Annotated in this window: 35 protein-coding genes and 1 pseudogene (2 of these 36 running past the window's edge); 19 read left to right on the top strand and 17 right to left on the bottom strand. The window is 73.6% G+C overall.

Annotated elements, in window-relative coordinates:
- From OERS_RS05315 to purB, 5 genes and pseudogenes are all read right to left on the bottom strand, one after another.
- Nucleotides 1-321: pseudogene (locus OERS_RS05315) on the bottom strand (hypothetical protein); the annotation flags it as partial.
- 106 nt (nucleotides 322-427) lie between these two features.
- Nucleotides 428-2,215, bottom strand: coding sequence for a WXG100 family type VII secretion target (locus OERS_RS05310; protein WP_139107707.1), 1,788 nt, complete (start codon nucleotides 2,213-2,215; stop codon nucleotides 428-430).
- 183 nt (nucleotides 2,216-2,398) lie between these two features.
- Entirely contained in the window at nucleotides 2,399-4,102 is a 1,704-nt protein-coding gene (locus tag OERS_RS05305) for a glycoside hydrolase family 10 protein (protein ID WP_248948367.1), read from the bottom strand.
- Nucleotides 4,103-4,475: 373 nt separating this feature from the next.
- Nucleotides 4,476-5,777, bottom strand: a complete 1,302-nt coding sequence (locus OERS_RS05300) for a glycoside hydrolase family 6 protein (RefSeq protein ID WP_068625000.1) — start codon at nucleotides 5,775-5,777, stop codon at nucleotides 4,476-4,478.
- 240 nt (nucleotides 5,778-6,017) lie between these two features.
- Nucleotides 6,018-7,490, bottom strand: coding sequence for an adenylosuccinate lyase (purB, locus tag OERS_RS05295; protein ID WP_068624998.1), 1,473 nt, complete (start codon nucleotides 7,488-7,490; stop codon nucleotides 6,018-6,020).
- A 180-nt stretch (nucleotides 7,491-7,670) separates the two neighbouring features.
- Here purB and OERS_RS05290 point away from each other — a divergent pair, with 180 nt between their 5' ends.
- Both OERS_RS05290 and OERS_RS05285 read left to right on the top strand, forming a co-directional pair.
- Nucleotides 7,671-7,970, top strand: a complete 300-nt coding sequence (locus OERS_RS05290) for a hypothetical protein (RefSeq protein WP_068624996.1) — start codon at nucleotides 7,671-7,673, stop codon at nucleotides 7,968-7,970.
- Entirely contained in the window at nucleotides 7,967-9,550 is a 1,584-nt protein-coding gene (locus OERS_RS05285) for an alpha/beta fold hydrolase (RefSeq protein WP_068624994.1), read from the top strand. Before OERS_RS05290 ends, OERS_RS05285 begins: the two co-directional genes overlap by 4 nt.
- Nucleotides 9,551-9,584: 34 nt before the next feature.
- On the opposite strand, the gene OERS_RS05280 is transcribed toward OERS_RS05285, so the two are convergent.
- The gene (locus OERS_RS05280; protein WP_068624992.1) at nucleotides 9,585-10,022 is read right to left on the bottom strand and encodes a protein-tyrosine phosphatase family protein; all 438 of its coding nucleotides are present in this window, start codon (nucleotides 10,020-10,022) and stop codon (nucleotides 9,585-9,587) included.
- An 81-nt stretch (nucleotides 10,023-10,103) separates the two neighbouring features.
- Nucleotides 10,104-10,493, bottom strand: a complete 390-nt coding sequence (locus OERS_RS05275; RefSeq protein WP_056644566.1) for a phage holin family protein — start codon at nucleotides 10,491-10,493, stop codon at nucleotides 10,104-10,106.
- Nucleotides 10,494-10,685: 192 nt separating this feature from the next.
- On the opposite strand from OERS_RS05275, the gene hisC reads away from it, so the two are divergent.
- From hisC to OERS_RS05245, 6 genes are all read left to right on the top strand, one after another.
- Entirely contained in the window at nucleotides 10,686-11,738 is a 1,053-nt protein-coding gene (gene hisC, locus OERS_RS05270) for a histidinol-phosphate transaminase (RefSeq protein WP_248948364.1), read from the top strand.
- A 45-nt stretch (nucleotides 11,739-11,783) separates the two neighbouring features.
- Complete coding sequence (locus OERS_RS05265) at nucleotides 11,784-12,065, top strand: DUF805 domain-containing protein (RefSeq protein WP_200955864.1); 282 nt, start codon at nucleotides 11,784-11,786, stop codon at nucleotides 12,063-12,065.
- Nucleotides 12,066-12,396: 331 nt separating this feature from the next.
- Nucleotides 12,397-13,629 carry a pyruvate dehydrogenase (acetyl-transferring) E1 component subunit alpha gene (gene pdhA, locus OERS_RS05260; RefSeq protein WP_083201236.1) on the top strand — a complete coding sequence of 411 codons (1,233 nt, stop codon included), beginning with the start codon at nucleotides 12,397-12,399 and terminating at the stop codon, nucleotides 13,627-13,629.
- Complete coding sequence (locus OERS_RS05255; RefSeq protein ID WP_056644568.1) at nucleotides 13,626-14,636, top strand: alpha-ketoacid dehydrogenase subunit beta; 1,011 nt, start codon at nucleotides 13,626-13,628, stop codon at nucleotides 14,634-14,636. Before pdhA ends, OERS_RS05255 begins: the two co-directional genes overlap by 4 nt.
- A gap of 76 nt (nucleotides 14,637-14,712) precedes the next feature.
- Entirely contained in the window at nucleotides 14,713-16,176 is a 1,464-nt protein-coding gene (locus OERS_RS05250; protein ID WP_068624990.1) for a dihydrolipoamide acetyltransferase family protein, read from the top strand.
- Between the two features lie 115 nt (nucleotides 16,177-16,291).
- Entirely contained in the window at nucleotides 16,292-16,849 is a 558-nt protein-coding gene (locus OERS_RS05245) for a hypothetical protein (RefSeq protein WP_056644571.1), read from the top strand.
- A gap of 81 nt (nucleotides 16,850-16,930) precedes the next feature.
- On the opposite strand, the gene OERS_RS05240 is transcribed toward OERS_RS05245, so the two are convergent.
- The 4 genes from OERS_RS05240 to OERS_RS05225 all read right to left on the bottom strand — a co-directional run bounded on the left by OERS_RS05240 (nucleotide 16,931) and on the right by OERS_RS05225 (nucleotide 20,784).
- Nucleotides 16,931-17,749, bottom strand: a complete 819-nt coding sequence (locus OERS_RS05240; RefSeq protein ID WP_068624988.1) for an ABC transporter ATP-binding protein — start codon at nucleotides 17,747-17,749, stop codon at nucleotides 16,931-16,933.
- A gap of 67 nt (nucleotides 17,750-17,816) precedes the next feature.
- Complete coding sequence (locus OERS_RS05235) at nucleotides 17,817-18,905, bottom strand: FecCD family ABC transporter permease (protein ID WP_139107706.1); 1,089 nt, start codon at nucleotides 18,903-18,905, stop codon at nucleotides 17,817-17,819.
- Nucleotides 18,902-20,026, bottom strand: coding sequence for a FecCD family ABC transporter permease (locus OERS_RS05230; protein WP_139107705.1), 1,125 nt, complete (start codon nucleotides 20,024-20,026; stop codon nucleotides 18,902-18,904). The genes OERS_RS05235 and OERS_RS05230 overlap by 4 nt, the downstream gene beginning before the upstream one ends.
- Complete coding sequence (locus tag OERS_RS05225; RefSeq protein WP_068624986.1) at nucleotides 20,023-20,784, bottom strand: helix-turn-helix domain-containing protein; 762 nt, start codon at nucleotides 20,782-20,784, stop codon at nucleotides 20,023-20,025. Before OERS_RS05225 ends, OERS_RS05230 begins: the two co-directional genes overlap by 4 nt.
- Nucleotides 20,785-20,934: 150 nt before the next feature.
- Between OERS_RS05225 and OERS_RS05220 the strand changes: the two genes are divergently transcribed.
- Complete coding sequence (locus OERS_RS05220; protein WP_068624984.1) at nucleotides 20,935-21,954, top strand: ABC transporter substrate-binding protein; 1,020 nt, start codon at nucleotides 20,935-20,937, stop codon at nucleotides 21,952-21,954.
- Nucleotides 21,955-21,963: 9 nt separating this feature from the next.
- Nucleotides 21,964-23,889, top strand: coding sequence for a siderophore-interacting protein (locus OERS_RS05215; protein ID WP_068624982.1), 1,926 nt, complete (start codon nucleotides 21,964-21,966; stop codon nucleotides 23,887-23,889).
- Nucleotides 23,890-23,918: 29 nt separating this feature from the next.
- On the opposite strand, the gene OERS_RS05210 is transcribed toward OERS_RS05215, so the two are convergent.
- Entirely contained in the window at nucleotides 23,919-24,293 is a 375-nt protein-coding gene (locus tag OERS_RS05210) for a hypothetical protein (RefSeq protein WP_082849282.1), read from the bottom strand.
- A 409-nt stretch (nucleotides 24,294-24,702) separates the two neighbouring features.
- Here OERS_RS05210 and OERS_RS05205 point away from each other — a divergent pair, with 409 nt between their 5' ends.
- The 8 genes from OERS_RS05205 (at nucleotide 24,703) to OERS_RS05170 (ending at nucleotide 37,025) form a co-directional block, all read left to right on the top strand.
- Complete coding sequence (locus OERS_RS05205) at nucleotides 24,703-26,187, top strand: MFS transporter (protein ID WP_082849281.1); 1,485 nt, start codon at nucleotides 24,703-24,705, stop codon at nucleotides 26,185-26,187.
- A gap of 2 nt (nucleotides 26,188-26,189) precedes the next feature.
- A complete protein-coding gene (locus OERS_RS05200; protein ID WP_083201232.1) occupies nucleotides 26,190-28,664 on the top strand; it encodes a molybdopterin oxidoreductase family protein in 2,475 nt (824 codons plus the stop codon).
- Nucleotides 28,661-30,802 carry an FAD-dependent oxidoreductase gene (locus OERS_RS05195; protein WP_248948362.1) on the top strand — a complete coding sequence of 714 codons (2,142 nt, stop codon included), beginning with the start codon at nucleotides 28,661-28,663 and terminating at the stop codon, nucleotides 30,800-30,802. Before OERS_RS05200 ends, OERS_RS05195 begins: the two co-directional genes overlap by 4 nt.
- A gap of 200 nt (nucleotides 30,803-31,002) precedes the next feature.
- A complete protein-coding gene (gene nirB, locus OERS_RS05190) occupies nucleotides 31,003-33,687 on the top strand; it encodes a nitrite reductase large subunit NirB (protein WP_269452562.1) in 2,685 nt (894 codons plus the stop codon).
- Entirely contained in the window at nucleotides 33,684-34,118 is a 435-nt protein-coding gene (gene nirD / locus OERS_RS05185) for a nitrite reductase small subunit NirD (protein ID WP_083201231.1), read from the top strand. Before nirB ends, nirD begins: the two co-directional genes overlap by 4 nt.
- 29 nt (nucleotides 34,119-34,147) lie before the next feature.
- Nucleotides 34,148-34,945, top strand: coding sequence for a uroporphyrinogen-III C-methyltransferase (cobA, locus tag OERS_RS05180; RefSeq protein WP_248948371.1), 798 nt, complete (start codon nucleotides 34,148-34,150; stop codon nucleotides 34,943-34,945).
- A 65-nt stretch (nucleotides 34,946-35,010) separates the two neighbouring features.
- Complete coding sequence (locus OERS_RS05175; protein ID WP_056646456.1) at nucleotides 35,011-36,102, top strand: uroporphyrinogen-III synthase; 1,092 nt, start codon at nucleotides 35,011-35,013, stop codon at nucleotides 36,100-36,102.
- The gene (locus OERS_RS05170) at nucleotides 36,099-37,025 is read left to right on the top strand and encodes a sirohydrochlorin chelatase (protein WP_082849277.1); all 927 of its coding nucleotides are present in this window, start codon (nucleotides 36,099-36,101) and stop codon (nucleotides 37,023-37,025) included. The genes OERS_RS05175 and OERS_RS05170 overlap by 4 nt, the downstream gene beginning before the upstream one ends.
- 43 nt (nucleotides 37,026-37,068) lie before the next feature.
- Here the strand turns inward: OERS_RS05170 and OERS_RS05165 are convergent, their stop codons facing one another.
- A complete protein-coding gene (locus OERS_RS05165) occupies nucleotides 37,069-38,568 on the bottom strand; it encodes an MFS transporter (protein WP_083201230.1) in 1,500 nt (499 codons plus the stop codon).
- A 152-nt stretch (nucleotides 38,569-38,720) separates the two neighbouring features.
- Between OERS_RS05165 and soxR the strand changes: the two genes are divergently transcribed.
- Nucleotides 38,721-39,191, top strand: a complete 471-nt coding sequence (gene soxR, locus OERS_RS05160) for a redox-sensitive transcriptional activator SoxR (RefSeq protein ID WP_056644581.1) — start codon at nucleotides 38,721-38,723, stop codon at nucleotides 39,189-39,191.
- Nucleotides 39,192-39,327: 136 nt separating this feature from the next.
- Here soxR and OERS_RS21015 read toward each other — a convergent pair whose 3' ends face one another.
- The gene (locus OERS_RS21015; RefSeq protein ID WP_139107704.1) at nucleotides 39,328-40,461 is read right to left on the bottom strand and encodes a hypothetical protein; all 1,134 of its coding nucleotides are present in this window, start codon (nucleotides 40,459-40,461) and stop codon (nucleotides 39,328-39,330) included.
- Nucleotides 40,458-41,510: a vWA domain-containing protein gene (locus OERS_RS05150; protein ID WP_068624975.1), complete on the bottom strand. Its 1,053-nt coding sequence runs from the start codon at nucleotides 41,508-41,510 to the stop codon at nucleotides 40,458-40,460. Before OERS_RS05150 ends, OERS_RS21015 begins: the two co-directional genes overlap by 4 nt.
- A protein-coding gene (locus OERS_RS05145; protein WP_139107703.1) for a vWA domain-containing protein crosses the window boundary here: on the bottom strand, nucleotides 41,507-42,597 show its 3' portion. 1 nt of this gene lie beyond the right edge of the window; the window shows 1,091 of its 1,092 coding nt (coding positions 2-1,092); its start codon straddles the right edge of the window (only 2 of its three bases are visible, at nucleotides 42,596-42,597); the stop codon is at nucleotides 41,507-41,509. Before OERS_RS05145 ends, OERS_RS05150 begins: the two co-directional genes overlap by 4 nt.
- A protein-coding gene (locus OERS_RS05140) for a hypothetical protein (protein WP_068624973.1) crosses the window boundary here: on the bottom strand, nucleotides 42,592-42,597 show its final stretch. The gene runs 513 nt beyond the window's last position; only the last 6 of its 519 coding nucleotides appear in the window; its start codon lies off the right edge, out of view; it ends in the stop codon at nucleotides 42,592-42,594. The genes OERS_RS05145 and OERS_RS05140 overlap by 7 nt, the downstream gene beginning before the upstream one ends.

Genomic DNA, 42,597 nt, shown 5'->3' with positions numbered 1-42,597 from the left:
AGCCCCTGCTGACGCAGACCGCCCAGTCCTTGCGCGACGCGGCGACGACCCGGTGTCCGCCGCGCTCGTGCTCTCCTGGTCGTCGGCGTTGCGCCGAAGGGTCGTCGCCGCGTCGCGCAAGGACTGGGCGGTCTGCGTCAGCAGGGGCTCGAGCCGGCCGTCCCACTGGCCGCGCTCCTGCTCCGCGTCGGGTCCGTACCAGGGCACCGAGTGGAACGAGCCGCGGACCTTCGAGCGCGCCTGGTCGAGGACGCCGGCCCCGCCGTCGAGGCTCGTGGCGAGGTCGCGCAGTGCTGCGACGTCGGCGCCGTACATGACCACGGGCGAACCTCTTTCAACCGGCAGGGAGTCCTGGACGAGGACACGCTACGTGACCGCGCCGGATCGCGACATGGGGAGGAGTCCCCAGGTGGGGCCCCGACGCGGGTCAGCCGACGACGCGCACGGTCCCGGGCAGCCGTCCGTCGTCGCTGATCCTCGACAGGTGGTCGAGGACCACGCTGTTGTCGGTCGTCTGCCCCAGGAGGCCGCCGACGACGGCGTCGTAGGGCTTGCGGGTGGGGTCCTGGCCGTACGCCCCGTCCATGACGATCGAGGCGAGCGGGTCGTTCATGTCGACGACCTGGGTGGCGCCGTTGGAGCCCGTCATGAGCTTGCCGAAGGCCTGGTCCGCCAGGGCGCGCTCGTCGTGGCCGTCGAGCGTGATCTGCAGCGTCTGGCCGGCTTCTGCGCGGCCCCCGGCGGCGTCGAGGTACCCGTTGTTGATGATCCCCGCGGTGTCCTTGTCGAGGTCGATCGACACCGTGAGACGTGAGGCGGACAGGTCCTCGACCCCGTTCGCGTCCATCGCACGCTCGTACTCCATGCGTCGCGAGTCGTCGTCGAACGCCACCTGCCCGGACCACGAGACCGAGCCGTCGGGTCGGGTCACCGCGACGCTGTCACCGACCGACGCGACGTGCTCCTTCGACATCTCGTGACCGAACAGGGTGAGCTCCGCGGTCGATCCGCTCGTCCCGTTCCAGCGGGAGACCAGGGCCGACTCGGAGACGCCTGGACCGTCCTGCGACGGGAGCTCACCGCCCGCGAGGTAGCGCGCGTAGGCAGCGGACCCCTCGGGGGTCGAGACGTCGAGCACCGCGGTCTGCATCGCGCCGGTCTCGTGGGAGCCGGTGCTGCCCACCATGGCCTTGAGGACGTCGAGGTCGAGCCCCACGGCCCCCGAGCGGTCGAGGCTGCTCGTCGGGCCGGTCGTGACGCGGACGTGGTTCTCGTCCAGCCGCTCGACCGCCTTGCTCATCCCCTCCGAGGTCCCGATCGACTCCTCGTAGGCGAAGATCTCGAACGAGCCCGCGAAGTCGGAGCTCGTGAAGTTCTTGCTGTCGAGCGTCACGCTGCCGCCGACCGGGATGCTCCGGGGGTCGGTCGGGGAGACGCCGCGCGGATCGAACGCGGGATCGCCGGCGACGGCGTCGGGGACCGTGGTCTCGAAGGCCATCTCGTACCCGTTCCCGTAGGAGACCGAGGCGCCGACGTGCTCGATCTCGGCCCCGCCGGAGACCGTGAGCGACCCCTTCTGGGAGCCGGCGTAGGTCGTGAAGCCGTCCTCGGAGTGCATCGTTCGGGTGATCTCGGCCGCCGCTGAAGCGCCGAACTCGAGAGTCGCGCCCTTGACCGCGAGCGCCGACGAGAGACCGCCGCCCGCACCGACGGTCGTCGTGCCCGTCTCGGGGTCGTACGACGCGTCGAACGAGCCGCTCGTGGTGTTGGTGATCGTGGCGGGTGTCCTGATCGACCCGTCGGGGTTGCGGACGGCGTCGTCCTGCGCGTTCTCGCCTTCCAGCGAGAACGAGAAGCCGGGCCGGCCGGGCGCGGACCCCTGCGCCGACCCGGTCGTCGGCGTGGTCGGCGCGGTGGAGCCTGGGCGCCCGCTCGAGGTGCCACCCCCGTCGGCGCTGCTCGTGCGCTCCTGGTCGTCGGCGTTGGCGCGCAGGCGCCGTGCCGCCTCGCGGAGCGAGGTCGACGTCCTGGTGAGCGCGGGTTCGAGCTGGTGCTGCCAGTCGGCCCGGTACTTCTCGGCGCCAGGGCCGTGCCACGGGACGGATCCCAGCTTGCCGCGGAGGCCCGTCCGCGAGCCGTCGAGCTCTTCGGCCCCGGCGTCGAACGTGGTGGCTAGGTCACGGAGTGCAGCGACATCTGCGCCGTAGAACGTCAAGATCTTCCCCCTGGTCGAGATCGCTGCACCGCGCAGCGGCATCATCCTAGGGGTCGGGCGTCGTGGCCCCGGCAGCGCTGCCTCGCCACCGGTGTCGTGCCGAGAAGTGAGCAGGTGCCCCTGATCCGACGGGATCAGGGGCACCTGCTCACTTCTCGGCGGGCTGGAGCCCGGAGGGAGAGGTCAGGCGGACCGGCGCGCCTCGCTGGGGCGCGACTCGTTCCACAGCCGGTCGAGCGCCGTGACCACGTAGGTGTAGCGGCGTCCGGTGAGCGCGGTCTCGTCCACCCAGTCCTGCACGACGTGCCCAGAGGTGCGGACGGTCGCGACGAGGTTGGCGGCGTCCTCGATGTCGATGCGGCGGGCGTCGCCCTCGACCCGGTAGATCGCGAAGGCCGTGGCCCGGGTCCTGCGAGGGCCCGTGTCGTTCCAGTGCAGCCGGACGCCCTCGGGGACCCGCCGGGCGTTGGCGAGGACCGGGACGCGCAGCGGTGAGACCCCGAGCCGGGGCATCGCGGGCACGAGCGCGGGGTGCCGGTAGTGGTCCTCGAGCACCCGGGTCATGGAGCCCTGCGGGTCGGCGGGGACGTGCTTGGCCGAGAAGTAGACGTTGCCCAGCACGGGCGCGACCTCGGCGTCGACCTGCTGCGTGAAGGTCAGGTGGTTCGACATCTCGGCAGGGTCGGTGAAGACGCCCGACGTGACCTTGTAGAGCGCCTCGCCCACGAAGAGCTGCGTGCCGGACTGCGCCGCGACCTCGGCCCACCACGGCACGAGCTGCGCGTAGTCCGCGACGGCGAGCCCGATCTGCCAGTAGATCTGCGGGTTGATGTAGTCGAGCCAGCCCTCGGTGACCCACTTGCGCGTGTCGGCGAACTGCATGTCGTAGGACTGCGAGCCGCTCGTGGCCGAGCCGCGCGGGTCGGTCGTGGCGTTGCGCCAGATCCCGAACGGGCTGATCCCGAACTTGACCCATGGCTTGGTCGCCTTGATGCGCTGCGAGATGGACTGCACGAACGTGTCGACGTTGTGGCGGCGCCAGTCCTCGACGGTCGCGAAGCCCGCGCCGTGCGTCGCGTAGGTGTGCGCGTCGGGGATGGTCTGCCCCGCGACCGCGTAGGGGTAGAAGTAGTCGTCGAAGTGCACGCCGTCGAGGTCGTAGTTCTCGACCGAGTGCAGGATCGCGCGCTGGATGTGCTCCTGGGCCTCGGGGATGCCCGGGTCGAAGTAGAGCTTGCCGCCGTAGGCCCACACCCACTCGGGGTGCTGGCGGGCAGGGTGCTCGGGGACGAGCTGGGCGGGGTCCGCCTGCATCGAGACGCGGTACGGGTTGTACCAGGCGTGGATCTCGATGTTGCGCCTGTGCGACTCCTCGACGACGAACGCGAGCGGGTCGTAGCCGGGGTCCTTGCCCTGGGTGCCGGTCAGGTACTGCGACCACGGCTCGTAGGGGCTGGGCCAGAACGCGTCGGCCGTGGGCCTGACCTGCACGAACACGGCGTTGAGCCGGTACTGCTGGGCGACGTCGAGCCAGTGCAGGTACTCGGCCTTCTGCTGCTCGGCGCTGAGCCCGGCGGCCGAGGGCCAGTCGATGTTGACGACGCTCGAGATCCACATGGCGCGCAGCTCGCGCTTGCGCGGCACAGGGCCCGACGGCGCCGCTCCCGTCGCAGGGACGGGTGCGGTCGCGGCTGCAGCGGGGGAGAAGGAGCCGATCGTCACGCTCAGCGTGCTGGCCGCGACGCCGGCGGTCGCGAGCGTGAGGAAGCCCCGCCGGCCGAGGCCGGTGACCTCGGGCGAGGGGGTGGTGGGAGCGGGGGCGACCGCGATGGGGTCGCTCGGGTGGTGCGTCATGTCCATGCCTCCGTTGGTACGGGTCAGATGCATGGAAGAGAATTTCACAGTTCTTACTCATTGTGAAGGATTGCGCCATGGTCGAGGTGTCGCGCGGCGGCTCCTGCTCGGCCGAGAACGAGGTTGCGGTCGCCAGGGGGCAGATCGTGACCGCAACCTCGTTCTCGAGGCTGCTCGTGCCTGCTGACGACCGAGGAGTCCGCCGCCGGAGTGTCGGCGCTTCGCCGGGGCGCAGGCGGCGCACCGCGAGCTCCTGGGTGCCACGACCGGGGTCTCCGGGTCGCGCGGTGACCTGACCCCGTCCTGAGGCTGCCCGCAGCGCCTCCCGGTCATGCCGAGAAGTGAGTAGATGCCCCTGATCCGAGCGAATCGGGGGCATCTACTCACTTCTCGGCAGCGCCGATCGTCACCACCGCGCGTTGGCCGCGAGCTCCAGCGCGACGTCCTGCCACCACGCCCCGGCGGCGGGCCCACCGTTGCAGGCGCCGTCGCTCTCGCCCGGCAGCTTGACCCACAGGAGCGCGGCCAGGTGCGTGCCGTCGTCGACGAGCCGTGGTCGCTCGCCGAGGGCACGGCCGCGCGGGTTGCACCACTCGCCGTTCGACCCGTTGCCGTTGCGCGACGTGTCGATCACGAACGGCTTGCCACCGACGAGCGCCGACACCTGCTCGCCGTAGGCGCGTGACTCGGCCGTGGTCCGGTAGTTCGAGGTGTTGAGCGCGAACCCCTCGGCATGATCGAAGCCGACCTGCTGGAGCCGGGAAGCCACCTCGCCGGCACTCAACCAGGCCGAGTGCCCGGCATCGATGTAGACGTGCGCGCCGGCCTCGCTGAGCACCTGTGCCGCATAGTGCAGGTAGCCGACCCTGTCTCCCTGCCCGGAGCAGTCGCCGAGCTGGGCGAGGGCGTCGGGCTCGAGGACCACCCAGGGTTCGCCCTGGATCCCCGCCGCGACGGTGTCGATCCAGCGCGCGTACTCGCTCGTGCCGACACCCCCTGCGGAGTGGTTGCCGCAGTCGCGTCCGGGGATCGCGTAGACCGTCAGCAGGGGCGTGCGGCCCGCAGCCACGGCGCGACCCGTGTAGTCCGCGACCTCGTCGCGGGCGTGCGCGGCGTCGTCCCAGTTCCCCACCCAGTACGACTGAGGGGTCAGGGCGATCTTCTCCAGCAGGGTCCGCGTGGTGCCGGAGGACGTGCTCCAGGCGGTGTACGCCTGGGTCGTGGTGTCGACGTAGAGGGCAGACGGCGTCGGCGTCGGCTCCTGCGTGGGTTCTGTCGTCGGCGTGACCTTCCCCGTGCACACCGTGCCCCCGAGCGAGAACGACACCGGGACGGAGTTTGCGCCCTGCCATGACCCGATGAAGCCGAACGACGCGCTGGCCCCGGTCGCGAGCGCCCCGTTGTGGGCCACGTTGCGGACCACGACCGAGCTGCCGGTCTGCTGCGCGGTGCCGTTCCATGCCTGGGACACCTGTTGGCCGTCGGCGAAGGTCCAGGCCAGCTCCCAGGAGCTGACGGGCGAGCCGAGGTTGGTGACGTCGACCGTTCCTTGGAATCCGCCGGTCCACTGGCTCGAGACGGCGTAGTCGACGCGGCACCCGTTCGTGGGCGCGGCCTGCGCGGCCGTGACCGCGCCTGCGGCAGCCACGACCAGCCCGACGGCGACCACGGAGGCGGTCAGTGCGGTGCGTGTTCTGGGGTCTGGCATGGTCCACCGTTCCTCGCCGTGCGGGACGGCCGGCCTCGTCGCCGTCCGCCGTCCGGACGCGCTGCCGGGGGCGGCGTCGGACGGCTCGAGGTTAGGTCGGGGGTCCGGGCTCCGGGCAGTGGGTGAATCGTTTAGGTCCCGTTCGCCGCACGCCTGTGAGGTGCCGAGAACGAGGTTGCGGTCGCTATCCGACGGATAGCGACCGCAACCTCGTTCTCGGCAGCCCGAGCGAACCCGGACTCAGTCCAGGTACTCGCCCACGAGCTGCTCCGCGATGCCCGTGTACGTGCCCGGGGTGAGGTCGGTGAGGCGGCGCGTGACGTCGTCGGGCAGGCCGAGGCCTTGGACGAACTCCCGCATCTCCTCGCCCGTGAGCCGATGCCCGCGCGTGAGGTCCTTGAGGCGCTCGTACGGGTTCTCCATGCCGGGCACGCCCGCGACCGAGGCCGCGCGCATGGCCGACTGGATGGGCTCGCCGAGCACCTCCCAGTTGGCGTCGAGGTCCGCGGCGAGCAGGTCCGCGTTGACCGCGAGGGCGCGCAGCCCGCGCGAGACGTTGTCCACCGCGAGCAGCGAGTGGCCGAACGCGGGGCCGATGTTGCGCTGCGTCGTCGAGTCCGTGAGGTCGCGCTGGAGGCGCGAGGTCACGAGCGTCGAGGCGAGCGTGTCGAGCAGCGCCGAGGAGATCTCGAGGTTCGCCTCGGCGTTCTCGAAGCGGATCGGGTTGACCTTGTGCGGCATGGTCGAGGACCCCGTCGCACCCGGCACCGGGATCTGCTTGAAGAAGCCGAGCGAGATGTACGTCCACACGTCGGTGCTGAGGTTGTGGAGGATGCGGTTGAAGCGGGCCATGTCGCTGTAGAGCTCGGCCTGCCAGTCGTGCGACTCGATCTGCGTCGTGAGCGGGTTCCACGTGAGGCCGAGGCTCTCGACGAAGGACCTCGAGACCGCGGGCCAGTCGACGCCGGGGACCGCGACCGTGTGCGCGCCGTAGGTGCCCGTCGCGCCGTTGAGCTTGCCGAGGTACTCGGCGCCCTCGATGCGGCGCAGCTGGCGGCGCAGGCGGTGCGCGAGCACGGCGAGCTCCTTGCCGAGCGTCGACGGCGTCGCGGGCTGGCCGTGCGTGCGGCTCAGCAGCGGGACGGCCGCGTGCTCGCGCGCCATGTCCGCGAGCTGGTCCGCGAGGGCCGTCGCGGCGGGCAGCCACACGTCGCGCACCGCGCCCTGCACCATGAGCGCGTACGACAGGTTGTTGATGTCCTCGCTCGTGCACGCGAAGTGCACCAGCTCGCCCGCCGACGGCAGGACCGTGCCCTCGCCCAGGACGCTCGGGGCGGCCTCGAGGCGACGCTTGATGTAGTACTCGATCGCCTTGACGTCGTGCACCGTGACGCGCTCGATCTCGCCGAGCTCGGCGATGCCCGCTGCGTCGAAGTCCGTGACGATCGAGCGCAGGTACGCCTTCTCGGCGTCGCTCAGCGTGGGCGCGCCCGGGACCACGGGGCCTTCGGTGAGGGCGATGAGCCACTCGACCTCGACGTGGAGGCGCTCGCGGTTGAGCGCGGCCTCGCTCAGGTGGTCGACCAGGGGCGCGACGGCGCCGCGGTAGCGCCCGTCGAGCGGGCCCAGGGCGATGGGAGGGGTGATGTCGGCGAGCGGGGCGCGCTGGGGGGTGGTCACAGGCGCGGCGGAGTCGGCGGAGTCCGTAGGCATGTCGCCATTCTCCCACGGGTGCCCGACGGCGGAGCGGGCGTCTCGCGGTCGGGCGGCGGGAGGGCAGACACCGGCAGCGAGGCCACCTGGCCGTGCACAGGCCCGGCGCTGACGACGCTTCTCCACAGCCGGGCCTGACGGCCGGACGGAGCGCCCGGGGACGACCCTACGGTCGTGCGCATGTCGACCCCCGCCCCTCTCCCCGGTGCCACGTCCGCCTGGTCTCCTGCCCTCGAGGTGGTCGATCCACGGCCCGAGCTGCAGCAGGCGGCCGCTCAGGCGGCCGCAGCGATCCCCCTCGTGAACCAGAGCGCAGCGATCGCCTGGCGGGGCGACGCCTCGGAGGGGTATCGGGCCGTCGTCGAGGAGACCGTCCGCGAGCTGCACCGCGTGGACTGGGTCGCGGACGGGGCCGTGGGAGCGGCCACGAGGTACGTCCGGACCCTCGAGACCGCGAACGCCGAGGCGAGCCTGCGATGAGCGGGACGTCCGACCCGACCGCGGGGATCGTGGTCTCGGGAGGCGTCACGTTCGTGGAGACGGCCGACCTGGTCGCGGCCGCGCTCGTGGTCGGGCTGGCCGTGCAGCGCGTCGATGCCGCGCTCGTCGAGGCGCGCCGCGCGCACGGCCTGGTCAGCGGGTCGCTCGCCGGACCGTCGTCGTCGGTCCGCTGGGTCGACGGGGCTGCGGCCTGCTACCCCGGTGCGCCCTCGCTCGGAGGGGTGCCCGGCTCCTGGGTGCCGGTGCCGGCGGAGGTCGTCGCGGCCCGCGCGGTGCTGTTCGAGGAGATCGTGGCTCTGACCGATGCGCTCGTGTCGGCCGAGGGGATTCTCCAGGGCCTGATCGACCGCCTCCGGAAGGCCGCCGGGATCTACGAGGAGGGCGAGTCCGGTGCCGAGGCCGTGGTCTCGTGGCTCGCGAGCGTGCCCGGGGTGGGGATCGGGGTCGTGATGGGCATGGGGGTCGTGGACGTCGTGAAGGGCGTGGCGACGGGTCACGGGATCCAGCTCTCGCGGCTCCTCACGGGCTCCGGCGCCTACCACGACGAGGCCGTCCGGGGATCGAGCGTGGGCATCGTCAGGCAGGTGCCTTGGGCGGGCCTGGCGGGGACGTCGAGCGTGGGCCAGGCCGCGGGGGTGCTGCGCGGGGTGTCGCAGTCGTACCGGGGGTTGTTCGCCCGGGACGTCACGACGACCGAGCTGCAGGGCGACGCCCTGCCCGCGGGGTTCACCAAACCGGTGGCGCACAGCGCCGAGGCGCTGCTGTCGGGGATCGACGTGGTCTACGGCAAGGGCAACGACCTCCCCGACTCGGTCGTGTCGGTCGAGAAGTACGTCGGGGCGGACGACCGTGCGACCTGGGTCGTGACGGTGCCGGGCACACAGCTGGGGAGCTCGACCACCCCGTTCAGCATGACCTCGAACTTCGACCTGGTGCAGGGCGCCGACGCGGACAGCACGGCGTTCGTCCTCGAGGCCATGCGGCAGGCCGAGATCCCTGCCGGGGAGGAGGTCGTGATCGTGGGGCACTCGCAGGGAGGCATGGTCGCGATGGCCGTCGCGACCGCGGCGACGGATGCCGCCGCGGGGGCGGGCACCACCGGGGCTCCGGGGGGTGCCGCCCGCTACGACGTCCGGCACGTCCTGACCGCCGGTGCGCCCGTGGGCGGGGCGAGCCTGCCTGCGGGCGTGCGGGGCACGCACGTCGAGATCGAGCAGGAGGGCGTCTCCCAGCTCGACGGCACTGACAACCCCGTCGGCCGGGACCGCGTTACCGTCCGCGCGGACCTGGAGGCCCAGGGGGCACCTGGTACCGGGGGGAAGGTGCCGCACGGCGTCCCGTTCCACGTCGCGGTCCTGGGCCGGGCGCGCGAGGTCGGCCAGCCGGGGCTCACCGACAACCTCGCCGCGATCGACGAGGCCGTGTCGGGGCAACGCGTCGAGGCACGCTACTTCCGCGGGGCGCTCGAGCTCGATCCCGCTGCCGCGGCTCGCGCTCTGACCCCGCTCGGGGCGGTCGGGGTTCTCGTCGAAGGGCTCGAGGAGTCGCGGGGTGGCTGAGGCACGGCCACGACGGCGGTCCGCCGTGGACGGTTCAGCGAGACAGGTCGACGCCGGCGGCGAAGCGCCGCTGCCAGGGGGTCTCGACCGCCCGCTCGCGGTAGTGCGCACGGACCCAGGCGACGGCGTCGTCGCCGGGGATCCCGGCGAGCCGGGCGAGGATCGCCATCGCGGTGCCGGTGCGGCCCGTGCCGCCGTCGCACGCGATCTCCACCCGCGACGAGGCCGAGCGTTCGAACGCGTCCCGGAGCGCTGCGACCGCGTCCGACGGCGAGCGGGGGAGGCGGAAGTCCGGCCAGCCGATCCACCGCGACTCCCAGGCGACCTCGACGTGCGGCCGCGCGGTGAGATAGAGGCCGAGCTCCGGGGCCTCGGTCAGGTCAGGCGGTCCCGCGTGCAGGCCGCGACCGCGGACACGGCGCCCGTCGGGCAGGACGACGAGCCCGTCCGCCGTGTGGCTCCACAGGCCCATGGGTGTCCCTCTCCAGGGTCGGCGCCGGTCCGGGGCGGGTCCTGCCGACGGGCTCGGCCCGCGCTCGGCCCGGGCGCGCGGTCAGACCCGCGACTTGGGCGCGACCACCGCGGAGATCGCGAAGTTCAGGACACCGATGATGAGCGCGGCGAGCATCGCCCACCAGAACCCGCCCTCGATCCGGATGCCCCAGTCCGTCTGCTCGGTGATCCACGCCGTGAGCATCAGCATGAGGGCGTTCACGACGAGCGTGAACAGACCCAGCGTGAGGATGTAGAGCGGGATCGAGATGACCTGGACGATCGGCTTGATGATCGCGTTGACCAACGAGTAGATGAGGGCCACGGCGAGGACGATCACGATCTGGCCGCCGACGGAGTCGGAGCCGACGATCTCGAAGTGGCTGCTCATGAACAGGCTCGTGAGCCAGATCGCGATGCCGGTGACGATGACGCGGATGACGAAGCTCATGCGTGTCATCCTGCCACCGCCCGCTGGGAGAGGTCGCCCGCACACGCGGTCGCCCGGTCGCCCGCAGCACCCGGCCCGCGAGGTGAGCGGCGCCGTCGGGCTGCTGGGCGGGGTGGCATCCTGGAGGGCGTGACCAGCCCCACGCCCTCCGTGCCCACGTCCGCACCAGCGTCAGCGTCCCAGGCCCCCCGCGTGCCCCTGCGTGCCGCCGTCGCCGCCCTGCCGGCCTACGTGCCGGGCGCGCGCCTCGCGCCCGGGTCGAGCGCGTTCAAGCTGTCGTCCAACGAGAACCCCTACCCCCCGCCCGCCGCGGTCGTCGCGGCCATCGTCGACGCGGCCGCGGACACCAACCGCTACCCGGACATGTACGCGACCGACCTGACCGAGGCCCTCGCGACCGACCTGGGCGTCGACGCGGCGCAGGTCGTCGTGGGCAACGGATCGGTGGCCGTGCTCGCGCACATCCTGTCGGCCGTCGTGGACGCGGGCGACGAGGTCGTCTACCCGTGGCGCTCGTTCGAGGCGTACCCGATCGCGGTCGCGGTCGCGGGCGGCACGTCGGTGCGCGTCCCGGTGACCCGGGACGGTCGCCTCGACCTGCCAGCGATGGCCGCGGCGATCAGCGACCGCACGCGGGTGGTCCTGGTCTGCACGCCCAACAACCCGACGGGCCCCGTGGTGCACGCGGGCGAGCTCGACGCGTTCCTCGCGTCCGTGCCGGGCGACGTCCTGGTGGTCCTCGACGAGGCCTACCTCGAGTTCGTGCGCGACCCCGAGGCTCCCGACGGCCTCGCGGTCCTCGCGGCGCACCCCAACGTGGTGCTGCTGCGCACGCTGTCCAAGGCCTACGGGCTGGCGGGGCTGCGCGTCGGCTACGCGGTCGCCGAGCCGGCGCTCGCGGCGGGCATCCGCGCGGTCTCGACGCCGTTCGGCGTCTCGCACGTCGCGCAGCGCGCGGCGCTCGCGGCGCTGTCGGTCAAGGACGAGCTGCTCGAGCGCGTCGAGCACCTGGTCGCGCGGCGCGAGCGTCTGGTCGAGGGTCTGCGCGACCAGGGGTGGGACCTGCCGGGGACGCAGGCGAACTTCGTGTGGTTCCCCCTCGGCGGCCCGACGGCGGAGCTCGCCGTGGGCGCGTCGGCCGCGGGTCTGCTGGTGCGCCCGTTCGCGGGCGAGGGCATCCGGGTGAGCGTGGGCGAGGAGGAGGCGACCGAGGCGTTCCTGCGGGTCGCGGCCGGCTGGCGGTAGCCGGTACCTGTTGCCGGAGGGGTCCACCGAGAGAAGACTCGCGTCATGGACACTCCCACGGTCGACCAGATCCCGGACGAGTACAGCTGGCTCTTCGGCACCGCAGCCCTGATCATCTGGGCCGCTGTCGCGATCATCTTCCTGATCGCCTACATCCAGATCATCCGGAAGGCCGGCTACTCGGGGTGGTGGGTGCTCGTCGGGATCGTGCCCCTGCTGAACATCGTGATGTTCCTGGTGTTCGCGTTCTCGACGTGGCCCGTCACGCGCGAGCGCGACGCCCTGCGGGCGCAGGCCGGGTACTCCAGCACGTACCCGCCGGGCTGACTCCCTGGCCCCCGGACATCGCGGGGGCAGACCCCCGACCGTCCGGCCGACGCGCGAGCGCGCGTCCGGCCGGACGCGCGCCGGACCTGACGGATTGTGCCAACGCTCCGCTCCGCTGCGCCCCGTGAGACGGGGGAAAGGGCCTCGGGTCGTTGGAGGGAACCTCCAAAGACGGGCGGGCCAGGTTTGTCCTCCAATGGCGGAGGAAGCTACGCACTCGTAGCCTACGCTTGCGTAAGCTACGGTAACGTAGGTTCGGTCGGAGACGACCGAGGACCGACCCCCCGAGCGACCCAGGCCCCCTGCCTCCGGCCGCACCCAAGGAGAGCGTGTGAACCAGCAGAACACCGCCGTTGCAGCAGATCCCGAGGTCGGGTCCTCCGCTGAACCGCAGGTCGACACCGGGGCCGGTCTCCCGGTCGACGCGGAGCTCCTGCAGCTCCTGACCCCGGCCGGCGTCCGGGTCGAGACCCCGGAGAACGCGGCCTACCGCGAGCGCGTCGCCCACCTGGACGCCGACGCGCTGCGCGGCCTGTACCGCGACATGGTCCTGACCCGCCGGTTCGACGACGAGTCGACGTCGCTCCAGCGCCAGGGCGAGCTGGGCCTCTTCCCGCAGTCGCTCGGCCAGGAGGCCGCGCAGATCGGGTCGGGTCGCGCACTGTCCCCGCAGGACTACGTCTTCCCGTCCTACCGCGAGCACGGGGTCGCCCACACGCGCGGTCTCGACCTCGCCGACATCCTGCGCCAGTTCCGCGGCGTCGACCACGGCGGCTGGGACCCGGAGGAGCACAACTTCCACCTGTACACGCTCGTGATCGGCTCGCACACGCTGCACGCGACGGGGTACGCCATGGGCGTCCAGCGCGACGGCCTGGTCGGCACGGGGGACCCGGCCAAGGACACCGCGGTCGTCACCTACTTCGGCGACGGCGCCACGTCCCAGGGCGACGTGAGCGAGGCCCTCGTCTTCGCCGCGGTCAACAACGCGCCGCTCGTGCTGTTCTGCCAGAACAACCAGTGGGCCATCTCCGAGCCCACGACCAAGCAGTCGCGCGTGCCCATCTACCAGCGCGCGCACGGCTTCGGCGTCCCGAGCGTCCGCGTCGACGGCAACGACGTCCTCGCGTGCTACGCCGCGACGGCCGAGGCGATCGAGCGGGCCCACTCGGGTGGCGGCCCCACGTTCATCGAGGCGTACACCTACCGCATGGGCGCCCACACCACCTCGGACGACCCCACGCGCTACCGGACCTCCGAGCAGGAGGCGGTGTGGCGCCGTCGGGACCCCATCGACCGCCTGCGCCTCCTCCTGGAGGCCGAGGGCGCCTGGGACGAGCAGTGGGCCGCGGCCCTCGCGGCCGAGGGCGACGCGCTCGGCGAGCGCCTGCGGACGTTCGTCCGCGGCCTGGGCCGCCCCTCGACCGAGTCCATGTTCGAGCACGTCTACGCGACCGAGCACTCGGTCGTCACGGCCGAGCGCCAGTGGTTCGAGGAGTACGAGGCGTCCTTCGCGGACGACGGCGCGTCCCGCACGCACGACCAGCACGGAGGAGCACGATGAGCGCGCCGACCACCACGGCAACCACCACGTCCCGCCTCACGCTGGGCAAGGCCATCAACGAGGGCCTGCGCGCGTCGCTCGCGAGCGACCCCAAGGTCCTGCTCATGGGCGAGGACATCGGCCCCCTCGGCGGCGTCTTCCGCGTGACCGACGGCCTCCAGGCGAGCTTCGGCGAGGACCGCGTGGTCGACACGCCGCTCGCGGAGTCGGGCATCGTCGGCACGGCGATCGGGCTCGCGCTGCGCGGCTACCGGCCCGTGTGCGAGATCCAGTTCGACGGCTTCATCTTCCCGGCCTACGACCAGATCACGACCCAGCTCGCCAAGATGCACTACCGCTCGCGCGGTCGTCTCCAGCTCCCCGTGGTCATCCGTGTGCCGTTCGGCGGCGGGATCGGCGCGGTCGAGCACCACAGCGAGAGCCCCGAGGCCCTGTTCGCGCACACCCCCGGACTGCGCGTCGTGTCGCCCTCGACCCCGCAGGACGCCTACTCGATGATCCGCGAGGCCATCGCGTCCCCGGACCCCGTGCTGTTCTTCGAGCCCAAGGGCCGCTACTGGGACAAGGGCGACGTCGTGCTCGACGGCCCGGTGGGCGACTCGACGCTCAACTCGGCCGTCGTGGTGCGCGAGGGCACGGACCTCACGCTCGTCGCGTACGGCCCGACCGTCCCGACCGCGCTCAAGGTCGCGGCGGCCGCCGCTGCCGAGGGCACGAGCATCGAGGTCGTCGACCTGCGCAACATCTCGCCGCTCGACACCGCGACCGTCGTCGCGTCGGTCCGCAAGACCGGGCGCTGCGTCGTGGTGCACGAGGCCGCGACCTACCTCGGCTCGGGTGCGGAGATCGCCGCCCGCGTGACCGAGGAGTGCTTCTACTCGCTCCAGTCGCCCGTGCTGCGGGTGGGCGGGTTCCACACGCCGTACCCCGTCGCCAAGCTCGAGCACGAGTACCTGCCGAGCCTCGACCGTGTCCTCGACGCGGTCGACCGCGCCATGTCGTTCTAGGCCCGGACCTCTCGGCCTGCCCGGCCCGTCGCACCACCCCCTGACCACAGCACCACGATCACCCGAGGAGCAGGCAGTGCCCACCTTCGAGCAGTTCAAGCTCCCTGACGCCGGCGAAGGACTCACCGAGGCGGAGATCGTGCAGTGGCACGTCGCCGTGGGTGACGAGGTCACGGTGAACCAGACGATCGTGGAGATCGAGACGGCCAAGTCGCTCGTCGAGCTCCCGTCCCCGTACACGGGTGTCGTCGCCGAGCTGCTCGTCGCCGAGGGAGACACGGTCGAGGTCGGCGTGCCGATCATCGTGGTCGACACCGACCCGTCGGGCGCCCCGTCGGCCGGGGCCCCGTCGGCCGGGGCCCCGGCCGCGGAGCCCGCGGCGGTGGAGTCGTCGGGCAGCGGCGCGGTGCTGGTCGGCTACGGCGTCGCCGAGCAGGCGAGCGCGCGCCGCCCGCGCCGTGGCGCCTCGGTGGCTGCGGCGTCCCCCGCAGGCCCGACGGCGGAGCCCACCTCTCCCGCCGCCGCGCCTGCCGCTCCCGTCGCCGCACCGGCGGCCGCCGCACCCGCGCGACCCGCGCCGTCGGGCCCCATCCGCGCCCTGGTCTCGGCCGCGACCGCCGGACGCACCGTCCTCGCCAAGCCTCCCGTGCGCAAGCTCGCGCGCGACCTGGGCGTCGAGCTCGCGTCGGTGCCCGCGACCGGGCCCGGCGGGATCATCACGCGCGAGGACGTGCTCGCCTACAGCGCGCGCTCCGGGCCGCGCACGCTCGCGACCTACGCGGGCGACGACTCGCCCTGGCTCAGCGACGCCGGTACCGGCTCCTCGGTGACGCCCGACGGTCGCCAGACGCGCGTGCCCGTGAAGTCGGTGCGCAAGCGCACGGCCGAGGCCATGGTCCAGAGCGCCTTCACGGCCCCGCACGTGACCGAGTTCCACACGGTCGACGTCACCAAGACCATGAAGCTCGTCGCGAAGCTCCGCGAGGACCGCGAGTTCAAGGACGTGCGCGTCACGCCCCTGCTCATCACGGCCCGCGCCCTGCTGCTCGCGGTGCGCCGTCACCCCGACATCAACGCGAGCTGGGACGAGGCCGCCCAGGAGATCGTCTACAAGCACTACGTGAACCTGGGGATCGCGGCCGCCACGCCGCGCGGGCTCGTCGTGCCCAACATCAAGGACGCGCACCGCCTCGACCTCAAGGGGCTCGCGCAGGGCCTGTCCGACCTCACGGCAACGGCCCGCGCCGGGCGCACCACGCCCGCCGACATGTCCGACGGGACCATCACCATCACCAACGTGGGCGTGTTCGGGATCGACACCGGCACCCCGATCCTCAACCCGGGCGAGGCCGCGATCCTCGCGTTCGGTGCGATCCGCGAGCAGCCGTGGGTCCACAAGGGCAAGATCAAGAAGCGCTGGGTCACGCAGCTCGCGCTGAGCTTCGACCACCGTCTGGTCGACGGCGCGCTCGGCGCCTACGTCCTGAGCGACGTCGCGAAGATCCTCGAGGACCCGGCCCAGGCGCTCGTCTGGGGCTGACCACGGTCGGCTGACGAGGGCGCGGCGAACGGGGGAGGGAAGACCGGGCGTCCTCCCGTCCCCCCGTCGCCGCCGTGCCCGTGCGCTCCGGACCACGGCGCGCCAAGATCAGTTCGTGGAAGCCTGGATCGTCGAGAACGAGCTGGTCCTGACGTTCGTCCTGAACTCGCTCATCGCGATCGGGACGCTCGCTGCGGTGGTGTGGGCCGTGTGGTCCACACAGCGTGAGGTCAGGCGAGGTGAGACGTACCGACGCGAGCACCTCGACCAGGAGGAGCGGCACCAGGCGGAGCGCGTGACCGCGTGGGTCAGGGAGGCTCCCGAGGTCCTGGTCCTCGCGGACGACGACGAGCTGGACGGCGACCAGAACGACGGGCTGCGCGTCCTGCGGGTCATCAACACCTCCGACGCCCCCGTCTACGACGTCACGCTGCGCACCCTGGCCGGCGCCGGGTCGCCCGCGTACGTCGGTCGCTACCTCGAGGTGCTCGTGCCCGCGGACAAGGCCACCGAGATCGAGATCCCCGCGACCGGCATCGCCACCTCCGAGGCCGAGGTGGTCCTGATGACGTTCTCCGACGCGGCCGGTCGGTGCTGGGAGCGCGATGCGCACGGGGTGCTCGTGCGGCGCGCCGACCTCGACGCCGTGCACCGGCGGGTCACGGGGCCGTGACCCGGACGGCCGCTCGCGCAGGCATCGGGGCGGCTCTCCTGCGGAGTCGGTGCCCGGGGCGTCGGGCTCCAGCAGGCCGGCTCAGGCCGGGGCCCGCGCGGGCATCGCTCCCGGGCGCAGAGCCGGTCTGGACCGGGGGAGGACCACGGGACTGCCCGTGTCCGGGTCCGGGATGACGCGGCAGGGCATCCCGAACACCTCCTCGACCAGCTCCTCGGTGACGATCTCCTCCGGAGCCCCCTCGGCGACGATCCGCCCGCCCTTCATCGCGATGAGGTGCGTCGCGTAGCGAGCCGCGTGGTTGAGCTCGTGCAGGACCGCCACGACCGTGCGTCCGTGGGCGCGGAGCTCGGCGACCAGGTCGAGGAGCTCGACCTGGTGCGCGATGTCGAGGTAGGTGGTCGGCTCGTCGAGCAGCAGGACCTGCGTCTCCTGGGCCAGGACCATCGCGATCCACACGCGCTGCCGCTGCCCGCCCGAGAGCTCGTCGAGGGCCCGGTCGCGCAGGTCCGTGACTCCGGTCGCGACCATGGCGTCGGCCACGGCCCGCTCGTCGGCGCGGGACCAGCGTGACAGGAGCGACTGGTGAGGGTAGCGCCCGCGCGAGACCAGGTCCGCGACCGTGATCCCGTCAGGGGCGAGCGCCGTCTGGGGGAGCAGCCCGACGACGCGCGCGAACTCCCGCGCGTGCCACGCGTGGACGTCGCGGTCGTCGAGCGTCGCTGACCCGTCGGTCGGGCGGAGCAGGCGCGCGAGGGCGCGCAGCAGCGTCGACTTGCCGCACGCGTTCGGCCCGACGATCACCGTGAACGAGCCGTCCGGGATCGCGACGTCGACGCCCTCCAGGACGCGACGGTCGTCGTACCCGACGTCGAGGGCGGTGCCGTGCAGTCGGGTCATCTGGGGGTCCTTGGTCGAGGAGGGGCGAGAGCCGGTCCGGTGGGTGTCGGCGAGGGCGTGGGAGAGGTCATGACCGCCCGGTCTCGGCGGCGAGCAGCCACAGCAGGTACAGCCCGCCGATGCTCACGGTCACGGCACCGACGGGCAGGGGCAGCCCGGGGATCGCGTGCTGCGCCACGACGTCGGCGAGACTGAGCAGGAGCGCACCCACGAGCGCGGTCGAGACGAGCCCCACGGTGCCGTCGGCGCGCGTGAGGCGCCGCGCTGCCTGCGGGGCGGCGAGGGCGACGAACGCGATGGGGCCGGCCGTCGCGGTCACGAGGGCCGTGAAGGCGATCCCGACCACGATGAGCAGGACCTTGGACCGCTCGAGCCCCAGGCCGTGGGTCGCGGCGGCGTCGTCGCCGAGCTCGAGCTGGCGCATCCTCGGTGCGACGACGACCGCGACCAGGCACAGCACGAGCATGACGGCGAGCGGCGGCCAGGCCTGCGGCCACCGGACCCCGTTGAGTGTCCCGGCGCCCCAGACCGCTGCCCGCAGCGCGAGGTCGACGTCGACCTTCACGAGGATCCACGTGTTGACCGAGGTGAGCATCGCGCTGAACGCGATCCCCACGATGATGAGTCGGAAACCCTGCACCCCTCGCTGGAACGCGAACACGTAGACGAGGAGCGCGGTCGCGAGCCCGCCGACGAGCGAGCCCGTCGCGACGGCCGCCCAGCCCGCGCCGCCCAGGAGCATCACGACCAGGACGCCCGTGTACGCGCCCATGTTGAGTCCGATCACGTCGGGGCTGCCCAGCGCGTTGCGGGTCAGCGACTGGAACATCGCCCCGCTCAGCCCCAGGGCGGCGCCGAACGCGATCGCGAGCACGGCCCGGGGCAGCCGCCAGTCGACGACGACGGTACGGGTCGCCCGGGTGGTCTCACCGAAGAGCGCCTCGAGGACCGCTGCCGGGCGCAGGGTCGTCGACCCGAGGCTCAGCGCGGCGATCAGGGTCGCCACGAGGGCGAGCACGAGCGCCGCGCAGACCACGACCGTCCGTCGGTCGACGCGGAACGAGAGCAGGTCGCGCGGGGTGCGCACGACGAGAGCGCGTCGAGCGGGATGCGCGGCGACGGGAGCGCGGTGGCTCTCCTGCTCGACAGCGGTCACAGGCCCCTCACGTTCTTGCGGCGGACGAGTGCGACGAGCACGGGCGCTCCGACCAGTGCGGTGACGATCCCGACCTCGAGCTCGGCGGGACGGACGATCAGGCGCCCGAGGACGTCCGACCCCAGCAGGAGGACCGGGGCGAGGACCGTGCTGAACGCAAGGATCCATCGTTGGCTGGGGCCCGTGAACCACCGCACGGTGTGCGGCACCATGAGACCGACGAAGCCGATCGGTCCCGCGGCGGCCGTCGCGGCTCCGCAGAGCAGGGTCACGGCGACGATCGTCACGACGCGGGTCGTGCCGATCCGCGCGCCGAGCGACCGTGCCAGGTCGTCGCCCAGCGCGACCGCGTCGAGCGATCGCCCGGCCAGCAGCGCGAGCAGCAGGCCCGCCGCGACGAACGGCAGGATCGCCGCGACCGTCCCCGGCGGGCGGTCGGTGATGCTGCCCGTGCCCCAGAAGCGCATGCGGTCGAACGTCTCGGGCGAGAGCAGGGTCAGGGTCGAGGAGATCCCGGTGAGCACCGCGCCGAACGCGATGCCGACCAGGGTGAGCCGGAGCGGGGTCGCGGCCGCTCCACGGGAGGCCAGGCCGTACACGGCCACGGTCGCGAGGACCGCGCCCGCGAACGCGAAGGGCAGGTACTGCCCGATGCTCGTGACGCCGAAGACCGCGATACCCAGCACGACGCCGAAGCTCGCCCCCGCGTTGACGCCGAGGATGCCGGGGTCCGCGAGCGGGTTGCGCGTGAGCGCCTGGATCAGCGCTCCCGACACGCCGAGCGCGGCGCCGACCAGGACACCGAGGACGGTCCGTGGCACGCGCAGCTCGGTCACGACCAGGTGGGCGTCGGAGCCGTCCGGGGCGCGCAGCGCGTCGAGGACCACGTCGAAGGGCACGGCGCGTGCCCCGACCACCAGGCTCACGAGGCAGACGGCGCCGAGGAGGACGATCGAGAGCGCCAGCCCCAGGGTTCTGGAGCGCCAGGTCCGCGTCGACCGCGCCCGAGGCCCCAGGGGCGCAGGGTCGCGGACAGTGCTGGTCCCCGTGGGGTCCGCGGTGCCGTCCGCCGTGAGGTGGTCGCCGAGCGTGCCGGCGGGTGCGGGGGAGAGGGCGCTCACGCGGCGGGCTCGCGGACGGCGAGCTCGCCGTGGGGGTCGGTCATGAGCCGCTCGAGCGGGATGCCGCACTCGCGGCTCAGGGCCTTGAGCAGTCCGTGCCGTGTCGTGAAACCGGCTGTGTGCACGGCCTGGTGCACGCTCTCGCCGTTGCGGAGGCTGACGATGGCCCGGTTGAGGCGCGCCTTGGTGCGCCACCGGGCGAAGGTCAGGCCCGTCTCCTCGACGAAGAGGCGCTGGACGTGGCGCACGCTGAGGAACTGTCGCTCGGCGAGCGCCTCCAGGGTGCCGTCGAAGCTCGCTGCCTCGACCGCGATCGCGTGGGCCGCCGGGTGCTCGGGGAACGTCAGCGGGAAGTACTCCTGGGTGATCGAGCGCAGCACGTCCTCGAACGCCGCGCGGAACGGGAGTCGCTCCTCGTCGGTCTCGGGGGCGGCGCACAGCACGACCATGACGAGCTCGGCGAGCGCGGGGCTCGCCCCGAGGACGCGGATCCGCCCGCCGGGAGGATCCGCGTCGGGCGACAGGATGGGCCCGATCACCATGCTGTCCTCCGCGAGCGTGAGCCCGTGCTCGACCCCCGCGGGGATCCACGCGCTCTGCCCGACCTGGAGCAGGATGTCGTGCCCTTCGACCGCGAGCGTGCCCCTGCCGGCGATCACGTAGACCAGGTGGGGCTCGTCGTGGACGTGCGGCGGGTGCCCCAGGAAGCGCAGGGCGTTGGTCCGTGCGACGGCTCGGCCGAGCTCGACGAAGGTCATGGTCTTCCTTGCCTGGATTGGTCGCGCTGGCGCGTCGGATGTCATTCTGGTCGCGCCTAGACTGACTTAGGTAAGGCTACGCTAGCCGAGCCTGACCCCACCTTGCCAATCGGCTGCGTCACCGCGGAGCCCCACACAGCACGAGGACCCATGCTGCGCCTCAGAACTCCTTTCCTTGCCCTGGCGACCTCCGCCGCGCTCGTCGCGCTGGCCGGCTGCTCGACGACGGTCGACGAGCCCGTGGGCTCCGCCGGCACCGCCGCCCCGAGCGACGCACCCGACCGGGTCGTCACGACCGACCAGGGCGACGTCACGATCCCGGGCGACCCGCAGCGGGTCGTCGTCCTCAACTCGGCGCTCGCCGGCTCGCTCTTCGCGCTCGACGTGCCCGTGCACGCGACGATCCCCGAGGTCCCCGGTCCGGGAGGCGGTGACTACCCCGAGAGCTGGGCGAAGGACGCCGAGGCCGACGGCACCGTCATCCTGCCCTGGGGCGAGGACGGGTTCGACTACGAGGCGATCCTCGCCGAGGAGCCGGACCTGATCGTGGGTGGTGGGCAGGGCTTCCCGGCCTTCCAGGCGACCCAGGCCTACGAGCAGCTCACCGAGATCGCCCCGACCGTGATCGTCAGCAACACGCTCCTCACCTGGCAGGACCAGCTCTCGTTCCTCGCGGAGGACGTGTTCGACGCCGCCGACAAGGAGAAGGACCTCGTCGCCGCCTACGAGTCCCGCGTCGCGGAGGTCGCGGCCGCGATCGAGCTGCCGCCGACCCCGGTCGCCTACGTCGTCCTCACCTCGGACGGGACCCCGTACTCCCTGCCGGAGACCTCTGCGCTGCCGCAGACGCTCGCGGCCGTGGGGCTCGAGCCGTCCCCCGTGATCGCTGACAACCCCGGGTTCGAGGCCTTCGGCACGGGCGACTCGTTCGAGATCTCGACCGAGCAGGTCAGCCAGGTCTTCACGGCGCCCACGGTCTTCACGTTCACGTTCAACGCGCCGTCGGGCGACGTCGCGACGCTCGCGCAGAACCCCGTCTACGCGGCGTTGCCCGCCTTCGCCTCGGGCAACGCCTACGACCTGCCGCACTGGGCGTACCGCGCGGACTACGTGCGCACCATGGAGCTCCTCGACGTCGTCGAGGACATGTTCACCCCGGCCGCCGGGTAAGGACTCCCGATGGCCCAGCACCAGCACGTCACCCACCCCATCGTCCTGCGACGTCTCGAGGTCAAGGAGGTCGTCGACCTCAACCCGCGGATGCGGCGCGTGACCCTCACGGGCCACGAGCTCGCGGGCTTCGAGCGCGACGGGCTGGACCTGCCGGCCCTGGTGAGCACGGGCTTCGACGACCACGTCAAGCTCGTGCTCGCCGAGGGCGGGGACGTCGAGTCCGCGCTGCCCGTGCAGCGCGCGCAGAGCATCGACTGGCCCGAGGCCCCGCACCGCCGCATGCGCGACTACACGCCGAGCCGCTGGGACCCGGTCGCGCGCGAGCTCGACCTCGACTTCGTCCGCCACGGCGACGGCCCCGCTGCGACCTGGGCCGAGAAGGCGCAGGTCGGGGACGCACTGCACATCGCGGGGCCCAAGGCCTCGATCGTCCTGCCCGAGGGCATCGACTGGGTGCTGCTCGCGGGGGACGAGACGGCGATCCCGTCCGTCGTCCGCTTCCTCGCCGAGCGACCGACCGAGTCCCCGGTCCAGGTCGTGCTCGAGGTCCGTCACCCGGACGCCGTCCAGGAGCTCGACCTGCGCGAGCGGGACACCGTCCGCTGGTCGGTGATCGGTGAGCACGCACCTTCCGCGCTGAGCACTGCGGTGACCGCGGTCGACTGGTGGCCCGGGAGCGTGTACGCCTGGGCGGCGGGTGAGGGCCGGTCGCTGCTGCCGCTGCGCCGCTGGCTCGCGCGGGACCGCGGGGTCCCGAAGTCGCACCAGAACGTCACGGGATACTGGACCGAGCAGCCGACGGCTGTGAGCACGACCGAGGTCTCGGGTCCCGCGCCCATGGACCCGCACGTGCTGCTCTCGCCCGTGCCGTGGTTCGCGAGCCGCGCCGCGCTGTCGCTCGGCCTGCTCGACGCGGTGGCCGACGCGCCGCGCCCCGTCGGGGCGCTCGCCGACGCCCTGGGGATCCCCGACCAGGCCATCGAGGGCCTCGTCGACTACCTGGTCGTGATCGAGGTCCTCCTGCGTGACGGAGAGGCCGTCCGGCTCGGACCCGTGGGGGAGCTCGTGCTCGACGAGGACGAGCTTCGCGGGGAGCACGACGACGGCCTCGAGGGCCGCGCGCTCGCCGCGCTCGCGGAGCTCGGTCCCGCGGTGGGTGCCGGCCAGAGCGCCTATGCGCGCCATCATGGTCGCTCGCTCTGGGCCGACCTCCAGGACGACCGGGAGCTGTTCGCCGACCAGCTCGGCGAGGCTCGCGGATTCCCGTTCGTCGTCCGAGGGCTCCCGGCGCTCGCTTCCTGGCAGGGGGCCCGGGCCGTGACGGTGACGGGGATCGGTGCCCCGACGCTGGTCGCGACCGAGGGGCTGGAAGAGGTCCGGTTCACGGTCGTCGAGCCGCCCGTCCCCGCCGCGGTGCTGCGCGAGCAGATCGCGAGCGCCGAGGTCCGGGTCGAGCACGGCTTCGAGCACAGCGACCTCGTCGTGGCCGCGCTCGCTCTGCGCTACCGGACCGACGACGAGGTGCGTGCGCTCCTCGCGCAGGCGGCGGCGAGCGCCGACCGTCTGCTCGTCGTCGAGGAGCTCACCGACCCGACCGTGGTCCCGACGGACCACGAGGCCGAGCACCTGCTGCTCCGGCTGTCGGGCACGGGCTCGCCGTCCCGCACGCCCGAGCGCATCGTCGCGCTGGCCGGGGACTCCGGCTGGGACCTGGTCCGGCTCACCTCGCTGGGGTGGAACTTCGAGGCGTTCGAGCTCACGCGCACGGGCGCGGAGAGACGCCGCCGTGCGTGGCCTCCTCGCTTGGCCCGGCCCGCGGTCAGCCAGGACGTCCAGGTGCCCGCCGACGGGACTCTCGTCCTCGGCCCCAGGGCCCGCGGCTGGGCACGGTCGGCACGTTCGAGGAGATCTCGCGGCACCACCGGGCGGTAGGGCGGCGTCTGCAGGTTCCTGCCCGGCGGCTACCCCGGCAGGGTCGTCGCGTGCCACCGGTCCTGCGTGTCGTACGGGAGCTCGTCGTCGTAGTACCAGCCTGCGGGCATGCGGGACGGGTCGAACCAGACGTGGCCACCCCGGGTCCAGCGGCGCCGGTACGCGATGATCCGCTCGGGCGTGGTGTCCTCGACCCCGCTCTCGGCCCCGCAGCAGTCGCAGATCGCGTGCGTGGGCCCGTCGAGGGTCCAGCCCGGCTCCTCCAGGTCCCACGCGCACACGCGGCACAGCGTCGCGCGGTTCGCGACGTCCCCTGGGCCGTCGGCCCGTGCGAGGCGGACGAGCGCGGAGAGGGCGCGGAGGGGGTGGGCTGCTCCGGGTGCTGCGATTGTCTGACGCGGCATGCGCGGATCCTTCTGCTCGGTCTCAGCCGCCGGACGTCGGTCCGACGGCGGGCCCACGCCGTCCGAGGCCCCGGAGTGCGCCCTCTCCAGGGGTGGCCGACGCGCGGGCTGGCGTGAGTCTAGACCGCGGAGCCGTGGACGGGACAGGATGAAACGCCGGACTCCTGCTCGTGTCTCGGAGGCGCCCTCCGGACACCCGGGTTCGTGCCGCAGAACCCCTTGCGACCAGACCCGTCACGGTGCCGACCATCGGCCGGCGCGGCCTCTCACAACCCCCCGGGGACGGCTGTGCGCAAAGCCTTACGGACGGGAAACGGGCGGCTCGCCCCCGGGAAACACGCGCTTCCTACCGTCACGGGTACTGGTCGAGCGCCGCTCGACGCGCCAGGTCCCCGCTCCAGGAGGCGCCATGTCCGTCCCCGCAGGTCCCCCCTCGCAGACCACGACCACGACCGACCACCCCGCCACCGACCAGCCCGCGCCCGCGCTCCCGACGAGCGCGGCGCCGTCGGGCACGGGCGTGCCGGCCGTCGCCTCCCCGCACGGCGCGGCGCAGAGCGCCCCGCACCGTCGTGGGCGCTGGATCGACCACTGGGACCCCGAGGACCCCACGTTCTGGCGCGACGGCGGTCGCAAGGTCGCCACGCGCAACCTGTGGATCTCGGTCTTCGCCGAGTTCCTCGGGTTCGCGGTGTGGGCCCTGTGGTCGATCGTCGTGCCGCAGCTCGGCGCGGCCGGCTTCACCTTCACCGTGGACCAGCAGTTCTGGCTCATCGCCGTCCCCAGCCTCGTGGGCGCGACCCTGCGCATCCCGTACACGTTCGCGGTCCCGCTGTTCGGTGGGCGCACCTGGACCGTCGTGTCCGCGCTCCTGCTCCTGGTGCCCACGGTCTCGCTCGCGGTCGTCGTGCAGAACCCCGAGACGCCGTTCGGCGTGATGCTGCTCGTCGCGGCGCTCGCGGGCGTCGGCGGCGGCAACTTCGCGTCCTCGATGGCCAACATCTCCTTCTTCTACCCGGAGAAGGAGAAGGGCAGGGCGCTCGGGCTCAACGCCGCGGGTGGCAACCTCGGGACGGCCGCGGTCCAGTTCGCGGTGCCCCTCGTGATCGTCGCCGGCGCGGGCATCGCGCTCGAACGGGCAGGGCTCATGATGATCCCGTTCATCCTGCTCGCGGCGTTCCTCGCGTGGCGGTACATGGACAACCTGACGCACGCCAAGGCCGACTTCCGCTCGTTCGCCGCCGCGACCCGCAACCGGCACACGTGGATCATCTCGTTCCTCTACATCGGGACGTTCGGGTCGTTCATCGGCTACTCGGGTGCGTTCCCCACGCTGCTCAAGAACCAGTTCCCCGAGGTCACGCTCTCGATCGCGTTCCTCGGCGCGCTCGTGGGCTCGGTGTCCCGGCCGCTGGGCGGGACGATCGCCGACAAGGTCGGCGGGGCGCGCGTGACGATCGTGGCGTTCGGCGTCATGGCGCTCGGGGCCTTCGGAGCGATCCGGGCCCTCGAGTCGCACAGCTTCGGGCTGTTCTTCGGGTCCTTCCTGCTGCTGTTCGTCGCGACCGGCATCGGCAACGGGGCGACCTACCGCATGATCCCCGCGGTCTTCGCGGCCTCGGGGGAGCTCGCCGCACAGACCCTGCCCGACGACGAGCGCGCGGCCCACCGCACCCGGATCCGCAAGGCGGCCGCGGGCTGCATCGGCATCGCGGGAGCCATCGGGGCGTTCGGCGGGTTCCTCATCCCGCGCGGCTTCGCGATCTCGAACGACCTGGCCGGGTCGCTCGTGCCGGCCCTGTGGATCTTCATCGGCGTGTACGCGGTCATGGCCGTGGTCACGTGGGCCGTGTACCAGCGCCGGGGTGCGCGCATGGCCGCGGCCGGGATCTGAGCATGGTCGTCCACCCCGCCGCGGTCCCCGTCGCAGGCCCGGCCGGCGACCCGGCCACCGCCGCCCGCCCCGGGCGCGCGGCGCCGTCGGGCATCGCGGCGGACACGCACTGCCCCTACTGCGCGCTGCAGTGCGGCATGTCGCTCACGCCCGTGCAGGACCGTGGGCCCGACGGCGGAGCCTCGCCCCGCGTGGTCGTCGCCCCGCGCGAGTTCCCCACCAACAAGGGCGGGCTGTGCCAGAAGGGCTGGACCAGCGCGAGCCTGCTCACCGCGCACGACCGGCTCACGGTCCCGCTCGTGCGCGACCGCACGGTCGACGCGGCGGGGGCCGTGACCCGCGGCGGGCTGCGGCCCGCGACGTGGGACGAGGCGCTCGGGCGGGTCGCCCGCGGCCTCACGGAGATCCAGGCCGCGTCGGGGCGCGACGCGGTCGCGGTCTTCGGCGGCGGGGGACTCACCAACGAGAAGGCGTACGCGCTGGGCAAGCTCGCACGGACGGTCCTGCGGACCGCGAACATCGACTACAACGGGCGCTTCTGCATGGCGAGCGCCGCGGCCGGCGCCAACCGCGCGTTCGGTGCCGACCGTGGCCTGCCGTTCCCGCTCGCGGACCTCGCGGGGGCCGACGCGGTGCTGCTGCTCGGCTCGAACCTGGCCGAGACCATGCCGCCCTCGGTCCAGCACCTCGCGGGCGTGCGATCGCGCGGCGGGCTCGTGGTCGTGGACCCGCGACGGTCGGCCACGGCCGCGCTCACGGGCGCGGGGGCGCCCGGCGGTGCGGCGGACGCGCCACCCCAGGGTGTCCACCTGCAGCCCGTCCCCGGCACCGACCTCGTGGTGCTGCTCGCGCTCCTGCACGTCGTGTGGGCCGAGGGGCTCGCGGACGAGGAGTACCTCGCCGCGCGCGTGTCCGGGGTCGACGACGTGCGCCGCGCGGTCGCGGCCTGGTGGCCCGAGCGCGCCGAGACCGTGTGCGGGATCGCGGCCGACGAGCTCCGCCGGGTCGCACGGCTGCTCGCCGCGGCCTCGCCCGTGCGCGGCGGGCGCGGCGCGTACGTCCTGACGGGGCGCGGCGTCGAGCAGTCGACCCAGGGGACCGCGACCGTCACCGCCGCGATCGACCTGGCGCTCGCGCTCGGGCTGCCCGGCCGGACCGGCTCCGGGTACGGCGCGATCACCGGGCAGGGCAACGGGCAGGGCGGCCGGGAGCACGGCCAGAAGGCCGACCAGCTCCCGGGCTACCGCAAGATCGACGACCCGGCCGCGCGAGCTCACGTCGCCGCGGTGTGGGGCGTGGACCCGGCGTCGTTGCCCGGGCCGGGCAAGCCTGCGGTCGAGCTGCTGCGCTCGCTCGGGACGCCGGGAGGGCCGCGCGCGCTGCTCGTGCACGGGTCGAACGTGCTGGTCAGCGCCCCCGACGCGACCCGGGTCGCCGAGCGCCTCGACGCCCTGGACCTGCTCGTGGTGTGCGACCTGGTGCCGTCCGAGACCGCGCTGCGCGCCGACGTCGTGCTGCCCGTGACGCAGTGGGCCGAGGAGGAGGGGACCATGACCTCGCTCGAGGGGCGCGTGATCCGCCGCAGGCAGGCCGTGACGCCACCGACCGGCGTGCGGTCCGAGCTGTGGGTCTTCGCCGAGCTCGCGCGCCGCCTGGGCTCGACCGTGCCGTTCCCGCTCGACCCGGCCGAGGTGTTCGACGAGCTGGCCCGGGCCTCGGCGGGCGGCGTCGCGGACTACTCGGGGCTCAGCCACGCGCGGCTCGACGCCGACGAGGCCGCGGGCGGGCCGGGACTGTTCTGGCCCGTGCCGGCCGTGCCTGCTCGGTTGTCAGAACCGGACCGGGCTGTGGACCGGGGAGCTTCTGACAACCCGGCCGGGCGAGGGACGCACCCCGGCACCCCGCGACTGTTCCTCGACCGCTTCCACACCCCCGACGGCCGGGCGCGCATGGTCGCGGTCGACCACGTCGGGCCCAGCGACGACGTCCGCCCCGACGCTCCCGTCTACCTGGTGACGGGCCGCGTGCTGCAGCACTACCAGTCGGGCGCGCAGACGCGCCGCGTGGCCGAGCTCGACCGGATCGTGCCCGGCCCGTTCGTCGAGATGCACCCGATCCTCGGCTTCCGCCTCGGCATCCAGGACGGGGACCCGGTGCGGCTCACGTCGAGCCGGGGCGAGGTCCGGGCGCCCGCGCGCTGGAGCGACAAGATCCGTCCCGACACGGTCTTCATGCCCTTCCACTGGAGCGGGGCCGGGAGCGTCAACCGGATCACGACCGACGCGACCGACCCGATCTCCGGGATGCCCGAGTTCAAGGTCTGCGCTGTCGCGGTCGCGCCGGACCCGGCCGGGGACCTGCCGTCGGACCCTGCGCCGGGCAGGGCGCCCGGCGCGGCCTCAGGACCGGCGCCCGGCGCGGCTGCGGCGCCGACCCGCGGCCGGGGCCACGAGCTCTCCGAGGAGGTGGTCGTATGACCGACGGAACTGCTGAGCTGTCAGAACCAGGCCGGGCCATGGCCCGGCCCGGTTCTGACGACCTGCCCGGGGGAGGGGCCCGCGGCGGCGAGCCCCTCGGTGGCGGAGGCCCTGGTGCCGCGGCGCCGTTCCGGGTCGTCGTGGTGGGCAACGGCATGGTCGGGTCGCGGTTCGCCGCCGACCTCCTGGCCACGGCCGGCCCGGACCAGGAGCACCGCGCCCGACCCCTGCGCGTCACGGTGCTCGGCGACGAGGAGTACGACCCGTACAACCGCGTCCTGCTGAGCGAGGTCGTCGCGGGCCGGGCCGACATCGGCGCGCTGACCCTGCCCTCGACGGGCGACGAGCGCGCCGAGGTCCACCGCGGCGCGCCCGCGATCGCGATCGACCGCTCCTCGCGCACCGTGCTCACGAGCGACGGAGCGTTCCCGTACGACGCCGTGGTGCTCGCGACCGGCTCGTCCGCGCGGGTCCCGGACGTGCCGGGGCTCGGGTCGGGGCCCGGCGGGACGCTCCCCGCCGGGGTCCACGCGCTGCGCACGCTCGACGACGCGCGCGAGATCGTCGCCGCGACCTCCAACGCGCGCCGCGCCGTCGTGATCGGTGCGGGCGTCCTGGGTCTCGAGGTCGCGTGCGGCCTGGCCCGACGTGGGCTCGCGGTGACCGTGGTCCACGGCGGGGCGAGCCCTATGGACCGCCAGCTCGGCCCCGACGCGGGCCTCGCGGCCTCGCGCACGCTCGCCGAGCTCGGGATCGCGGTGCGCACCGGGGTGCGGACGCGCGAGGTCGTGGTGCGTGGCGCGGGCGGCCGGGGTGCGGTGGTCGCGGGCGTCGTGCTCGTGCCCGACGCCGGACGCTCACCTCGTGCGGCCGGCGTCCCCGGGGCGGGGGGCACAGGAGGAGAGGGCCGTGGGACAACCGGGACGGTCCCGGACCGAGGTCCGGGGGACCTGGCCGCGGCGGGACGCCCTGCCACGGGTCCGACCGGCCCGGCCGACGAGGTCCCGACCGACCTGCTCGTGCTGGCCTGCGGGACCGTGCCCGAGGGGACCCTCGCCCGGACCGCGGGCCTGACGGTGGACCGGGGCGTCGTCGTCGGGCACGGGCTGGCGAGCCCCGACGACCCCGACGTGTACGCGATCGGGGACTGCGCGCAGCCGCCCGAGGGCGGGACGGGGCTCATCGCGCAGGGGTGGGAGCAGTCGCGGCGGCTCGCGGCACTGCTCGCCCTGCGCGTGCTGTCAGAACCTCGCCGGGCTCTACCCCGGCCAGGTTCTGACACCTCGGGGGCCGCAGCACGACTCCACGTCCGCTTCACCGACGACGAGCGGCCCAGCATGGCACTGCGGATCGCGCTAGGCGTCGAGCAGGGTGGGAGGAGCCCCGGGGACGAGCAGCTCGAGATGCGGCCAACGGGGGTCAGCAGCCTCCCAGCACCCCCGTCGGCCGCATCTCGTGGCGAGGGGGTGATGACCGGGGCCTCATCCGCTCTCCCGGCCGACTCGCCGGCCGCCCTGTCGGTCGACCCACCGGTGGGCTCGGCGGTCGCACCGGCGAGGACGCCCCCCGCAGCCCCGACCGACGTGGTGCGCCTCAAGGCCGCGGGCCTCGACGTCGTCGCGATGGGCGTGTGCGGCGCGCGGCGTGCCCACGACCCGAGCCACCGGACGCTCCGCCTGACCGACCCCGACGCGGGGCGGCACGTCGAGGTCGTCGTCGCGGGCGGGTTCCTCGTCGGGGCGACCGTGGTCGGCGCCCCGCAGATCGGTGCCGACCTCACCGCGACCTACACGCGCCGGGTCCCCGTGCCCGCGGACCCGGCCCACCTCCTGCTGCAACCCGTCGCGCAGGCCGCCGCTCCGGCGTCGGACCCCACGCACATGCCCGACCGGACCACGGTGTGCAGCTGCAACGGCGTGACCAAGGGCGACATCGTCGCGAGCTGGCGCGAGGGAGCCCGCAGCACCACGGACATCGCGCGCGCGACGCGGGCCACCACGGGGTGCGGCGGCTGCAAGGACGTCGTGTGCGGGCTCGCGGACTGGCTCCGCAAGGCCGACCCCGAGCAGCCGGGGACGGCGTCCGCCACGCCGCCTGCGGGCGGACGGGCCCCCGAGCCCGTGCCGGTCCACGGCTGACCTGGGCGGGCGACGGTTCAGCGCCGTGCCGGCGCCCCTCCGGATCGACGATCCCTCTTCTCACGCGCACCCCGCCGTGCGCGTGAGAAGAACGTTACGGAGGGGCAAAGGGGAGGGTGCGGCGTGGAAACCGCGCGTCTCTAGTGTCCGGAGCAGCAGCTGCTTCCCGGACACCCGGACCGCACCCCCCAGGAGCCCCCGTGACCACACCATCGAGCTCTCCCCGCCATCTCGTGATCGTCGGCGGCGGCATGGTCGCCCAGCGCCTCGTCGAGGCGCTGCGTGCGCGTGACACCGCCGGCGAGTGGCGGGTCACCGTCTTCGCCGAGGAACCCCGCTACCCCTACGACCGCGTCGCGCTCACCTCCTACTTCTCGGCGCGCGACCCCGAGGAGCTCAACCTCGGGGACCCCGCGCTGTGGGACGACCCGCTCGTGCGACTGGTCCGCGACTGCCGCGTCGACTCGATCGACCGCGAGGCGCGTCAGGTCACCGACCGCCTGGGCCGGGTCCACGACTACGACGAGCTCGTGCTCGCGACGGGCTCGGACGCGGCCCGGCCGCCGATCCCGGGCAACGAGCTGCCGGGCGTGTTCGTGTACCGCACGATCGACGACGTCGCGGCCCTGCGCGGGTGGGTCGAGGCCAAGCGCGAGGAGCGGGCCGGGACGTCGTACGACCGCCCGGTGCGCGGCGCCGTCATCGGCGGCGGGCTCCTGGGGCTCGAGGCCGCGGGAGCGCTCAAGGCGCTCGGCGCCCAGGCGACCGTCATCCAGTTCGGGACGCACCTCATGGACGCCCAGATCGACCTGGGCGGCGGGCAGGCGCTCGGTCGCCTCATCAACGACATGGGCATCGCGGTGCGCGTGAGCACCGCGACCAAGGAGATGCGGCCCGCGCGCACCACGGGTCACGTGGGCCGCCTCGACTTCGTGGACGGAGGGCGGCTCGACGTCGACGTGGTCGTCATGGCGACGGGCGTCCGGCCGCGCGACAACCTGGCCCGGGACGCGGGCCTGCCGGTCGGTGAGCGCGGTGGCGCGGTCGTCGACCTGTCGTGCCGGACGCCGGACCCGCACGTGTGGGCGGTCGGCGAGGTCGCGTGCATCGAGGGCAGGTGCCTGGGGCTCGTGGCCCCGGGGTACGCGATGGCCGAGGTCGTCGTGGACCGGCTGCTGGGCGGCGAGGCGACGTTCCCCGGTGCGGACACCGCGACCAAGCTCAAGCTGCGCGGCGTGGACGTCGCGAGCTTCGGCGACGCGTTCGCGCGCACCGAGGGCGCCATGGAGCTCGTCTACGCGGACCCGGTCGCGGGCGTCTACAAGAAGCTCGTCCTGTCCGACGACGCACGGACCCTGCTGGGCGGCGTGTTCGTGGGCGACGCGACGCCGTACGCGTCGCTGCGTCCCATGGTCGGGCGCGAGCTGCCGGGCGACCCCGGGGCGTTCCTGCTGCCCGAGGGCTCGTCGGGGGGCGGCGCGGCGGGGCTCGAGCTGCCCGACGACGCGACCGTCTGCTCGTGCAACAACGTCACGGCGGGCACGATCCGCTCGGCCGTGACCGAGCACGCGTGCACCGACGTCGCCGCGGTCAAGTCGTGCACCAAGGCCGGCACGAGCTGCGGCTCGTGCCTCCCGCTCGTCAAGAAGATCACGACGACCGAGCTCGAGAAGGCCGGCATCGAGGTCTCGAACGCGCTGTGCGAGCACTTCGAGCTCTCGCGGGCGCAGCTCTTCGACGCGGTCCGCGTCGCGGACCTGCACACGTTCAGCGAGATCATCGCGCGGTTCGGTCGCGTTCCTGCCGGCGTGCCGGAGACGCCCGACGGCGTCGCCCCGGCCGGGCTCCCGGCCGCGGGCCCCGGCCGTGGTTGCGACATCTGCAAGCCGGTCATCGCGTCGATCCTGGCGTCGCTGGGCAACGGTCACATCCTGTCGGGAGAGCAGGCCGCGCTCCAGGACACCAACGACCACGTCATGGCGAACATGCAGAAGGACGGCACCTACTCGGTGGTCCCGCGCATCCCGGGCGGGGAGATCACGCCCGAGGGGCTGCTCGTGATCGGGCAGGTCGCGAAGGACTTCGGGCTCTACACCAAGATCACGGGCGGCCAGCGGATCGACATGTTCGGTGCGCGGATCGAGCAGCTCCCGCTGATCTGGCGCCGGCTCGTCGAGCACGGCTTCGAGTCGGGCCAGGCGTACGGCAAGTCGCTGCGGACCGTGAAGTCGTGCGTCGGGTCGACGTGGTGCCGGTTCGGCGTGCAGGACTCGGTGGGCATGGCGGTCGAGCTCGAGCTGCGGTACCGCGGGCTGCGCTCGCCGCACAAGATCAAGCTCGGGGTCTCGGGGTGCGCGCGCGAGTGCGCCGAGGCCCGCGGCAAGGACGTCGGCGTGATCGCGACCGACAAGGGCTGGAACGTGTACGTGGGTGGCAACGGCGGCTTCACGCCCAAGCACGCGAGGCTCCTCGCCGAGGATCTCGACGACGCGACGATGATCCGCACGATCGACCGTTTCCTCATGTACTACATCCGCACCGCGGACCGCCTGCAGCGCACGTCGGTGTGGGTCGACGAGGTCGAGGGTGGCCTCGACGGGATCCGCGCGGTGATCCTCGAGGACTCCCTGGGGATCGCCGCGGACCTCGACGCCGCGATGGCGGGTCACGTCGACGCGTACGAGGACGAGTGGCGCGCCGTCCTGGAGGACCCCGAGAAGCTCCGGCGGTTCGGTTCCTTCGTCAACGCGCCCGCGACGGCCGACCCCGACCTCGCGTACGTCGCCGAGCGCGGCCAGCCGCGACCGGCCACGACCGCCGAGCGCGAGGGCGCTGCGACGGGTGGGGTTCTGATCGCCGGGACGACTCTGGAGGTACGCAGATGAGCACGAGCACGTGGGGTTCCGAGGCCGTGGTGGCGGAGACGGGGGCACGAGGCGCGGGCGGGACGGGCTGGGAGGCCGTGTGCCGGGCCTCGGACCTCGCGGTCGAGCGCGGCGCCGCGGCGCTCGTCGGCGGGCAGCAGGTCGCGCTCTTCCGGCTGACCGACGGGCGGGTGCTCGCGGTCCAGCAGCTCGACCCGTTCAGCGGGGCCAACGTCATGTCGCGTGGGATCGTGGGCACGCGCGGGGGCGTCCCGACCGTCGCGTCGCCGATGTACAAGCAGGTCTTCGCGCTCGAGACCGGGGTGTGCCTCGACCCCGTGGGGTTCCTCCCGGTGCTCGCAGCGGGACCGGACCTGGTGACGTGGCCCGTCGAGGTGCGTGCCGGCGTCGTGCACGTGGGCGTGCCCGCTGCGGACGGGACCGCGTGCTGACCGCCCGGTCACCGGCTCCCTGCCCCGCGGTGCCGGACAAGGCGTCAGAAGCACACCGGGCCATACCCCGGCCACGTTCTGACACCGGATCGGTGACCCTCGTGGGCGGCGGCCCCGGAGCGACCGACCTGCTCACCCTCCGTGGCTACCGTGCGCTCATGACCGCCGACGTCGTCGTGGTCGACCGCCTGGGCCCCCTCCAGGTCCTCGACGACCTCCCCGCGAGCGTCGAGGTCATCGACGTCGGCAAGACCCCGGGCCACCACCCCGTGCCGCAGCACGAGATCAACGCGATCCTCGTCGAGCAGGCGCGGCGCGGCCTCACGGTCGTGCGGCTCAAGGGCGGCGACCCGTTCGTGTACGGCCGCGGTGGGGAGGAGGTCCTGGCCTGCCGCGCCGCGGGGGTCCCGGTCGAGGTCGTGCCGGGCGTGAGCAGCGCCCTGTCGGTCCCGGCGCTCGCGGGCATCCCCCTCACGCACCGCGGGACGGTCGGAGCGTTCCTCGTGGTCAACGGCCACGACGGTCTGGACGTGGGCGCGCTGGCCGCGGTCCGCGATCGCACGGCTACCCTGGTGATCCTCATGGGAGTGTCGATGCTGAGCGAGATCACGGACCAGGCGGTCACCGCCGGGGCCGACGTCGGCACGCCCGTCGCCGTCGTCGAGTCGGGTTCCACGGAGCACCAGCGGGTCACGCGCGCCACGCTCGGGACGCTCGTCGAGCGCGCGGCCCAGGTCGGGGTGCGCGCCCCGGCGGTCGTGGTCGTGGGGGACGTGGCCGCCGCGGACCTGCTGGTCCCCGCCCTCGTCCCGGAGATGGCCCGGTGACGGGAGCGGTCCAGGGGTCGGCGGTCCCCGCCACCGCAGCGCAGCGTCCCGCGCTCGGCCAGGTCATGGCCGGCTGCACGGTTCTCGTCACGGCCGACCGGCGCTCGGCCGAGCTCGCCGCGGCCCTGGTCCGCCGGGGGGCCGAGGTGCGCCACGCGCCCGCCCTGAGCATGGTGCCCAACGAGGACGACGAGGCGCTCCTCGCGGGCACGCGCGACCTGATCGCCCACCCGCCGGACGTCGTTGTCGTCACCACGGGCATCGGGTTCCGTGGCTGGATCGAGGCGGCCGACGCCCACGGGCTGGCCGACGAGCTCCTGGCCGTCATGGGCGGGGCACGCCTGGTCGCCCGCGGACCCAAGGCGCGCGGCGCGATCCAGGCCGCCGGCCTCCAGGCGGACTGGGTCGCGGAGTCGGAGACGTCGGGAGAGATCGCCGACGTCCTGCTCGGCGAGGGCGTCGACGGGCTGCGCATCGCCGTCCAGCACCACGGTGCGGGGGCCGACGGCCTGGACACGGTCTTCGCGCAGGCGGGCGCGGACGTCGCGAGCCTCATCGTCTACCGCTGGGGCCCGCCGCCCGACGAGGCGGCGCTCCGGGCCTCGGTCCACGCCGCGGCGGGCGGCGAGATCGACGCCGTCGTCTTCACCTCGGCCCCGGGCGCCGAGGCGTGGCTCGCGGCCGCGGAGTCGGAGGGCGTCGGCGACGCCGTCGTCGCGCGGTTCGCGAGCGGCAGCATGATCGCCGCTGCCGTCGGACCCATCACGGCCCGCCCCCTCGCGCACCGCGGGATCGCGACCCTCCAGCCGGACCGCGGGCGCCTCGGGGCGCTGGTCCGCACGCTCGTCGGTCACTACGAGCACGCCGAGACCCTCGCGCTCGTGACCGTCGCGGGCATCCTGCAGATCCGCTCGCGCGTCGCGGTGCTCGACGGTCGCGTGCTCCCGCTCTCGCCCAGCGGGCTCGAGGTCCTGCGCCTGCTCGCGTCCCGGGCCGGGGAGATCGTGACCCGCGACCAGGTCCTCGCGGCGCTGCCCGGCGACTCGCGGGACCCGCACGCCGCGGAGGTCGCCGTGGCCCGGCTGCGCGAGGCCGTGGGCGAGCGCGCCCTCGTCAAGACCGTCGTCAAACGTGGCTATCGACTGGAGCTGGCATGAGCACGGAGATCCTGGGGTTCCCTTCCGGCGAGACCGAGGGGAGCCCGTCGTCGGGTACAGCAGGTGCAGCGGGCGACCCAGCAGCCGCACCCGTGCTCGTCGGCTGCTCGCACGGGACCAACGACGTCGCAGGCCAGGCCGCGATCCGTGCGCTGCTCGACGACGTCCGTGCGACGCGCCCCGACCTGGACGTCCGGGAGGCGTTCGTCGACGTCCAGCAGCCCGAGGTGGCCGACGTCGTCACGCACGCGGTCGCACCGCGCGCCCCGGGCGAGGGGCCGGGCGGGCAGGCCGGTCAGGCCGTGGTCGTCCCCCTGCTGCTCTCCACGGGCTTCCACGTGAACGTCGACATCACCGAGGCCGTCTCGCCCGAGCACGAGGGACGAGGTCCCGAGCACGGTGCGGCGACCGCCGCCCGCGCGCTCGGCCCCGACCCGCGCCTCGCGCAGATCCTCGCGGACCGCCTCGCCGCGGCCGGGACGCGTCCGCACGACGCGGTCGTGCTCGCGGCCGCCGGGTCGAGCAGGTCGGGGGCCGCGCGCGACGTCGAGGCCGTCGCCGAGCACCTGCGGGCGCACCACGACGGACCGGTCACGGTCGGGTTCGGCGCCATGGCGACCCCGTCGGTGCGTGACGCGGTCGCGGCGGCGCGCGAGGCGCTCGGCGTGGCCGCGGTCCCGGGCGAGGCGACCACCGCCCCGGGCGGAGGCGCCGACGCGGCCGGCGCGGCGCCGTCGGGCGGTGAGGACGAGCCTCCCCGCGTGGTCATCGCCGCCTACCTGCTGGCCCCCGGTTTCTTCCACGACCGCCTGCTCGAGGCCGGCGCGGACGTCGTCACGGCCCCGCTCGCCCCCGACGCTCGTCTGACCGCGATCGTGCTCGACCGCTACGCCGAGGGCGTCGCGGCGCTGCCGGCTCGCTAGGCGGACCGCACCGCCCGGGCCGCAGCCCGGGCGTTGCCGCGGCTCAGGCCGGGACCCGTGTCCTCGGCGCGACGAACGCCGCGAGCAGCGCGATCACGACCGTCACGCCGAAGCAGATGACGTAGGCCAGGAGGCCGAACGCGTCGTGCAGGGCCCAGAGCATCGACCCGGTCACCGCGAGCGCGATCGCCGCGGACAGCGCGTCCGAGACCTGGAGCGCCGAGCTGTTGGCGCCCTGCTGGTCCTCGGGCGACAGGGCGAGCGTGAGCACCGAGAGCGTCGGGTGGACCATGCCCATCCCCAGGCCAGCGACGGTCCACGAGAGCATGCCGAGGATCGGGGGCACGGAGGGCCACGCGAGGAGCGCGGTGCCCGCGATCCCGCCCGCGATGAGGAACGACCCGACGAGGACGAAGCGCGAGTGGGGCCATCCCCAGTGAGCCTTCCCGCGCAGCCACGCGCCGACCGACCAGCCGATCGCGCCGAACGTCAGGACCCCGCCCGCCTGCGCGGGGGACAGGCCGCGCTCGTGCGAGAGGAGCAGCGGCAGCAGGACCTCGGTGCCCGTGAAGGCTGCCGCGACGAGGCCGCGGATCGCGATCACCGAGGGCAGCCCGCGCGCCGCGCGCACCGTGCCGCGCGGGAGCAGGTGCGGCACGCTCACCACGACCAGACCGAGCGCGACCACGAGCGCGGCGTACAGCAGCACGCCCTCCTGCTGGCCCGCGAAGTGCAGCAGACCGATGCCCACGGCCGCGGCCACGGCCCACCACAGGGCTGCGTTCCCGCCGCGGTCGGCGGCGTCCGCCGCGTCCGGTGCGCGGCGGTCCTGCACGACGGCGCGCAGGCCGGGGCGCATCATGAGCACGGCCGGGACCGCGAGGAACGGCACGGCGAGGAAGACCCAGCGCCACCCGACGTGCTCGACGACGAGCCCCGCGACCGCCGGGCCGACGATCGAGGGCACGACCCACGCGGCGGCGAAGGCCGCGAACACCGACGGGCGCCGGTCCTCGGGGAACACCCGGGCGACGAGCACGTACAGCGCGACGATGTACATCCCGGTGCCGAGCCCCTGCACCACCCGCCCCGCGACGAAGACCTCCATGGTCGGGGCGAGCCCCGCGACGACGAGGCCGGCGAGGAAGAGCCCGACGCCTGCCCACAGCGACGGGCTCGGGCCGAACCGGTCGCACCAGCGGCCCGCGGCGACCATCCCGACGACGCTCGCGGCGATCGACCCCGCGAACGCGACCGCGTAGAGCGTCAGGCCGTCGAGGGCCTGCGCGACGGTCGGCATCGCGGTCGCGACGGCCAGGGCCTCGAACGCGCCGAGCAGCACGAGAGCGACCATGCCGATCATGACCGTGCGCTGGGTCGCGGGGGACAGGCCGCCGCCGGTCGGGCCACTGCCCGAGGGGCCGTGGGCGTCGGGACCTGTGTCGTCCGGAGGCGCGGCCGCCGCGGGGGAACCGAAGGCAGGGGAGTCGGCGATCGCCTCGGCGACGTCGGCCTCGGGCGCCAGGGGGCGTGGTGGTTCCATGATTCCTCGCAGGGGTGGGCGCCGGCCGGATGGGGCGTCGCGCGACAGGTGCGCTCGGTCGAGCGCTTCGACTAGTCTCGAACCTCAACCATTGTCGAGGTCAAGTGCATCCGGCCCGTCGATGGACGGAGTGACGAATGCCTGGAGCAATCATGCCTGACGAGGGGCCCCACCCCGACGACGAGCTCACGGTCGGCGAGCTCGCCCGCCGCAGCGGCGTCACGGTGTCGGCGCTGCACTTCTACGAGCGCGAGGGACTGCTCACCGCGCGCCGCACCCCGGGCAACCAGCGCCGCTATCCGCGCGAGACGCTGCGCCGCGTCTCGTTCATCAAGGTCTCCCAGCGCGTGGGGATCCCGCTCGCGCTGGTCCGCGAGGCGCTGGGGACGCTCCCGCAGAACAGGACGCCCACCGCCAAGGACTGGCGCCGCCTCTCGCGCATGTGGCACGCGGACCTCGACGCCCGGATCGAACAGCTCGTGCGCCTGCGCGACCACCTCACCGACTGCATCGGGTGCGGCTGCCTGTCGCTGCGCAAGTGCGTCCTGGCCAACCCGCACGACGTGCTGGCCGAGGAGGGCCCCGGCCCGCGGACCCTGCTGGTCGACGGGCTCGACGACTGAGAGGCCGGACGATCGAGGGGCCGGGCGGCTGATGGCGTGGTGCCCGAAGGATGCTCGCCCTGCCGGGACGTGACGGGGCCTTGCCGATGCCGAGCCCCGGACCCAGGCCTCGGGCGGGACCGGCGGTCGCCGCAGCTCACCAGTTCTTGGCCGAGCCCCCGCCGCCCTGCTCCTCGCCCGTGCCCCCTGCGGGCTCGTCGCCCCCGTAGTAGTTCCGGTACTCCTGCTGGCTCTGGTCCTCGTCGTCCCGGGCCTCGGAGTTCTGCTCCTGGAGCTTCTCCTGGCGCTCGGCCTCGGCCCGCTCCTCCTCGGACTGGTCGGGCTCGGGCTGCTCCTGCTCCTGCTCCTCGCCCTCCTGCGGGTCCTGGGGCTCCTGCGGCTGCGCGTCCTTGGCCTGCTGCTGCTTGTCCTGAAGGCGTTGGACCGACTGCTCGTTCTGCTCCTTCTCCTGCTCCGACTGGTCCTCGCACCCGGGCCAGCCGCGCACCTGCTCGGCGGTCGCGAACGAGCGCTCGGCGAACGAGTACCAGGTCGTGGCGTCGTCCTGGACCTGCTCGGGCGTGAGCTCGGTGCCGTCGCCGTAGGGGTCGATCACGCTCGCCTCGTAGTCCTCGCCCGCCGCGCGGGCCGCGAGAGCCTCCTCGAGGGCCTTCTTCTGCGCCATGTAGTCGTCCGCGGTGGTCTTCTCGTAGTCACCGGAGGTCTCGTAGGCGATCGACAGGTTGATCTGGATCCGGCAGCGGACCATGGGTTCCTCGCCCTCGGCGAGGTCGTAGGCACGGTGGAGGTCGCTGATCGCGGTGTAGTCGTCGCCGGTCCGGTGCCGCGCTGTCCCGGTGTTGAACCAGGCCTTCCACGGGTCGACGACGTTCATGGTCTTCTGGAGGTCGAACAGGTCGGCGGCGCCCGAGTGGTCGCCCGCGTCGTAACGGTCGGAGCCCATCGAGGCGATCACGGGCAGGAATGCGAGCTTGGTGCCGAGCACGAGTGCGGCGATCAGCAGCGGGATCGACAGGAGGAGCAGGAGTGCCCGACGGCGCAGCCGCCTCGAGCGCAGCGCCGCAGCCTGAGGGGAGCGCGAGCCGGGCAGCTGCGCGCGGGGCGGCTGCGGGTAGGGCGCGCCGGGGCGGACCGTCGACGGGCCTCCCCACGGCGGAGCCGGCTGCGAGGGCACGACGGGCCCTCCGGGCTGCGCGGGCTGCTGGGATCCACCCGTCCCGTTCGCGCCGCCCCACGGGGGCTGCTGCGGGGGCGCTCCGTCGCCGCTCATGCGCGCACCCCCACCCGGCGGGCCGCGGACCGGCCCGCGCACCATGCCTCGATCCCGAGGAGGCCGGCCGCGAGGAGCGCGAACGGCCACACGATCGGGCGGTAGGCCGTGACGAGGCGCCTGCCGTCCGCCGCGACCTGCTGCGGGTCGATGCCCGCGACGAGCTCCGCCGTCGGGCTCGTGGTCTCACGGTGCACGTACGGGACCCCCAGCTGCTCGGCGATGGTGCGCAGGTTCTCCTCGTCGATGATCGACAGGGCGTCCGGCACGCCCGACTCGTCGATCGTCGCCTTCGACGGGTCCTCGATGTACTCGGCCGTGGCCGGGTCCTCGCCCGGCATGTACTCCTTCATAGGCCCGCCCTCCGCGGTGCCGTAGCCCAGCACCGCGCCGCCGTCGACGAGCGGTGCGAGCTCCTCGTACGAGCGGGGCTCGCCGTCCGCGGTCTGCTCGCCGTCGGACAGGAAGAACACGAGCCGCACGTTCGACGGGCGCTCGGCCGCGGCCCCCTGCAGGGCCTTGTGCAGCTCGTCGAGCGGCCGGTCGGTGAGCGACCCCTTGGAGTAGAGCGTGATCTCGCGCTTGAACGTGTCGGCCCAGGACGTGATGGCGCGCGCGTCGGTCGTGAGCGGGAGCTGGCGGCTGGCCTGGGAGTCGAACGAGATGATCGAGTAGCGGGCGCCCGGGATGTCGCCCGTGAGGCTCGCGATGTCGTGGCGCACGCCCACGAGGCGCTCGTTCGTGCCGTCGAAGTCCTCGGCCGCCATGGAGCCCGTGCGGTCGACCACGAAGAACATGTCGACGTTCGCGACCGACGTGTCGCGGTCCGTCACGGGGACCGAGGGCCCGAGCCCGATCACGGCGAGCACCGCGACGAGCGCGGTCCGGCGGGCCCACGCGCCCCGCGGACCGGCGGGCACGCCCTGCCGGCCGGCAGCGCCTCGCGACGCGCCTCGCAGCGCGACCACGAGCTGCCACACGGCGAGCCCGAGCAGCGGCACGAACACCACGGCCCACGCCCACAGGGGGATCAACGGGTGGAGGGTCATTCGCGCAACCTCCAGGCCACGACGAGCAGGAGCGCGGCGCCCGCGGTCCCCACGAGGAACCAGAGCGTCGGCAGGTCCGTCACGATCACCTCGGGGCTCGCGTCGAGCTCGACCGCCTGCTGCGCCACGACGTCCTCGACCATGCCCTCGACGGCCTGCGGGTCGCCCGCGAGGAAGTAGAGCCCGCCGCCGGCCTCGACCACGTCGCGGTACTCGACCTCCTCGGGCGTGCCCGCGTACAGGTCCGAGCCCCCGTAGATCCCGTGCAGCGTGATGTCGCGCGAGGCCACCAGGGCCGCGGCCTGCTCGAGCGTGTAGATGGGCTCGCCCGCGACGTAGTTGTCGGTCGCGAGGATGATCGAGCGCGAGCGCTCCGTGGCCTCCTCGTCGAACTGCAGCGCGCAGTTGGCCAGGCCGTCCCCGATGAGGCTCGCCGCGGACTCGTTCGCGAGCGTGCCCGCGGTGTACGTGAGGTACTCCAGGATGTCCTTCTCGTCGCCCTCGCGCGTGAAGTCGAGCGTGCTCGGGTCCTTGTCGAACGCCGCGACGCCCGCCGCGAGCTGCTCCTTGACCAGGGTGTAGTCGTCCGTCAGCGGGAACACCGTGCGCGACGTCGAGTTGAAGATCGACAGGGCGATCCGCTCGCCCTCGAAGTTGTCCACCAGCTCCGAGTACACCTTGAGGATCTCGCCGTCGTACGCGGTCATGGAGCCCGACACGTCGAGGCACAGCACGATGTCCCGAGTCCCCAGGCGGTCCACGACCACGTCGGTCTCGACCGGCCGCGCCGCGACCGCACCGACCCCGACGAGCGCCACGAGCAGCCCGACGAGCCCCACGACCTGCAGCGTCCGGTAGCGGCGCACCCACGCCGCGAAGGCGGGGACCTGCGCGAGGTAGGACGAGTTCGCGACCCACGTGACGCCGTCGGCGTCCTGCGAGGCCTCGGCACGTGCCCGACGGCGGCGCGCGAGCCACCAGGCCGTCGCCCCTGCGCCCAGGGTCAGGACCACGACCCCGGCGAGCAGCCACGGCCACAGGATCGAGGCGCCCTGCGGCCCGGGCACGAGGGCGGCAGGCGTCACCA

This window comes from Oerskovia enterophila (assembly GCF_001692445.1).
GTDB lineage: Bacteria > Actinomycetota > Actinomycetes > Actinomycetales > Cellulomonadaceae > Oerskovia > Oerskovia enterophila.
The sequence above is the reverse complement of the archived record's forward strand: the minus strand, read 5'-3'. Positions and strand labels throughout refer to the sequence as shown.

Excerpts from the sequence above, each read along its gene's own strand:
- OERS_RS05210 (WP_082849282.1), bottom strand. The coding sequence starts at position 24,293 with ATGCCGCGTCAGACAATCGCAGCACCCGGAGCAGCCCACCCCCTCCGC.
- OERS_RS05265 (WP_200955864.1), top strand. The coding sequence starts at position 11,784 with ATGGACACTCCCACGGTCGACCAGATCCCGGACGAGTACAGCTGGCTC.
- OERS_RS05195 (WP_248948362.1), top strand. The coding sequence starts at position 28,661 with ATGACCGACGGAACTGCTGAGCTGTCAGAACCAGGCCGGGCCATGGCC.
- OERS_RS05280 (WP_068624992.1), bottom strand. The coding sequence starts at position 10,022 with ATGGGCCTGTGGAGCCACACGGCGGACGGGCTCGTCGTCCTGCCCGAC.
- OERS_RS05305 (WP_248948367.1), bottom strand. The coding sequence starts at position 4,102 with ATGCATCTGACCCGTACCAACGGAGGCATGGACATGACGCACCACCCG.
- OERS_RS05175 (WP_056646456.1), top strand. The coding sequence starts at position 35,011 with ATGGCCGGCTGCACGGTTCTCGTCACGGCCGACCGGCGCTCGGCCGAG.
- OERS_RS05275 (WP_056644566.1), bottom strand. The coding sequence starts at position 10,493 with ATGAGCTTCGTCATCCGCGTCATCGTCACCGGCATCGCGATCTGGCTC.
- OERS_RS05240 (WP_068624988.1), bottom strand. The coding sequence starts at position 17,749 with ATGACCCGACTGCACGGCACCGCCCTCGACGTCGGGTACGACGACCGT.
- soxR (WP_056644581.1), top strand. The coding sequence starts at position 38,721 with ATGCCTGACGAGGGGCCCCACCCCGACGACGAGCTCACGGTCGGCGAG.
- OERS_RS05215 (WP_068624982.1), top strand. The coding sequence starts at position 21,964 with ATGGCCCAGCACCAGCACGTCACCCACCCCATCGTCCTGCGACGTCTC.
- OERS_RS05170 (WP_082849277.1), top strand. The coding sequence starts at position 36,099 with ATGAGCACGGAGATCCTGGGGTTCCCTTCCGGCGAGACCGAGGGGAGC.
- OERS_RS05150 (WP_068624975.1), bottom strand. The coding sequence starts at position 41,510 with ATGACCCTCCACCCGTTGATCCCCCTGTGGGCGTGGGCCGTGGTGTTC.
- purB (WP_068624998.1), bottom strand. The coding sequence starts at position 7,490 with ATGCCTACGGACTCCGCCGACTCCGCCGCGCCTGTGACCACCCCCCAG.
- OERS_RS05220 (WP_068624984.1), top strand. The coding sequence starts at position 20,935 with ATGCTGCGCCTCAGAACTCCTTTCCTTGCCCTGGCGACCTCCGCCGCG.
- OERS_RS05290 (WP_068624996.1), top strand. The coding sequence starts at position 7,671 with ATGTCGACCCCCGCCCCTCTCCCCGGTGCCACGTCCGCCTGGTCTCCT.
- OERS_RS05205 (WP_082849281.1), top strand. The coding sequence starts at position 24,703 with ATGTCCGTCCCCGCAGGTCCCCCCTCGCAGACCACGACCACGACCGAC.
- OERS_RS05165 (WP_083201230.1), bottom strand. The coding sequence starts at position 38,568 with ATGGAACCACCACGCCCCCTGGCGCCCGAGGCCGACGTCGCCGAGGCG.
- OERS_RS21015 (WP_139107704.1), bottom strand. The coding sequence starts at position 40,461 with ATGAGCGGCGACGGAGCGCCCCCGCAGCAGCCCCCGTGGGGCGGCGCG.
- OERS_RS05225 (WP_068624986.1), bottom strand. The coding sequence starts at position 20,784 with ATGACCTTCGTCGAGCTCGGCCGAGCCGTCGCACGGACCAACGCCCTG.
- OERS_RS05285 (WP_068624994.1), top strand. The coding sequence starts at position 7,967 with ATGAGCGGGACGTCCGACCCGACCGCGGGGATCGTGGTCTCGGGAGGC.
- nirD (WP_083201231.1), top strand. The coding sequence starts at position 33,684 with ATGAGCACGAGCACGTGGGGTTCCGAGGCCGTGGTGGCGGAGACGGGG.
- OERS_RS05200 (WP_083201232.1), top strand. The coding sequence starts at position 26,190 with ATGGTCGTCCACCCCGCCGCGGTCCCCGTCGCAGGCCCGGCCGGCGAC.
- OERS_RS05255 (WP_056644568.1), top strand. The coding sequence starts at position 13,626 with ATGAGCGCGCCGACCACCACGGCAACCACCACGTCCCGCCTCACGCTG.
- OERS_RS05300 (WP_068625000.1), bottom strand. The coding sequence starts at position 5,777 with ATGCCAGACCCCAGAACACGCACCGCACTGACCGCCTCCGTGGTCGCC.